Source organism: Paraburkholderia sp. GAS32 (assembly GCF_050434225.1).
GTDB classification, from domain to species: Bacteria; Pseudomonadota; Gammaproteobacteria; order Burkholderiales; family Burkholderiaceae; genus Paraburkholderia; species Paraburkholderia madseniana.
Map to the genome: position 1 here is coordinate 115,344 of NZ_JBNPVS010000007.1, position 57,671 is coordinate 173,014.

Below are 57,671 nucleotides of genomic sequence, written 5' to 3' on the forward strand. Positions count from 1 at the left end.
TATCCTGCATGGCGTCGATCTGACGGTGAACCGCGGCGAAGTCGTCACGCTGCTGGGCCGTAACGGCGCGGGGCGCACCACCACACTGCGCGCGATCATGGGGCTGACAGGCCGGCGCACCGGCTCGATCCGCATCGGCGGACGCGAAACCATCAACCTGCCCACACATCGCATCGCTCACTGCGGCATCGGTTACTGCCCGGAAGAGCGTGGGATTTTCTCGAGCCTCTCGTGTGAGGAAAACCTGCTGTTGCCGCCGCCCGTCGGCGACAAGGCGCACATGATGTCGCTCGAAGAAATCTATTCGATGTTTCCGAATCTGCAGGAGCGCCGCATGAGCCAGGGCACGCGGCTCTCGGGTGGCGAGCAGCAGATGCTGGCGGTCGCGCGTATTCTGCGCACCGGCGCGAGTTTGCTGCTGCTCGACGAAATCTCGGAAGGCTTGGCGCCAGTCATCGTGCAAGCGCTCGCTCGCATGATCATGACGCTCAAGGAACGCGGCTACACGGTCGTGATGGTCGAACAGAATTTCCGCTTTGCCGCGCCACTCGCCGATCGCTTCTACGTGATGGAGCATGGTGCGATCGTCGAGCGCTTCGAGGCCGCTGAGCTCGAAAGCAAGATGCCCGTACTGCACGACCTACTGGGCGTATAGACAGAAAGTAACGAGAAACGTCCGATTGCCTCTGATAACCACAAGCGAAGAAACCAGGAGACAGGAATGAAAAAGAACCCACTCGCGCGACTTGCCACACTATGTTTCGCGGTTGCCGCCGGCGCCGCGTTGACGATGGGCAGCGCGCAGGCCGCTGACGATGCCGTGAAGATCGGCTTCATCACCGACATGTCGGGTCTGTATGCGGATATTGATGGCCAGGGCGGTCTCGAAGCGATCCGCATGGCCGTGGCCGACTTCGGCGGCAAGGTCAACGGCAAGCCGATCTCGGTGGTCTATGCCGATCACCAGAACAAGGCCGACATCGCGGCGTCGCGGGCGCGCGAATGGTTCGATCGGGATGGCGTCGATCTGCTGATCGGCGGCACGAATTCGGCAACCGGGCTGTCGATGAATACGGTGGCCGGTGAGAAGCACAAGGTCTATATCAGCATCGGTGCGGGCGCCGATACCCTGACCAACGAGCAATGCACGCCGTACACGATCCACTATGCATACGACACGACGGCGCTCGCCAAGGGCACCGGTTCGGCGGTGACGAAGCAGGGTGGCAAGACGTGGTATTTCCTGACTGCTGACTACGCGTTCGGCAAGGCACTCGAAAAGAATACGTCGGACGTGGTGAAGGCCAACGGCGGCCAGGTGCTGGGTACCGTGCGTCATCCGCTTTCGGCATCGGATTTCTCGTCGTTCCTGTTGCAGGCGCAAGCTTCGAAGGCGCAGATCCTCGGCCTCGCCAACGCGGGCGGCGACACGATCAACTCGATCAAGGCCGCCAAGGAATTCGGCATCACGAAGACGATGAAGCTGGCCGCACTGCTGATGTTTATCGACGACGTCCACAGTCTGGGTCTGGAAACGACCCAGGGCCTGGTGCTGACGGATAGCTGGTACTGGAACAAGGACGCCACAACGCGCGCATGGGCGCGGCGCTATTTCGACAAGATGAGGAAGATGCCGTCCAGCCTGCAGGCCGCCGACTACTCGGCGACCATGACTTACCTGAAGGCAGTGCAGGCAGTCGGCTCGACCGACTCCGACAAGGTGATGGCACAACTGAAGAAGGCCAAGATCGACGACTTCTACGCGAAGGGCTACATCCGTCAGGACGGCAGCATGATCCACGATATGTACCTGATGCAGGTGAAGACGCCGGCCGAATCCAAAGAGCCGTGGGACTACTACAAGATCACTGCGACGATTCCTGGCGAGCAGGCGTTCACGACCAAGGCAGAGACGCGCTGCGCGATGTGGAAATGAGTGCAGATTGATAACCAGATGACCGTCTGTCTGCTTTGCCTGGCGGGAAGTACATAGCGCCGTTTTGGTACACAGACTGACGGCAAGCTGCTTCATATGCCGCGCGCGGTCGGGCGGATGGTTCGCCGGTCGCACGCCGGCGGGATCGTACGTAACCGATCTCACCCGGACGATGGCTTAAGGGATTAAGGCTTCAATGGAAATCTTTGGCGTTCCGCTACCGGCGATGCTGAGCCAGTTGCTGCTGGGGCTCGTGAACGGCTCGTTCTACGCGATTCTGAGCCTGGGTCTGGCGGTGATCTTCGGCTTGCTTAACGTGATCAATTTCGCGCACGGCGCATTGTTCATGCTCGGCGCGATGCTCGCGTGGATGGGCCTGTCGTATTTCGGCCTGCCGTACTGGGTGATGCTGGTGCTCGCGCCGCTGATCGTCGGCGTGTTCGGCATCGTGATCGAACGCTCGATGCTGCGCTGGCTGTACAAGCTCGATCATCTATATGGGCTGCTGCTCACTTTCGGGCTTACGCTGGTTGTCGAAGGCGTGTTCCGGTCGATCTATGGTTCATCCGGCCAGCCATACGACGTGCCGTCGGCGCTCTCCGGCGCAACCGATCTCGGCTTCATGTTCCTGCCGAACTATCGCGCGTGGGTGGTGGTGGCGTCGCTCGTGGTCTGCTTCGCCACGTGGTTCGTGATCGAGAAGACGCGCCTCGGCGCCTACCTGCGCGCGGGCACCGAGAATCCGAAGCTGGTCGAGGCGTTCGGTGTCAACGTGCCGTTGATGATCACGCTCACCTATGGCTTCGGCGTCGCGCTGGCCGCGTTCGCCGGCGTGCTTGCCGCGCCGGTGATTCAGGTCTCGCCGTTGATGGGCCAGCCGATGATCATCACCGTGTTCGCGGTGGTCGTGATCGGCGGCATGGGTTCGATCATGGGCTCGATCCTGACCGGCCTGCTGCTTGGCGTGATCGAAGGGCTGACGCGTGTGTTTTACCCGGAAGCGTCGGCGACCGTCGTCTTCGTGATCATGGCGCTCGTGTTGCTGGTGCGCCCGGCGGGTCTCTTCGGCAAGGAAAAATGATGCAGAGAAAAGTGCTTTACGGTCTGCTGCTGATCGTGCTTCTCGCGGTGCCCGTGCTCGGCATCTATCCGCTCTTCGTCATGAAGGTGCTGTGCTTCGCGCTGTTCGCCGCGGCCTTCAATCTGCTGATTGGCTACACCGGGCTGCTCTCGTTCGGTCACGCAATGTTTCTCGCGTCGGCCGGTTACGTTACCGGCTATGCGATGCAGACGCTTGGCTTCTCACCGGAGGTCGGTGTTGTGGCGGGCACCGCCACGGCAACGTTGCTTGGGCTGGTGGTCGGGCTGTTCGCGATCCGCCGGCAGGGCATCTACTTTGCGATGGTGACGCTGGCGCTCGCGCAGATGGTCTACTTCGTGTTCCTGCAGGCGCCGTTCACGCACGGCGAGGACGGCCTGCAAGGCGTGCCGCGCGGCAAGCTGTTCGGCTTGCTGGATCTCTCGTCGGACGTGACGCTGTACTTTGTCGTGCTGGCCGTGATGGTGCTGGCATTCCTGCTGATCGTGCGGATCGTGCACTCGCCGTTCGGGCAGGTGCTGGTAGCGATCAAGGAGAACGAGCCGCGTGCCGTGTCGCTCGGTTACGATACCGATCGCTTCAAACTGCTGGCGTTCATTCTGTCCGCTGGGATCGCCGGTTTGGCGGGCTCGCTCAAGGTACTGGTGCAGGGCTTCGAGACGCTGAGCGACGCGTACTGGACCATGTCGGGTCTCGTGATCCTGATGACGCTCGTCGGCGGCATGGGGACGCTGTTCGGGCCGCTGCTCGGCGCGGCGCTGATCGTTGCGCTCGAAGACCGGCTCGGCGATATCGGCACGGCCCTGGCATCGTCGACGGGCGTCGAATGGTTCCGCTCGCTGGGCGAATCCGTGACCATCGTGACAGGCGTAATTTTCATTGCCTGCGTGCTGGCGTTCCGGCGCGGTATTGTCGGTGAGATCATCGCGAGAGTGCGGCCATTGCGGGCCTGAAACGGCACTGGAGCGGCACTGAATTTTAAATTGCTTTGGCATCCGATATAATTCGGCGCTCGTGAAGTCGGCCAGACTGGATCTTGCGTTGCGCGCGGGTCGGGCTCGCGCTAAATCGGCACAAAACGTGCCCCACATTTGTGCCGCAGTGCACCACTAGGGTAATTGCTAGTTGTAAGGGGGAGGGTGCTCGTTTAATCTTCATGCAGTTCTGATGCACCACGAATTTTGCAGGTGGAGAACGAGGAGACAATGAGGCACTCAGTGCCCAGACGAAAGCGCTGTTGGATTGATATCCAACAGCGCTTTTTATTTGTGCTTTTCGTTATTCGCCATTCAATTCCTCCGCTAATTCGGTGCCCCTTTTTTGTTCGCCGAGCCACCCCGAATTTCATCTGCCGTTACCCTGCAAAATGCTTGCAGCACGGGGCTTTCGTCCGCTAAACTTGCCATTCACCGACCGAGCGGTCGGTGATTTGAATCTGCGGATTTAAATTCAAATGAATAACGCGGTAGATAGAGGAGCGGGATGAAGTCGGCATTGCGTTGGATGAGCGCGGCACTAGTCGCCACCGGGGTATCCGCGGCATGGAGTGGCCACGCATTCGCGGACGTGAAAATCGGCGTCACGGTGCCGGCAACGGGGCCGGCTGCGTCGCTCGGTATTCCGGAAAAGAACACGATCGCGCTGCTGCCTAAAGAAGTGGCAGGGCAGAAAATCGACTACATCGTACTCGATGACGCCACGGATTCGACCCAGGCCGTCAAGAACGCGCGCAAGCTCACCAGCGAAGATCATGTGGATGCGTTGATCGGCTCGACCGTCGTGCCGAACTCGCTGGCCATGATCGACGTCGCCGCTGAAAGCACGACACCGATGATCTCCATGGCCGCCGCGGCGAGCATCGTTGAACCGATGGATGCGAAGCGCGCGTGGGTCTTCAAGACGCCGCAAAACGACATTCTGATGGCCACCGCGATCGCGCAGCATATGTCGAATCACGGTGTGAAGACGGTCGGCTTTGTCGGCTTTGCAGATGCGTACGGCGAGAGCTGGTTCAAGGAATTCGGCAAGGCTGCCGATCTCGCGAAGATCAAGATCGTCGCGAACGAACGCTTCGCGCGCAACGATGCTTCGGTGACCGGCCAGGTGCTGAAGATCATGTCGCAGAACCCGGATGCGGTGCTGATCGCCGGCGCGGGCACACCGGCCGCGTTGCCGCAGAAAACCCTCAAGGAACGCGGCTACAAGGGCAAGTACTATCAGACGCACGGCGTCGCCAATAACGACTTCCTGCGCGTGTGCGGCAAGGATTGCGAAGGCACCTATCTGCCGGCTGGTCCGCTGCTGGTCGCTGATCAGTTGCCCGATTCGAACCCGGTGAAGAAGACTGCGCTCGCGTACAAGCATGCGTATGAAGCTGCGTACGGCGCCGGTTCGGTGTCGACATTCGGCGGTCACGCATGGGATGCAGGCTTGCTGTTGCAACGCGCGATCCCGCTTGCGCTGAAGAAAGGTCAGCCGGGCACGCCTGCGTTCCGCGAAGCGCTGCGTGCGGCACTCGAAAACACGAAAGACATGCCTGCTTCCCACGGCATCTTCAACATGAGCGTGAACGACCACGCTGGTCTCGACCAGCGGGCGCGTGTGATGGTGGAGATCGCTGGCGGCAAGTGGAAGCTGTCCGGCGACTGAGCGAAGGCGAAGCGATACGGAACCTACTCAAAAGGACGCGTGCAGTTGACGCGTCTTTTTTATTGCCCGCATTTGATGAGTGGCGGCGCTCGAAGTGTGTTGGACAAGCGAAGGATCGATGATGAAAACCCGGTCGAAGCGCGGCCTAAGCGGCCCGTTTCAGGACAAACCCGCATTCGGGCGACAGTCTATTGACCGTGAATGATGCAGAACGCAATACTACTAACATGTTAGTGTTCCGCGCATTAGAAATCGCAGTAGTGGTTCGCAGCAGGGGAGTTGCACCAGAACGGCGACGGCGTTGATGTTGAGCAGGGAAAACCATGCTTGGCATGCCTGAACCCTATAACTAGATTCAGACACCCGGCCCGTGCGCCGGATTACAGATACGCGCTTCAAAGCGTTTGGAGACTTGCATGAAAAAGACAAAGCAATGGGTACGCACCGGTATCGCGATGGCGTTGATGTGCGGCGCGGGCGCTGCCTTCGCGCAGGTGAAAATCGGCGTCACGCTGTCCACCACGGGACCGGCCGCATCGCTCGGGATTCCTGAGAAGAACACGATCGCGCTGCTGCCGAAAGAGATCGGCGGCAAGACGGTGCAATACATCATCCTCGACGATGGATCGGACACCGGCAAGGCCGTGCAGAACACGCGCAAGCTGATCGACGAAGACCACGTCGACGCCATCGTCGGTTCGACCGTCACGCCGAATTCGCTGGCAATGCTCGACGCAGCGTCCGAAGGCAAGACGCCGATGATCTCGCTGGCGGCATCGGCCGCGATCATTTCGCCGATGGACGCCAAGCGCACATGGGCCTTCAAACCGCCGCAAAACGACAGCCTGATGGCTGACGCGATCGCCGACTACATGGAGCGTCACGGCGTGAAGACGGTCGGCTTCATCGGCTTTGCTGATGCGTACGGCGACGGCTGGAACAACGTCTTCACTGCGGCGGCCGCGGCACATCATCTGAAGATCGTCTCCAATGAACGCTTTAACCGCACCGATGCCTCGGTGACCGGCCAGGTGCTGAAGACGATGGGCGCGAACCCGGATGCGGTGCTGATCGCGGGCGCGGGTACGCCGTCGGCGCTGCCGGCCAAGACGCTCAAGGAGCGCGGCTACAAGGGCAAGGTCTACCAGACGCATGGCGTCGCCAACAACGACTTCCTGCGCGTGTGCGGCAAGGATTGCGAAGGCGAACTCCTGCCGGCCGGTCCGATCCTCGTGGCGGATCAACTGCCGGAATCGAATCCGGTGAAGAAGTCGTCTGAAGCCTACAAGGATGCGTATGAGAAAGCGTATGGCGCGGGCTCGGTGGCGACCTTCGGCGGTCATGCATGGGACGCCGGCCAGATGCTGCAAGCTGCGATTCCGGTCGCGCTGAAGACCGCTCAGCCGGGCACCGAAGCATTCCGTATGGCACTGCGTGGTGCACTGGAAAACATCAAGGAACTGCCGGTCTCGCACGGCATCATGAACACCACGACGACCGACCACAACGGCCTCGACAAGCGCGCACGCGTGATCGTGCAGATCGTCGACGGCAAGTGGAAGCTGCTGAACGACTAACAACAAAAACGATACGCGCCTCTCGCGCAACATGCGGCGCAAGACGCCGCATTGCCATTCTGTTCGATGACAATGGCAACGACCGCTGCGCCGTATTCCGGCGCGGCGGTCGCTTTTTCAGGCATCGCTGGTGAGTGGCCGGCCGCGAGTTCTGCCGCCACGACTGTTCCCGGTTTTGACTTCGACGCTTCAGGACGAGGAAGTATGGATCTATCAATTGCGGCGATCCTCGCGCAGGACGGCATCACCACCGGCGCGATCTACGCGCTGCTCGCGCTTGCGCTAGTGCTGGTGTTCTCCGTGACGCGGGTGATCTTTATCCCGCAGGGCGAGTTTGTTTCGTACGGCGCGCTGACGCTCGCCGCACTGCAGACACAAAAATTTCCGGCCACGTGCTGGTTGTTGATGGCGATGGGCGCGGCATGCTTTGTCGTCGAGATAGCGGGGCTGGTGCGGCATCCCGAAAGACGCCGGCATGCGGCGCGCACGCTGGTGATGCTGGTCGGCAAATATGTGCTGTTTCCGATTGCGGTGTACGCGCTTACGCAAGGTGTTTTCCTGCATCCGCTGCCGATGATCGCGCAGATCGCGCTGACGCTGCTGATCGTGATTCCGATGGGGCCGTTCGTCTACCGGCTCGCGTACGAGCCGATCGCGGAGGCGACCACGCTGTTGCTGTTGATCGTCGCGGTGGCGGTGCACTTTGCGATGGTCGGCCTCGGGCTCGTGATGTTCGGTGCGGAAGGCTCGCGCACCACGGCGTTCTCCGATGCGACCTTCAACCTCGGCACGCTGTCGATTTCCGGGCAAAGCCTGTGGGTGGTCGGCACGGCGATGGTGCTGATCGGCGGGCTGTACCTGTACTTCGATCGCTCGATCTCCGGCAAGGCTTTGCGCGCGACGTCCGTGAACCGGCTCGGCGCGCGGCTCGTCGGCATCGGCACGACGCAAGCGGGGCGCCTCGCGTTCACGCTCGCGGCGGGCCTCGGTGCGCTGTGCGGGATCCTTGTCGCACCCTTGACCACCATCTACTACGACTCGGGCTTCCTGATCGGTTTGAAGGGCTTTGTGGGCGCGATTATCGGCGGCCTGGTCAGCTATCCGCTGGCAGCCGCGGGTTCGATCCTCGTCGGTCTTCTGGAGTCGTATTCGTCGTTCTGGGCGAGCGCCTATAAGGAAGTGATCGTGTTCACGCTGATCATTCCGGTGCTGTTGTGGCGGAGTCTGGCCAGTCCGCACTCGGAAGAGGAAGAGGAGTGACACGATGAAACGGATCATGCAAAACAAGTTCTTCTGGTTGTTCCTCGTTGTGCTGTTCGCGTTGCCGGTTCTGCCACATCCGATTCATGTGCCCGAGTACTGGGTGACGCTGCTCAACTACATCGGCCTGTATTCGATCGTCGCGATCGGTCTCGTGCTGCTGACGGGGATCGGTGGGATGACGAGCTTCGGGCAGGCGGCGTTCGTCGGCATCGGCGCGTATGCGACCGCGTATCTGACGACGGCGTACGGCGTGTCGCCATGGCTCGCGCTGATCGCGGGCGTGGTGGTGACGGCGCTGATTGCGCTGATGCTTGGGCTCGTGACGATGCGGCTATCGGGCCACTTTCTGCCGCTCGGCACGATCGCGTGGGGGCTCGCGCTGTTCTATCTGTTCGGCAACCTGGAGATGCTCGGCAAGTACGACGGCATCAATGGGATTCCGGTGCTGAATGTTTTTGGTATCAATCTGGAGTCCGGCCGCCATATCTATTACCTGATCTGGGTGGTGGTGCTCGGCGCGGTGATTTCTGTTCAAAATCTGCTTAATAGCCGGCCAGGGCGGGCGATCCGCGCCTTGCGCGGCGGCGGCATGATGGCCGAAGCGATGGGCGTCAACACGGGCTGGATGCGTGTGGTGATCTTTGTCTATGCCGCGGTGTTGGCGTCGATTTCAGGGTTCCTGTATGCGCACCTGCAACGTGCGGTGAATCCCACGCCGTTTGGTCTGAACCACGGCATCGAGTTTCTGTTCATGGCGGTGGTGGGGGGCGTGTCGCATGTCTGGGGCGCTGTGCTCGGTGCGGCGATCCTGACCGTGTTGCAGGATTATCTGCAAACGCTGTTGCCGAAGCTGCTCGGCGAGAACGGCAACTTCGAAGTGATCGTGTTCGGCATTCTGATGGTGCTGTTGCTGCAATACGCTCGGCAGGGTGTCTGGCCGTTTGTCGCGCGATTTTTCCCGAAGGGACCGCGCGCGCACCTGTCGGATCATGCGGAGCCGTTGCCGCAACGCAGCAAGCCGGACGCAGGTGAAGATCTGCTGACGGTGAATAAGGCGCGCAAGCAGTTCGGCGGGTTGGTCGCGGTGAACGATGTCAGCTTCGAGGTGAAAGCAGGACAGATCATCGGTTTGATCGGCCCGAACGGCGCCGGCAAATCGACCACCTTCAATCTGGTGACGGGCGTGCTGCAGGCGACGAGCGGCGAAATCACCTTTCGCGGCGAGCGTATCGACTCACTGAGTTCACGTGAAATCGTCAAGCGCGGCATTGGCCGAACGTTCCAGCACGTCAAGCTGCTGCCGGGGATGACGGTCTTGGAGAACGTTGCAATCGGCGCGCATCTGCGCGGCCAGGCTGGCGTCTGGCGCAGCGTCGCGCGCCTGAACGGTGCGGAAGAAGCGCGCTTGATGGCTGAAGCGGCTCGCCAGATTCGTCGCGTCGGACTCGAACAGCATATGTATGACGAGGCGGGTAGCCTGGCGCTAGGACAACAGCGGATTCTCGAAATTGCTCGCGCGCTGTGCTGTGACCCGACCCTGCTACTGCTCGACGAACCTGCCGCCGGCCTGCGGTACCAGGAAAAACTGCAATTGGCAGACTTGCTGCGCCGCCTCAAAGCCGAAGGCATGAGCGTGCTGCTGGTCGAACACGATATGGATTTCGTGATGAATCTCACCGATCGGCTGGTGGTCATGGAGTTCGGCACGCGCATAGCCGAAGGCTTGCCGCAGGATGTCCAGCAAGACCCGGCTGTGCTCGAAGCGTATCTGGGCGGGGTGGAGTGATGGAGAACACGATGAATGATGCAGCGCCGATTCTCGACGTGAACGGTTTGTCGGTCCGCTATGGCAAGGTCGAAGCGCTGCATGGCGCCGCAATCAAGGTGCGGCCTGGTCAGATCGTCTCGGTGATTGGTCCGAACGGCGCGGGCAAGTCCACGTTGCTGAACGCGATCATGGGCGCATTGCCGACGACGGGTCATGCGAAGGGCTCGGTCCTCTATCAGGGTGAAGACGTCAGCGCCGTGCCAGTTGAAAAGCGGGTCGCGCGCGGCATGTGCCTGGTGCCAGAGAAACGCGAGCTGTTTGCTTCGATGACTGTTGAAGACAATCTCGTCCTCGGCGCGTATCGGCGCAAGCGGGCAGGGGAGCGCGACTTTCTCGATCAGCTCGAGCCGGTCTTTGTGCTTTTTCCTCGCTTGAAAGAGCGACGGAAGCAGGCGGCTGGGACTTTGTCCGGTGGCGAACGACAGATGCTCGCGGTGGGCCGTGCGTTGATGGGCAAACCCGATCTGTTGATGCTCGACGAGCCGAGCCTGGGTCTCGCGCCGCTGATCGTGAAAGAAATTTTCCACATTATTAGTGCGCTGCGGCAGACGGGTGTGGCGACGCTGCTGATCGAGCAGAATGCGCGTGCCGCGCTCCAGATCTCCGACTACGGCTATGTGCTTGAAACGGGAGAGTTGGCGCTGGAAGGGCCGGCCGCGGATCTGGCGCAGAATCCGCGCGTGATCGAGACGTATCTGGGGTTGGCCAAGAAAGTGGCTTAGTTCTCCATTTTCGTTCTGATCGCTGCGCTTCAAAGCGGTGTGTTTCACGTGAAACACACCGCTTTTTCTTGTCTGAGCATTCGGTCGAAATTCGGGCCTAAACCGAACCCGTTATAATTCGCCCATACATTTTCCTTTGAAAGGCTCACGCGACGATCTGGCGTGAGATCCGCGATGCTTTTTCCCACAGAATTTGACGTAATCGTCGTCGGCGGCGGTCATGCGGGCACTGAGGCCGCCTTGGCCTCGGCACGCATGGGCAATACCACCCTCCTACTGACGCATAACATCGAAACCCTCGGTCAGATGAGCTGCAACCCGTCCATCGGCGGGATTGGTAAAGGCCATCTGGTGAAGGAAGTCGATGCGCTCGGCGGTGCGATGGCGGCCGCGACGGACGAGGGCGGGATCCAGTTCCGCATCCTCAATTCGTCGAAGGGGCCTGCCGTTCGCGCGACGCGTGCGCAGGCGGACCGTCTGCTGTACAAGCAGGCGATCCGGCATCGGCTGGAGAATCAGCCGAATCTGTGGCTGTTCCAGCAAGCGGTCGACGATCTGATGGTGGAAGGGGATCGTGTGGTCGGTGCGGTAACGCAGGTGGGAATTCGTTTTCGCTCACGCGCAGTCGTGCTGACGGCCGGGACGTTCCTCGACGGCAAGATTCACGTGGGTTTGAACAACTACACCGGTGGCCGTGCTGGCGATCCGGCAGCGGTGTCGCTGTCCGGTCGTCTAAAGGAGCTGAAGCTGCCGCAAGGCCGCCTGAAGACCGGGACGCCGCCGCGCATCGACGGTCGGACGATTGACTTTTCGAAGCTCGAAGAACAGCCGGGCGATCTGGATCCGGTGCCGGTTTTCTCGTTCCTGGGCCGCGTCGAGCAGCATCCGCGCCAGGTGCCGTGCTGGGTCACTCATACGAATGAGCGCACGCACGACATCATCCGCGGTGGTCTAGACCGTTCGCCGATGTACACGGGCGTAATCGAAGGGGTGGGGCCGCGCTACTGCCCGTCGATCGAGGACAAGATTCACCGTTTCGCATCGAAGGAGTCGCATCAGATCTTCCTCGAACCTGAGGGGCTGACGACGAATGAGTTCTATCCCAACGGGATTTCCACCAGTCTGCCGTTCGACGTGCAGTTGGAGCTCGTGCGTTCGATGCGTGGTCTGGAGCACGCGCATATCCTGCGGCCGGGCTATGCGATCGAATACGACTACTTCGATCCGCGTGGGTTGAAGGCATCGCTCGAAACCAAGGTGATCAATGGGCTGTTCTTTGCGGGCCAAATCAATGGCACGACTGGCTATGAAGAAGCGGCTGCGCAAGGCTTGCTGGCGGGGATCAACGCCGGCTTGCACGTGCAGGGCAAGGATGCATGGTGCCCGCGCCGCGATCAGGCCTACCTGGGTGTTCTGGTCGATGATCTGGTGACGCAAGGGGTGTCCGAGCCATATCGCATGTTCACGAGTCGAGCCGAATACCGTCTGAGTCTGCGCGAAGACAACGCCGATATGCGTCTAACGGAGATTGGCCGCGAACTCGGAGTAGTCGATGACGTTCGTTGGGACGCATTCAGCCGCAAACGTGATGCTGTTTCACGTGAAACAGAGCGCCTTCGCACGACGTGGGTCAATCCTAAGACGTTACCGGCTGAAGAAGCGACCGCATTGCTCGGCAAACCGATCGACCATGAATACAGTTTGGCCGATCTGCTGCGCCGCCCGGGCGTGACTTACGACGGTGTCTGCGGTTTGCGCGAGGGTGCATGTGCTGCGCGTGAGACGCTGGCTGAAGACGACGTTCTGCTCGCCCAGATCAAGGAGCAGATCGAGATCGGCATCAAGTATCAAGGCTACATCGACCGCCAGGCCGATGAGATCGAGCGGAATGAATCGCACGAAAGCACGCGTTTGCCTGAGGGGTTGGACTACGCCGAGGTAAGGGGACTGTCGTTTGAAGCGCGTCAGAAGCTGACGCAATTCCGCCCTGAAACCATTGGCCAGGCGTCGCGTATCTCCGGCATTACACCGGCGGCGATCTCCTTGCTGATGGTCCACCTCAAGCGTGGCTTGGGACGCCGTTCGACGAAACCCGCCGAGCCCGGCGCCGACAACACGCCGGTGGTGCAATGACGGTGGGTCAGAAGGGAAGCACTAGTGAGGCATTGGCGCCGCTGTTAGCGGACGGCGTCCGAGAGCTCGGCCTCGATCTCAGCGGCGCGCAGCTCGGCAAACTGCTCGACTACGTTGCGCTGCTGTCCAAATGGAATGCCGTCTACAACCTGACGGCGATTCGCGATCCGCGGCAGATGCTTATCCAGCACATCCTGGATTCGCTTTCGATCGTGCCGCATCTCGCTACGCGCGGTGCGTCTTCGGTGCTGGACGTGGGCTCCGGTGGCGGCTTGCCTGGCATCGTGCTGGCCATCGTCCTGCCTGAGTGGACCGTCACCGTGAACGACATCGTGCACAAGAAGACGGCTTTTCAGGCCCAAGCCAAAGCGGAGCTCGGCCTTGCGAATCTGTCGGTTGTCACGGGCCGGGTCGAGACTTTGCGGTCGGGCGCCGAAGTACCGGCAAAGTTCGACGTAATCGTGTCGCGCGCATTCGCAGAGCTCGCGGATTTCGTTACACTGGCCCGTCATCTCGTTGCGGAGCAGGGTGCGATCTGGGCGATGAAGGGTGTGCGTCCGGATGGTGAAATCGAGCGCCTGCCAGCGGGTGCCCAGGTGGAACAGATCATCCGGCTGAATGTGCCGTCGCTCGACGCTGAGCGGCATCTGATCAAGGTGCGGGTGGACGAGGGCCGCTGAGGGCCGCCTCCAGTAGGTGCCAGGTACGCACCGCATACCACGAGCGCTTTCTACTTTATTCAAGCAGCAAAAGGGACACACCAACGATGGCAAAAATCTTCTGCGTTGCGAACCAGAAGGGCGGCGTCGGCAAGACGACGACGGCAGTCAATCTGGCCGCGAGCTTGGCAGCGCAGGGACAGCGAGTCCTTCTCATCGATCTGGACCCGCAGGGCAACGCCACGATGGGCAGCGGTGTCGACAAGGCTGCGTGTGCGAATACCGTCTACGAAGTGCTTGTGGACGGCGTATCCGTGGCGGATGCGCGAGTGCGCCCGGAAGCCGTCGGCTACGACGTGGTGCCCGCGAACCGTGAACTGGCGGGTGCCGAAGTCGAACTGGTCAGCGTCCAGCATCGCGAGCGTCAACTGAAAGTCGCCTTGGCGGAGGTCGAAAGCGAATATGAATTCGTGCTGATCGACTGCCCGCCGGCTTTGTCGCTGCTGACGCTCAATGGTCTGTGCGCCGCCCATGGCGTAGTGATCCCGATGCAATGCGAGTACTTCGCGCTTGAGGGGCTGTCCGACCTTGTCAACACGATCAAGCAGGTGCACGCGAACCTGAATCGCGACCTGAAGGTGATCGGCCTGCTGCGCGTGATGTTCGATCCGCGCATCACCTTGCAACAGCAAGTTTCAGATCAACTGAAAGAGCACTTTGGCGACAAGGTGTTCGATGTGGTGATTCCGCGCAATGTGCGCCTTGCCGAGGCGCCTAGCTATGGGTTGCCGGGCGTCGTGTTCGATAAGGCCTCGCGCGGTGCGCAGGCGTATGTGCAGTTCGGTGCAGAGATGATTGAGCGGGTGCGCACATTGAATGACGCGCCCCAGGCGTCCTAAGCGGATCGAGGAAGCACGATGAACGCAGTAGCAAGAAAGAAAGGGTTGGGCCGGGGTCTGGAAGCACTGCTGGGTGGCAGTGCGGATATTACCGAGGCTGTCGTGATCGAGGGTGCGCCGAACGTGCTGCCGCTCAGCAAGCTGCAGGCCGGCAAGTACCAGCCACGCACGCGCATGGACGAAGGCGCGTTGCAGGAATTGGCCGCCAGCATCCGTGCTCAGGGGCTCATGCAGCCTATCCTGGTGCGGCCGGTATCGGCGGATAGGTACGAGATCATCGCCGGCGAGCGGCGCTTCCGCGCGGCACGCATCGCCGGTCTGAATGAGGTGCCGGTGCTGGTGAGGGACGTGCCGGACCAGGCCGCCGCTGCGATGGCGTTGATTGAGAATATTCAGCGCGAAGATCTGAATCCGCTGGAAGAAGCGCAGGGTATTCAGCGTCTGCTCGACGAGTTCAATTTCACGCACGAACAGGCCGCCGAATCGGTTGGTCGTTCGCGCAGTGCTGTATCGAACTTGCTGCGTTTGCTGAATCTGGCGTCGCCGGTGCAGACGATGCTGCTGGCCGGTGACCTCGACATGGGGCATGCGCGCGCGCTGCTGGCCGTCGATGCCGCGACGCAGATCACGTTGGCCAACCAGGTCGTCAACAAGCGCATGTCGGTACGCGAAACCGAAAAACTGGTGACGACGACGACCAAGGTTGCGCCTGCGGTCAAAGCGCGAGCGAATCAGGACGGCGGCCGCGACACGCGACGGCTTGAGGAGGAATTGTCCGATTTGCTCGCCGCAACGGTAAAGATCAAGCTCGGCCGACGCGGCCGTGGCCAGGTGCTGGTCGATTTTGGCGATCTGGACGCGTTAGAAGGGATTCTTGTCCGGTTGCGTGGTAACGCTACGGCCTGATCCGTGGCGGGTTGATTGTTGAGGGATGTTGAGCATGCTTGCGGGCTGGCTGGGGGTGGTTGTCGGTTCTCGCCTCTCGCTCGCAAGCCGTTTGGCGCGCCTGGTGTGTTTTTCGGCGGTAGCGGTGGGGCAGCGGTCGTATCCGCCGCAAACATGGCTCGTTTGATGGTCACCCTGTTCGATCGATAGCCCATGTGGATATCAGTTGGATACCTAACTATATGTCGGGTTTAATAATAAGGATTGCGATGTATCAGCTTCTGCGGATATTTCCGTGGTGACGCAGACGAGGCCGGGTTGTGGGGTGAGTTGAATTGGCCGTGCAGGCTTGGCCTCGTTGCCGCGCCGCTGCGACGGGTTTCGCATACTCCGTCCTTTCACGTGCAGGGATCCGGCAGCGGATGTTGGGTGCCAACGCGGGGATTGGTAAGGTGCGAGGGCAGGGCAGGGATCGACATGAAGTGGCGGGCGCCTGACCTCCCGCGGCGTTGAGCACCCGAGTCAGAGAGCAGTGTCCGGTGATGTTTGGTCACCATAGGAAGGACCACGGCCTGCAGTCGCCGTTGCGCTTCTACCCGGCGCCGTCCATCATGTCTACCAAACGTGGCAAAAAACATCGTCTGTTGCATTTTTGAGACGTCTGTAGCAGCGTCGAAACGACACATCCACGCGCTTCAAGCGACCTGATTCATCGCGCATGTTTTGCCATCCCCCGACCGCCTTACATTTGCCGTGTACACACCGCCCGAGATCGCGTTCCCGCATCGTGGCGGCCGTTTTCATGCTGGTTATTGAACGGCCTAAAGTCTTGAATTGCCTGCAACTATCGCTTACAATCGCCCGGATTTAATTGCACGGCAACCCCGTAAGCGCAGCGTAAGCTCGCGGGCTGGAACAAGACTTTCGGAACACTGCGATGGCGGTTAAAACGTCGAATCAAGCGCCGAAGAATGGGCGTGACGACCACCGCGCTGAACGCACCGTTTCCGATGCGTCCACCGGTCAGCACGTTACAACTGACGATGCGTGGGATGTCGAGCAACAAGATAACAATATCGTTCCGCTCACGCGGGTCGAGGCCGAAAAGCTGTTTGGCCCGAATGTGAGTCGTCCATCACGCGTCACGCCTTTCAAGGTCGTGGTGGCGCAAATGGTTTTGTCCCTGGGTGCTACGCTGGTGTGGTGGCTGTTCTACAAGCCGCCGGGCGCTGCTGCGCTGTCCGCGTTCCTGGGGGGAGCGATTTGCTGGGTGCCGAGCGCGTTGTTCGCGGCACGTCTTAGAACGCTGAGCGGCGCCGAAACAGCGATGAGCTGGATGATCGGCGAAGCGCTCAAGATGGGGACAACGATCGCGATGTTTGTAGCCATCGCCTTCTGGTATCACGACGTACGCTGGGTGCCGCTGCTCGTGACTTACCTCATCGCGCTCAAGACCTACTGGATCGCCCTCGCGTGGCGCTAAGGTAGGAGCAGAGAGTAGCAACACAAAATTCAGGCTGGCGCGCAGCGCTGGCGTAAGGAGTGCGGATATGACACGATCCGCACCCGGCGTGTTCCCGCAATACAGAATTGCGGCGGGAACGGCCTAAGACGATTTTCGACAATTTGGGTGGCATTAACGATATGGCAGCTAGCGAAGGCACGCGCGCTCTGGATCCGTCCGAGTACATCGCGCACCACTTGCAGAACTTTTCCACCGCGCACCAGACGTCGATTTTCGACATTCACGTGTGGAATCTGGACACCCTTTTCTGGTCGATCGTTTGCGGTCTGGCCACGATCGCCATCCTGCATCTGGCGGCTCGCAAGGCGACGTCCGGCGTGCCGGGTCGTTTCCAGTGCGCGATCGAAATGCTGGTCGAGATGGTCGAAGATCAATCGAAGTCGATGATCCACGGCACGCGTACCTTCATTGCACCGCTGGCACTGACCGTGTTCGTCTGGGTCGCGTTGATGAACTCGCTCGACTTCATCCCCGTCGATCTGCCGGGCCGCGTAATCGGCTGGCTGGGTTTGTCGGAAGCCATCCCCCACCATCGCATCGTGCCGACGGCCGACCTGAACGGTACGCTCGGTATCGCACTCGGCGTGTTCGCGCTGATGATTTACTACAACTTCAAGATCAAGGGCGCAGGCGGCTTCGTGCATGAACTGCTGTCGGCTCCGTTCGGCGCGCATCCGCTGCTGTGGATCCCGAACCTTGCATTGAACATCATCGAGTTCGTCGCAAAGACGGTTTCGCTCGGCATGCGGCTGTTCGGCAACATGTACGCGGGCGAGCTGTTGTTCCTGCTGATTGCTCTCCTCGGCAGCATGTGGGGTTTCGGCGCGGACGCGTCAGTGCTCGGCTTTATCGGCCACGTCATTGCAGGCACGGTCTGGGCGATCTTCCACATCCTGATCGTTCTGCTGCAAGCGTTCATTTTCATGATGCTGACGCTGGTGTACATCGGACAGGCACACGACAGCCACTAATCACGGCGTGTCGAACGACGAATTGTTTTAGTTTTGTTTTTATTAAATCCCAGTTCCAACCAGTTCTAAAAGACTTTTCACAAAGGAGTGATCATGCAAGCTTTCATCGCCAACATCCAGGGTCTGACCGCCATCGGTATCGGCATCATCATCGGCCTGGGTGCAATCGGCGCCTGTATCGGTATCGGCCTGATGGGTGGCAAGTACATCGAAGCATGTGCTCGTCAACCGGAACTGATGAACCCGCTGCAAACCAAGATGTTCCTGCTGGCTGGTCTGATCGATGCTGCGTTCCTGATTGGCGTTGGTGTGGCAATGCTGTTCGCGTTCGCGAACCCGCTGCTGTCGAAGCTGGCAGGCTGAGGTTCCTCGGAAGTTTGCGCCTGAGCTATAACTGGTAAAGGCGCAGGGCGGAACGGGCACTTGGGCGCTGATCGAATACAGAATCGATGAGCGCCTTGCCGTTTCACTTTCCGAACTAGCAACGTTTAAGGAAACACCGTGAATCTCAACGCAACCCTGTTTGCGCAAATGGTCGTGTTCCTGATCCTCGCGTGGTTCACGATGAAGTTCGTGTGGCCGCCGTTGATCAACGCCCTCGACGAGCGCTCAAAGAAGATTGCTGACGGTTTGTCTGCCGCTGAAAAGGGCAAGGCTGAACTCGAAGCCGCCCACAAGCGCGTCGACCAGGAACTGGCTCAGGCACGCAACGACGGTCAGCAACGTATTGCTGACGCAGAAAAGCGCGCAGTGACAGTCGCCGACGAAATCAAGGCTCAAGCACAAGCTGAAGCCGCTCGCATCATCGCGCAAGCGAAGGCCGACGCGGAACAGCAAGTCGTGAAGGCCCGCGAAACGCTGCGCGGCGAAGTTGCCGCGCTCGCAGTGAAGGGCGCTGAACAGATCCTGAAGCGCGAAGTCGACCAGGCAGCTCACGCTGACCTGCTGAATCAACTGAAAGCCGAGCTCTGATCATGGCCGAACTTGCAACCATCGCCCGTCCGTACGCAGAAGCGCTGTTTGGCGTGGCCGAAGCTGGTGACATCGCCGCCTGGTCCACGCTCGTGCAGGAGCTGGCACAGGTTGCGCGTCTGCCCGAAGTGCTGTCGATCGCCTCGAGCCCGAAAGTGAGCCGCGCACAGGTCAGCGATCTGCTGCTGTCCGCGGTCAAGTCGCCGCTCAAGGACAATGCGCAAGCGAAGAATCTGGTGCAAATGCTGGTCGATAACCATCGCCTGCAATTGCTACCGGAAATCGCCACGCAGTTCGAAGAGTTGAAGAACGCCCGCGAAGGGGCGGCAGATGTGCTGATCGTCAGCGCATTCCCGCTCGAAGGCGCGCAGTTGAACGAACTCGTCGCAGGTCTCGAACGCAAATTCAAGCGCAAGCTGAAGCCGACGGTCGAAGTCGACTCGTCGCTCATCGGCGGCGTGCGCGTGACGGTCGGCGACGAAGTGCTCGATACCTCGGTCCGCGCGCGGCTTGCCAGCATGCAGACGGCTCTGACGGCCTGAAGCGCCCAAGGCGCTGAAGCGGCTGGCACGCAACAGAATTGACTATCAGGAGCGAATAATGCAACTCAATCCCTCTGAGATCAGCGAGCTGATCAAGAGCAGGATCCAGGGCCTTGAAGCGAGCGCAGACGTTCGCAACCAGGGCACTGTGATCTCCGTGACCGACGGTATCGTGCGTATCCACGGCCTGTCGGAAGTGATGCAGGGCGAAATGCTCGAATTCCCGGGCAACACCTTCGGTCTCGCACTGAACCTCGAGCGCGACTCGGTCGGCGCCGTGATTCTGGGTGAGTACGAACACATTTCGGAAGGCGACATCGTCAAGACGACGGGCCGCATTCTCGAAGTGCCGGTGGGTCCGGAACTGCTCGGCCGCGTGGTCGATGCACTTGGCAACCCGATCGACGGCAAGGGCCCGATCAACGCGAAAAAGACCGACGCAATCGAAAAGATTGCTCCGGGCGTGATCTGGCGTAAGTCGGTTTCGGAACCGGTTCAAACCGGTCTGAAGTCGATCGACGCGATGGTGCCGGTTGGCCGTGGCCAGCGTGAGCTGATCATCGGCGACCGCCAGTGCGGCAAGACCGCAGTCGCAGTCGACGCGATCATCAACCAGAAGGGCAAGAACCTCTTCTGTATCTACGTCGCGATCGGCCAGAAAGCTTCGTCGATCATGAACGTGGTCCGCAAGCTGGAAGAAACCGGCGCGCTGGAATACACGATCGTCGTGGCCGCTTCGGCTTCGGAATCGGCTGCGATGCAATACCTCGCACCGTACGCCGGCTGCACGATGGGCGAATACTTCCGCGACCGCGGTCAAGATGCCCTGATCGTTTATGACGACTTGACCAAGCAAGCTTGGGCATACCGTCAGATCTCGCTGCTGCTGCGCCGCCCGCCGGGCCGCGAAGCTTACCCGGGCGACGTGTTCTATCTGCACTCGCGTCTCCTGGAGCGTGCTGCTCGCGTCTCGGAAGAGTACGTCGAGAAGTTCACGAACGGCGAAGTGAAGGGCAAGAGCGGTTCGCTGACGGCACTGCCGGTCATTGAAACGCAAGCAGGCGACGTGACCGCATTCGTTCCGACGAACGTGATCTCGATTACCGACGGCCAGATCTTCCTGGAAACCGACCTCTTCAACGCAGGTATCCGCCCGGCAATTAACGCCGGTGTGTCGGTGTCGCGCGTGGGTGGTGCGGCTCAAACCAAGGTCGTGAAGAAGCTGTCGGGCGGTATCCGTACCGACCTGGCGCAGTACCGTGAACTCGCAGCGTTTGCGCAGTTCGCATCTGACCTCGACGAAGCAACCCGCAAGCAACTGGAGCGCGGCCGCCGCGTGACGGAACTGCTGAAGCAGCCGCAGTATCAGCCGCTGCAAGTGTGGGAACTGGCTGTCGCGCTGTTCGCTGCGAACAACGGTTACCTCGACGACCTCGAAGTCGCGCAAGTGCTGCCGTTCGAAAAGGGCCTGCGCGATTACCTGAAGTCGAAGCACGCAGACCTGATCAAGCGCATCGAAGACACCAAGGAACTCTCGAAGGACGACGAAGCCCTGCTGCACACGGCTCTCAAAGACTTCAAGAAGTCCGGCGCTTATTGATCCGCGAGTGACCCGCAAGGCATAAACGGACCTTGAAGCGGCGCGGGCCGCAGGCAACTGAACCCGCGCTGCTTCGATCGCTTTGCATGGGACCCGAGTAACCGCTAAAGCGCTAACTCGGGCCGACAAGGAGTAAGCAATGGCTGGAATGAAGGAAATTCGCGGCAAGATCAAGAGCGTGCAAAACACGCGCAAGATCACGAAAGCGATGGAGATGGTGGCCGCATCGAAGATGCGCCGCGCTCAGGAGCGCATGCGCGCTGCTCGCCCGTATGCCGACAAGGTCCGCGATATCGCTGCGCACATGAGCCGTGCGAACCCGGAGTATCGTCACCCGTTCATGGTGTCGAACGAAGGCGCGAAAACGGCCGGCATCATCCTGGTCACGACCGATAAAGGTCTGTGCGGCGGGATGAACACCAACGTGCTGCGTGCGTCGCTGCAGAAGTTCAAGGAACTGGAAGGCCAGGGCAAGACGATCGAAGCAACTGCGATCGGTACCAAGGGTCTGGGTTTCCTGAATCGTCTGCGCGCCAAGGTGGTGTCGAATGTCGTGCATCTGGGCGACACGCCGCATCTGGAAAAGTTGATCGGCGCGGTGAAGGTGCAGCTCGACCTGTACTCGGAAGGCAAGGTTTCGGCGGTGTACCTCGCGTACACGCGCTTCGTCAACACGATGAAGCAGGAGCCGGTGATCGAGCAACTGCTGCCGCTGTCGGCAGACCAGTTCGAGCGCAAGGACGAAGACGGCACGACGCCGAGCACGCAGTGGGACTACATCTACGAGCCGGATGCACAGGCAGTGGTGGACGAACTGCTGGTGCGTTATGTCGAAGCGCTGGTCTATCAGGCCGTCGCGGAAAACATGGCATCGGAGCAGTCGGCACGGATGGTCGCAATGAAGGCCGCTTCGGACAATGCGAAGACGGTCATCAACGAACTGCAGCTCGTGTACAACAAGAGCCGTCAGGCCGCGATCACGAAAGAACTGTCGGAAATCGTCGGTGGCGCGGCGGCAGTCTGACCATAAAGGTCAGGTACGCCGCTTCGTGTGCGCCCGGTGAGGCGCACCCGGCTGGGCGCCCCCACCAAAACTGCGCCTTTGCGCGAGTGAAGAATTGAGTATCTAAAGGAAAAGCGATGAGTACTACTGCTTTGGTAGAAGGCAAGATCGTACAGTGCATCGGCGCGGTGATCGACGTGGAATTCCCGCGTGACCACATGCCGAAGATTTACGACGCGCTCATTCTCGAAGGTTCGGAACTGACCCTCGAAGTCCAGCAGCAGCTGGGCGACGGCGTCGTCCGCACCATCTGTCTGGGTGCATCGGACGGTCTGCGCCGTGGTACGACGGTGAAGAACACCGGCAAGCCGATCAGCGTGCCGGTTGGCAAGCCGACCCTCGGCCGGATCATGGACGTGCTGGGTCGCCCGATCGACGAAGCCGGCCCGATCAACTCGGACGTGGTTCGCGGTATTCACCAGAAGGCCCCGGCGTTCGACGAACTGTCGCCGTCGACGGAACTGCTCGAAACCGGCATCAAGGTTATCGACCTGATCTGCCCGTTCGCCAAGGGCGGTAAGGTTGGCCTGTTCGGTGGCGCCGGTGTGGGCAAGACCGTGAACATGATGGAACTGATCAACAACATCGCCAAGGAGCACGGTGGTTACTCCGTGTTCGCCGGTGTTGGCGAGCGTACCCGCGAAGGGAACGACTTCTATCACGAAATGAAGGACTCGAACGTTCTCGACAAGGTCGCGCTGGTGTACGGCCAGATGAACGAGCCGCCGGGCAACCGTCTGCGCGTCGCGCTGACCGGTCTGACGATGGCTGAGCACTTCCGTGACGAAGGCCTCGACGTGTTGTTCTTCGTCGACAACATCTACCGTTTCACGCTGGCAGGCACGGAAGTGTCGGCACTGCTCGGCCGTATGCCGTCGGCAGTGGGCTATCAGCCGACGCTGGCTGAAGAAATGGGTAAGCTGCAAGAGCGTATTACGTCGACCAAGACCGGCTCGATCACGTCGGTTCAGGCCGTGTACGTCCCTGCGGATGACTTGACCGACCCGTCGCCGGCTACGACTTTCGGCCACCTGGACGCAACCGTCGTGTTGTCGCGTGACATCGCTTCGCTGGGTATCTACCCGGCAGTGGACCCGCTCGATTCGACCTCGCGTCAGATCGACCCGAACGTGATCGGCGAAGAGCACTACGCAATCACGCGCGGCGTGCAGCAAACGCTGCAGCGCTACAAGGAATTGCGCGACATTATCGCGATTCTGGGTATGGACGAACTGGCGCCGGAAGACAAGCTCGCCGTGGCGCGCGCTCGTAAGATCCAGCGTTTCCTGTCGCAGCCGTTCCACGTCGCTGAAGTGTTCACGGGTTCGCCGGGCAAGTACGTGCCGCTGAAGGAAACCATTCGTGGCTTCAAGATGATCGTTGAAGGCGAGTGCGACCACCTGCCGGAACAAGCGTTCTACATGGTCGGCACGATCGACGAAGCCTTCGAAAAGGCCAAGAAGATCCAGTAAAGGTCGGGTGTAACGAAGCGGGCGCTGCTCGCGCTGAAATACTACCTGCGGGGTGGTATTTCGCGAAAACGGCGCCTCTTACTACACTCAATCCAGCCTTGCATGGGACCTGAGTAAGCGCCAAAGCGCTAACTCGGGTCGCCACAGGAGTCGATATGGCAACCATTAAAGTAGACGTCGTCAGCGCGGAAGAGCAGATCTTCTCGGGCCAGGCGAAGTTCGTCGCGCTGCCGGGCGAAGCAGGTGAACTCGGCATTCTGCCGGGCCACACGCCGCTCATCACGCGGATTCGTCCGGGTGCGGTGCGCATCGAAGCTGAAAACGGCGAAGAAGAGTTTGTGTTCGTCGCCGGCGGCATCCTCGAAATCCAGCCTGGCGCCGTGACGGTTCTCGCCGACACGGCGATCCGCGGCAAGGATCTCGACGAAGCCAAGGCCGAAGATGCACGCAAGCGCGCAGAAGAAGCGCTGCAGAACACGGGTTCGAACCTTGAATACGCCACCGCGCAAGCGGAACTGGCGTACGCGACGGCTCAGCTCGCTGCGATCCAGCGTCTGCGCAAGCTGCGCGGTCAGAACTAAGTATCACGTATCAGAGAAGCATCACGTATCAGAGAGAAAGCAGCCTTCGTGGCTGCTTTTTTTTGACCTTCACTTGACGTTTACGGAAAGGTCAGCAAAATCGTGCATTCCGAGCGAACAATGAGCGGTTGCGGCGCCCCCAGCAGCAGTCGATGCGGTGCGGGTAAGACTTGATGCCGTACAGACACGCGCCGGTGGCACAATCGATTTCAATTTCATTTCAATAGACTGGGCGAGCTTCCGCTCACGGAGACAACACCATGGCAACTCACATGTCAGGCGAAGGCGCACTCATCGAACCCAAAGACAATTTGTCGTATGTTCGCGGGTCGACCGAGATCCCGTTGAGCGAAGCACCGGTAGGCCAGTTTCTGCGCGACACCGCGGCGCGTTTCCCTGAGCGCCCGGCCGTGGTGTTTCGTGAGCAAGGAATCAGCTGGACATGGAAGGAGTTCGCCGAAGAAATCGACGTGCTGGCGGCCGGTCTTCTCACACTCGGCATCGTGAAGGGCGACCGCGTCGGCATCTGGTCGCCGAACCGGGTGGAATGGCTGCTTACGCAGTTCGCGACGGCACGCATCGGCGCCGTGCTCGTCAACATCAACCCGGCTTACCGGCTCGCCGAACTCGAGTACGCCTTGAACAAGGTGGGCTGCAAGGCGATCATTGCCGCAGAGCGTTTCAAGACGTCGATGTACCTCGAGATGCTGCAGGAGCTCGCGCCGGAGCTGGCGACCCAGGCGCCGGGCGAACTGCACGCCGCGCGCCTGCCCGATCTGCGCTACGTGATCCGCATGTGCGACACGGAAACACCCGGCATGCTGACCTTCTCCGACGTGATCGAGCAGGGCCGCGCAACACTCGACGTCGCCAGGCTCGACGCCATCGGCGCGACGCTTTCCTCCCACGACCCGATCAACATTCAGTTCACCAGCGGTACGACCGGCAATCCGAAGGGCGCGACGCTGACCCACAGGAACGTCGTCAACAACGCGCGCTATATCGCGATGGCGATGCGCCTAACGGAGCAGGACGGCCTGTGCATTCCCGTCCCGCTCTATCACTGCTTCGGCATGGTGCTGGCGGTGCTGGCCTGCGTATCGGTCGGCGCGAATATGGTGTTTCCAGGTGAGGGCTTCGATCCAGCTGCCACCCTGGCGGCCGTCGCCGAAGAGCAGTGCACCGCGCTGCACGGGGTGCCGACCATGTTCATCGCCGAACTCGATCATCCGAATTTCGCCACTTATGACTTTTCGCGGCTGCGCACCGGAATCATGGCCGGTTCGCCGTGCCCGATCGAGACGATGAAGAAGGTCGTCTCGAAGATGCATCTGAACGAGATCACGATCGCATACGGCATGACGGAGACCAGCCCGGTGTCCTTCCAGAGTTCGACTACCGATCCGCTCGACAAACGCACCACGACGGTCGGGCGTATCCAGCCGCATCTGGAGGTGAAGATCGTCGACCCGCTCGGCGCGATCGTGCCGATCGGCGAGACGGGCGAACTGTGCACCAAGGGTTATTCAGTGATGCAGGGCTATTGGGGGGACGAAGCGAAGACGCGGGAAAGCATCGTCGACGGCTGGATGCATACCGGCGATCTGGCGACGCTCGATGCCGAAGGCTACTGCAACATCGTCGGCCGCCTGAAGGACATGCTGATTCGCGGCGGCGAAAACATCTACCCGCGCGAGATTGAGGAGTTTTTGTTCCGCCACCCGAAAATCCAAAGCGTGCAGGTCTTCGGCGTGCCCGACGCGAAGTACGGCGAGGAAGTGTGTGCGTGGATCGTATTGCGCTCAGGAGAGCAGGCCACAGCGGAGGAAATCCAGCAGTTCTGTCAGGGCCAGATCGCGCACTACAAGGTGCCGAAGTACATCCGCTTCGTCGACGAACTGCCAATGACGGTGACCGGCAAGGTGCAGAAATTCGTCATGCGCGAACGGATGATCAGTGAATTGAAGGTGCAGGAAGACAAGACGGCCTGATGGCCAAGCGGGTTCGGCGCCGCGCGAAGATTCGCGCGGCGCCGGCCGACATATTGGGGAAAACCGTTTGCCATCGAATGAATCCGTGGGCCGCAAATTGACCCGCCGGGAAGCTCGCAAACGTTTGACCAGACGAAAAAAAAGCGGGCCTGGAGCCCGCTAAAAACCACACGCTACGGGGTTAGCGCGAGGAGACCAAAGATGGAACCAACTGAGACGACGACCCTGCGTCGACTACGGCCCCAGCAGGGATGCCCCTTCACAGGGCTTCGGCAAGCGCCGACCGGCAAGTGCATCGTATCCGCTCACACCACGCACCCAGCCACATCCGTGTTGAAACCGTTGAGGGCATTGTGGGCGAATTAACCTACGAGCGCGGTAACAAAGTGTTTCAGGTTGTAACGCCCGCCAGATAAGGCGCTGCGGGACTTATTTCCAATCCGAAACGTTTTAAACGTAATTTTTACCGATGACTGTAACGCAATTTCATACGCTTGATTGATGCTATTCGCGACGCATATTGCGGCGTAATCCATTCAGTCGATTCCGCATGAAATGGTTGCATGCTCATCTTTTTCTGCATGAATCGGCTGTACTACAGGCGCTTTTCCAGCGTTACGAAGTCCGTCTGTGTGCGGACAAGTATGTGCGCTGCGCTGCAACACCCCGCACTTGAGGGTAGTCGTGCAAGCGGCCGGTTCGTTGGACCCTTGTTCAAGGGCATTGTTCGGGTTTTGCGTAGCGCCTTGGGGTCTGGTTACACGATTGTGTCAGCCATGCGGACCTATTAATCGTTCAAGCCGCTTGGCTTTTCCAATTAAGCGCGACGCAGGCCGCACCTCACAACCTTCACTTCAGCCACTTATCCGAGATCGCCTGATATTCCCCGGTCGCTCGCGCAAGGTGCAACCACTGATCGACGTATTGCTGGAAGGCCACATCGCCGCGCGGCAGCAGCCAAGCCTTCTCGCCATACTGGAAGGGCTTGTCCGGATGCACCGAGCAAAGGCCCGGATTCAGCTTTTGTTGCAGCAGGGTCTCCGATGCATCGGTCACCATCACGTCGGCCTTACCGGCGAGGATTTGTTTGAAGATCGTCACGTTGTCCGGATAGACGGTCAGGTTCGCATGCGGGAAATACTGCTTGGCGAAACGCTCGTTGGTACCGCCCGGATTGACGATCACGCGGGTCGCCGGTTGATCGATCTGCGCCACCGTTTGATACTTGTTGACGTCGTCACACCGAACGATCGGCGTCTTGCCGTCGATCATGTACGCCTGCGTGAAAAACGCGCGCTTCTGGCGCTCGAGCGTCGGCGAAACACCGCCCACGCCGACGTCGCATTTCGCCACGAAGTCGTTCATCAGGTTCGGCCACGATGTCTTGACGAATTCCGCCTTCACGCCGAGCGATTTGGCGAGCGACTCGGCCATGTCGATATCGATGCCTTCGAATTGGCCGTCTGCCTTGTAAAACGAGTACGGCTTGTAATCGCCGGTCGTACAGGCGCGCAGCGTGCCGCGCGCGAGAATGTCGTCTAGCCGCGAGGGCGCCGCGGCGGTGGCGGCGCTCTGCGCCTGGGCCACGCCTGCGTGCATCAAAACACCGGCCAGAACGCCGAGCAGTGCGAGTGCTGCCTTGTTCATCGAGTCTCCTTGATTGCGCGTAATTGTTTGGTAAGGCCGTCGGATGATAGCCCGGCAATTCACGCTTGAACATTGGCCGTTCAGCCGAGTCATGGCGCCGCACCGGGCTGCAAAAAAGCCGGCCGCAAGCAAGGTGCGCCACAGTTATTGCCCGCATCAAGCGCGATGCGGCCTGCCGGGTCCGGTAAAATGCTTCTTTGCCTTCAGTCGTACGCAACGTGGCCCATAAACTCCTGAACGATACTTTCCTGCGCGCGCTGCTGCGCCAGCCGACCGACTACACGCCGATCTGGCTGATGCGGCAGGCTGGCCGCTACCTGCCGGAATACAACGCGACGCGGGGTCGCGCGGGGAGTTTCCTCGGTCTGGCGAAGAACCCGGCGTACGCAACGGAAGTCACGCTGCAGCCGCTCGAGCGCTATCCGCTCGACGCCGCGATCCTGTTCTCCGATATCCTCACCGTGCCTGACGCCATGGGCCTGGGTCTCGAGTTCGTCGCCGGCGAGGGCCCGAAATTCGCTCGTCCGGTGCGCACGGAAGACGATGTGGCGCGCCTGGCCGTCCCCGATATCGACGCCACGCTGCGCTACGTGACCGACGCGGTGCGCGAAATCCGCACCGCGCTGACCGACGCGCAAGGCCGCCAGCGCGTGCCGCTGATCGGCTTTTCGGGCAGCCCGTGGACACTGGCGTGTTACATGGTGGAAGGCGGCGGTTCAGCGGACTTCCGCACGGTCAAATCGATGCTGTACGCGCGTCCGGACCTGATGCACCGAATTCTCGACGTCAATGCGAAATCGGTTGCGGCGTACCTGAATGCGCAGATCGAAGCCGGCGCGCAAGCCGTGATGATCTTCGACACGTGGGGCGGGGCGCTCGCGGACGGCGTCTACCAACGCTTCTCGTTGCAGTACATCCAGCAGGTCGTGAGCCTACTGAAACGCGATCACGACGGAGAAAAAGTGCCGGTGATCACCTTCACGAAGGGCGGCGGGTTGTGGCTCGACGAGATCGCCGATATCGGCGTGGATGCGGTGGGTCTCGACTGGACCGTGAACCTGAGCAAGGCGCGCGAGCGCGTGGGTAGCAAGGTGGCGCTGCAAGGCAATATCGATCCTTCGGTGCTGTTTGCGCCGCCGGCCGCAATCCGCATGGAAGCGCGTGCCGTGCTCGACAGCTTCGGTAATCATCCTGGTCACGTTTTCAATCTCGGCCACGGCATTTCGCAGTTCACGCCGCCGGAGAATGTTGCTGAGCTCGTGGATGAAGTCCATCGTCATAGCCGCGCGATTCGCAGTGGCGCGCATGCACCAAGCTGACGCCGAAAACGTTGCCATTTTTGCTGCAGCGCAGCGAACTGGGCTCTCGGCCTAAGGGAATATTTGTAGTCGGCAGGCCGTCAGATGGCGGTCTTGCGAAAGTCAAGACTTGACTTATGCACATTGTTCACGCTGCGGCGCGGTAGAAGCTTTCGTCGTGCCCTAGCCCTTGCACATTGCAGGCGCATTTGATCTAAGCCTTGTCTGGCAAGGGTTTCAAGGGGGCACGGCAAAATGTGCGGAAACCCACAGAAGGCCGCTGCAGCGCGGTTCCCGGCCTATCTGAACGAAGTTCTCAACAAAGTTATCCACAGGCAAGCGGACCGATTGCAATTGTTCAGCCGAATCCAAAACTTAGCGCCGAAATTGAAGTTTTACTTTAACTTCGACGGACTCGTCGTTTGCTCAATGTGCACCGTGACGCGGCGTCATGCCGCATCCATTCATCCGATCCACACCGGCGCGTGAGCGAAGTGTTCGTCCGCGTCGCGCTGGATCATCCGCTGCCGACTTTGTTCGACTACCGCTGCGACACGCCCGAGCGTGTCGCGCCGGGCATGATGGTGAGCGTGCCATTCGGTAAGCGTCACGTGGTGGGTCTCGTGTGCGAAGTGACCACTCACAGTGACGTACCCGCTGACCGTCTGCGAGCGGTCACCCATGTCTGTACCGCCTGCCCGCCCGTGTCGACAGAATGGCTGCGACTCGCAGCCTTCGCCGCCGACTACTATCAACGCGGCCTCGGGGAAGTGGCCCTGCCTGCCTTGCCGCAAGCCCTGCGTGACGCGTCGCGCTGGTCGCGCCTGTTCGCGCCGGAGGAGCGCTACAGCCTGACCGCCGAGGGTCGCGCCGCGTTGCCGGAAACATTGCCGGCGCGTGCAAGCGCATTGCGCAAGCTTGCCCAGGCCCTGGCGGAGGCCGAGTTTCTGAGCGCCGCCGAGGCTCGCGCGCTTCATCCCAAAGCCATCGCAACCCTGGACGCATGGCAGTCCGAAGGCTGGGTCGCGCTGGAGGTGATCGAAGCCGCCGAGGTGCTCGCTGGCCCCGCATCACCGGATACGCCCGCACCCGTCCTACCCACGCTCACCGACGAACAGGCGACTGCGGTCGAAGCGATCCGCGACGCGAACGGCTTCGCGCCCTTCCTGCTGCACGGCGTGACGGGCAGCGGCAAAACCGAGGTGTATCTGCGCGCGCTCGCCGAGATTCTGGCGGCGAAGCCCGACGCGCAGGCCCTCGTCCTCGTTCCTGAAATCAATCTGACGCCGCAGTTCGAGTCGGCCTTCCGTGCGCGTTTTGCCGCGCTCGAAGGCACCTCGATCGTCACGCTGCACAGCGGTCTCGCGGAAGGCGAACGCGCCCGCAACTGGTTCGCGGCGCACACCGGGCGCGCTCGCATCGTGCTCGGTACGCGGCTGGCGGTGCTTGCCTCGCTGCCGAAACTCGCGATCATCGTCGTCGACGAAGAACACGATCCGGCCTACAAGCAACAGGAAGGCTTGCGCTATTCGGCACGCGATCTGGCGATCTATCGCGGCAAGCAACTCGGTTTGCCGGTTGTGCTCGGCTCGGCTACGCCGTCGCTGGAAAGCTGGTGGCAGGCGGATCAGGGCCGCTATAAGCGTCTCACGCTGTCGCGCCGTGCAGTTGCCGAGGCCGTTCTGCCGACCGTCAAGCTGATCGATCTCGAAGAAGAGCGGCGGCGCGGGCGGGCCTCGGTGGAGGGTTTGTCCGGGCCGTTGATTGCGGCGTTGAAGGCGCGGCTCGAGCGCGGCGAGCAAAGTCTCGTGTTCCTGAACCGGCGCGGTTACGCACCACAGCTCTCCTGCGACGCCTGCGGCTGGGTGGCCGGTTGCCCACGCTGCAGCGCCTACGTCGTCTTGCACAAACCGGAGCGCGCGCTGCGCTGCCACCACTGCGGCTGGGAATCGCGCATTCCGCGCTCGTGCCCGGACTGCGGCAATGTCGACATCGCGCCGATGGGACGCGGCACGCAACGCGTCGAAGAAACGCTGGCGAGCGCGGTGCCCGGCGCCCGCGTGCTGCGCATCGACGCCGACAGCACACGCCGCAAAGGCAGCGCGCAGGCGCTGTTTTCCGATGTCCACGCCGGCGAGGTCGACATCCTCGTCGGCACGCAGATGATCGCAAAGGGCCACGACTTCCAGCGGGTGTCGCTGGTCGGCGTGCTGAACGCCGACACCGCCTTGTTTTCACACGACTTCCGCGCGAGCGAACGCCTCTTCGCGCAATTGATGCAAGTGAGCGGCCGCGCAGGCCGCGCCGGTTTGCCGGGTGAAGTGCTGGTGCAGACGCGCTATCCGCGCCATGCGCTGTATCACGCGCTGGGGCGACATGACTACGTCGGCTTTGCCAATTCGACGCTGGCCGAGCGGCGCGACGCTCATCTGCCGCCGTTCGCCTATCAGGCTTTGCTGCGCGCCGAAGGCCGCACACTCGAAGCCGCGCTCGCGTTCCTGCAGCAGGCGGCCGCCGCGCTGACGGAGATCCCGGCCGCCGGGCGCGTGACAGTCTATGACGCCGTGCCGCTCACCATCGTCAAGGTGATGCACGTACATCGGGCGCAATTGCTGATCGAAAGCGCGTCGCGGGCCGCGTTGCAGGCCACTTTGCGCGCATGGCAACCGATGCTGCGCGGCCTGAAAGGCGTGCTGCGCTGGAATCTCGAAGTCGATCCCCTCGACATCTGACGCCCGCTGCCGGCCGCTTTGCGACAACTTCGCAGCATTACTCCTTTAAGTCATATTCATAGAGCGAATGGTCGTTTCGTTTTGGGACGTCGCTCGCCTATATTTCGCCGAATCGGCGCACCTTCAGGCAAAACTCAAAAATACCGCGCCGATGCACCTCAACTTCCTCGGGGCATTTGCGATGAGCGATACCAACCAGACGTTGCCGACCGGCGCCGCGCCCGGCAAACCGCGCAGTGACCATAGCGCACACGGCGGCGGGCTCTTTTCAACTGAAGACTGGTGGGCCGTCTGGATCGGCCTGCTGGTGATCGTGATTGCCTGGGCGCTGTTCGCCTCGGGCAGCAGCATCAAGTGGCTGGCGGTGGCGCCCGCCAAATGGGCGAGCGTGGGACAGGCCGCGCAGGACATCGGCAAGCATCTGCCGAACTATGTCGCGCTGTTCGTCGTGTTCGCTGTGCTGTTCGGCGTGAGCCTTGCCGCGCTGAAGCAGCGGGTCGGCATTTTCCTTGGCTCGTTCCTGATCCTGTTCATCGCATCGGCGCTGATCTTCACGCTGGGCGCGTGGGTCAATGCGTCGAAGTACAACCTCGAGCCGCCGTTGGTGGCACTGGCGCTCGGCCTCCTGATTTCCAATGTGTTCACGTTGCCCGAGTGGTTTTCAGCGGGCTTGCGCGTGGAGTTTTATATCAAGGTCGGCATCGTGTTGCTCGGCGCGACGCTGCCGTTCACCTTGCTGGTGTGGGCGGGGCCGGTCGCGGTCGGGCAGGCGACCATCGTCTCGCTCGTGACGTTCTTCGTGATCTTCTTTGCCGCCAAGGCGTTCGGTCTCGACCGGCGGTTTGCGGCCGTGCTGGGCGTGGGTGGCGCGGTGTGCGGCGTGTCGGCGGCGATCGCGATTGCCGGTGCGGTGCGCGCCAAACGCGAGCAGGTGTCGGTAGCGATTACGCTGGTGGTCTTGTGGGCGATCGTGATGATTTTCGTCCTGCCCTTTGCGTCGCGCTCGCTGGGACTCTCGACAGCAGTGGCGGGCGCATGGATCGGCACGTCCGAGTTCGCCGACGCCGCGGGTATTGCCGCCGCGCAAGCTTACGGCGACTTCGCGAAACACGCGGGCGGTGCGATTGCGGGCGCCCCCGAGGCATCGCTGCAGGCGTTCACGCTGATGAAGGTGGTCGGCCGCGATATCTGGATCGGTATCTGGGCGTTCGTGCTCGCCATCGTCGCGACGACGCGCTGGGAGTCGCAGGACAGCGGCGTCAAAGCGAAGGCGAACGCCGGTGAAATCTGGGCGCGTTTTCCGAAGTTCGTGATCGGCTTCGTAATCGCTTCAGCGCTGGTGACGTGGATCGCCAGCCACTACTCGCTGGCCGACTACCGCAAGGTCGTCACGCCCGAATTCGTCGCGCCGATCACTGCCTTGCGCACGTGGGCGTTCACGTTCTGTTTCCTGAGCATCGGGTTGACCACACGCCTGCGCGCGCTCTCGGCCACCGGCCTGAAACCGTTCCTGGCCTTTACGGCGGGCGTGGTAGTCAATATCGCCATCGGCTACGCGCTGTCCGCGCACGTGTTCGCACCGTACTGGAATAGCTTGGGGCAGGGCACGTGATGAGCGAGGCGGTCCGCATCGCCGGCACGGCCCACGCACGCTTCGATGCGTGCGCGCCGCGCTGCGCAAGCTGCCGGTATCGCGCCGAGGATCGGCATTCACTGGAGCAGAGCATTCCGGGTCTCGCCGTGTTCAGTTCCGGGTTTGGCGCGAGCGTGGCGGATAGCCGGCTATGCCGTCTGCACGACCAGCTCGTTTCGCCTGACGACACCTGCGCGCAGTACGACCCCATTCCACGGCATTGACGCGTGCGTTTGCATCGCCGCCCGGTGTGAGCCGTGCGGCGCGTACCTGCTTTGCGGTGTCAGTCGAGGAGCGGCGTCTTGATGTCCATCATTAACCGTCCGGCTTAGCCCCTCAATCGTTCAAAGCTGCCCGCGCATCGCCAGCCGATGCGCGCGATGCCGGACGCGCCCGTCTTTCTTCCGTCTCACGTCTGCCCGGGCCGCGCGTCGCGCCGCGGATGAAAAGCACGCCACACGTGGCGCACATCGCCCAGATGCCCAATATCACTAACCACTTTTCCATTTCGCCAGTCCTCTAAAACCCCGTACCGTTTTTATGTGCGTGCCTTGCGGCCGCGACCATCCATATTCTGTATAACGGCGCGCCGAGCAATCTGATAAGGGTAAAAGCGAAAAGAATCACGCCAGGGAAAGTACTGATCGCAACCGCCGTCGCCACGCGCAGCGCCATTCGGCGCAAACCCCCGCCGTACAGGGCTTTTAAAAAGGTGCAACCATGCTCAGCGCATGGTTGCACCTTTTTATTTGGAGGCGTACGATTCGCCCAACTTTTAGTCTTTCCCAGCGAATTCGTTTGGTATCCGAAGAAGGAAACATGGCTAGCACCACCCTTGGCGTCAAGGTCGACGACCTCCTGCGTTCCCGGCTGAAAGACGCCGCCACCCGGCTCGAACGCACTCCGCACTGGCTGATCAAGCAGGCGATCTTCGCGTACCTCGAAAAGATCGAGCACGGCCAATTGCCGCCGGAATTGTCGGGCCACACCGGCTCGGCCGATCTGGCTGACGGCGCCGCGGTGGAGCACGAGGAAGACGGTGCGTCGCATCCGTTCCTCGAATTCGCGCAGAACGTGCAACCGCAATCGGTGCTGCGCGCGGCGATCACCGCTGCGTACCGCCGTCCCGAGCCGGAATGCGTGCCGTTCCTGCTCGGCCAGGCGCGTTTGCCGGCCAACCTCGCGGGCGACGTACAGACGATGGCCGGCAAGCTGGTCGAAACGCTGCGCACCAAGAGCCGTGGCGGCGGCGTCGAAGGGCTGATCCACGAGTTCTCGTTGTCGAGCCAGGAAGGCGTCGCGCTGATGTGCCTCGCCGAAGCGCTGCTGCGGATTCCCGATCGCGCCACGCGTGACGCGCTGATCCGCGACAAGATCAGCAAGGGCGACTGGAAGTCGCACGTCGGCCAGGCGCCGTCGCTGTTCGTCAACGCCGCAACGTGGGGCTTGATGATCACCGGCAAACTGGTGGGGACCAACAGTGAGGCGAGCCTCTCGTCGGCGCTCACGCGTCTGATCGGCAAGGGCGGCGAGCCGCTGATCCGCAAGGGCGTCGACATGGCGATGCGCCTGATGGGCGAACAGTTTGTCACGGGCGAGAACATCTCCGAAGCGCTGGCGAATAGCCGCAAGTACGAAGCACGCGGCTTCCGCTACTCGTACGACATGCTCGGCGAAGCGGCGACCACCGAAGCCGACGCGCAACGCTACTACGCCTCGTACGAACAGGCGATCCACGCGATCGGCAAAGCGGCCGGCGGCCGCGGCATTTACGAAGGCCCGGGCATCTCGATCAAGCTGTCGGCGCTCCACGCACGCTACTCGCGTTCGCAGCAGGAACGCACGATGAGCGAACTGCTACCGCGCGTGCGCTCGCTGGCGATCCTCGCGCGCCGCTACGACATCGGCCTGAACATCGACGCTGAGGAAGCCGACCGCCTCGAAATCTCGCTCGATCTGCTTGAAGCGCTGTGCTTCGATCCGGAACTGGCTGGCTGGAACGGCATCGGTTTCGTGGTGCAGGCGTATCAGAAGCGCTGCCCATTCGTAATCGAATACCTGATCGATCTGGCGCGCCGCAGCCGCCACCGCATCATGGTCCGTCTCGTGAAGGGCGCGTACTGGGATACCGAAATCAAGCGCGCACAAGTGGACGGCCTCGAAGGCTATCCGGTCTACACGCGCAAGATCTACACGGACGTCTCCTACCTTGCCTGCGCGAAGAAGCTGCTCAGCGCGCCGGATGCCGTCTATCCGCAGTTCGCCACGCACAACGCGCACACGCTGTCGGCGATCTATCACCTCGCGGGCAATAACTACTACCCCGGCCAGTACGAGTTCCAGTGCCTTCACGGCATGGGTGAACCGCTGTATGAGGAAGTCACCGGCCGCGACAAGCTGAACCGTCCGTGCCGCGTGTATGCGCCGGTTGGCACGCATGAAACGCTGCTCGCGTACCTCGTGCGCCGCCTGCTGGAAAACGGCGCGAACACGTCGTTCGTGAACCGCATCGCCGACGAAAACGTCGCGATCAAGGACCTGATCGCTGACCCGGTCGACGAAGCCTCGAAGATCGTCCCGCTCGGCGCACCGCACGCGAAGATTCCGCTGCCGCGCAATCTGTTCGGCGCCGAGCGTCTCAATTCGATGGGCCTCGATCTGTCGAACGAACATCGTCTGGCCTCGCTGTCGTCGGCGTTGCTGGCGAGCGCGCATCATCCGTGGCGCGCCGCGCCGATGCTCGAAGACAACGAGATCGCCGTGGGCGTCGCACGTGATGTGCGCAACCCGGCCGATCATCGCGACCTCGTCGGTACTGTGGTGGAAGCGACCTCGGAACATGTGAGCGCCGCAATGGCCCACGCAGTCGCCGCCGCGCCGATCTGGCAAGCGACGCCGGTCGATGCCCGCGCCGATTGCCTCGCGCGTGCGGCCGATCTGCTCGAAGCCCAGATGCACACGCTGATGGGTCTTGTGGTGCGTGAAGCCGGTAAGTCGCTGGCGAACGCGGTCGCGGAAATCCGCGAAGCAATCGATTTCCTGCGCTACTACTCGACGCAGATCCGCAACGAGTTCTCCAACGACACGCACCGCCCGCTTGGTCCGGTGGTCTGTATCAGCCCGTGGAACTTCCCGCTGGCGATTTTCATGGGCCAGGTGGCTGCAGCGTTGGCGGCTGGTAACACCGTGCTCGCAAAGCCGGCCGAACAAACGCCGCTGATCGCCGCGCAAGCCGTGCGTATCCTGCGCGAAGCCGGCGTGCCGGCGGGCGCGGTGCAACTGCTGCCGGGCAATGGTGAAACGGTCGGCGCAGCGCTGGTGGCCGATCCGCGCACCCGTGCGGTGATGTTCACCGGTTCGACCGAAGTCGCGCGTCTGATCAACAAGACGCTCTCGAATCGTCTCGATCCGGAAGGCAAGCCGATCCCGCTGATCGCCGAAACCGGCGGCCAGAACGCGATGATTGTCGATTCGTCGGCGCTCGCTGAGCAGGTGGTCGCGGACGTGCTGCAGTCCTCGTTCGACTCCGCCGGTCAACGGTGTTCCGCGTTGCGCGTTCTTTGTCTACAAGAGGACGTTGCGGATCGCACGCTCGAAATGCTGACGGGCGCGATGCGCGAACTGTCGGTGGGCAATCCGGACCGCCTGTCGATCGACGTCGGCCCGGTGATCGACCTCGATGCGAAGCGCGGTATCGACGCGCACGTCGCGGCAATGCGCGAGAAAGGTCGCAAGATCGAGCAACTGCCGATGCCGGAAGGCGGGGGACAAGGCACGTTTGTTCCGCCGACGCTGATCGAACTCGACAGCATCGACGAATTGAAGCGTGAAGTGTTCGGCCCGGTGCTGCATGTGGTGCGTTACCGCCGCAGTCAGCTCGACAAGCTGCTCGAACAGATCCGTACGACTGGCTATGGCCTGACGCTTGGCATTCACACGCGGATCGACGAAACGATCGCTCACGTGATCAGCCGCGCGCATGTCGGCAACATCTACGTGAACCGCAATGTGATCGGCGCGGTGGTGGGTGTTCAGCCGTTCGGCGGTGAGGGTTTGTCGGGCACGGGTCCGAAAGCAGGTGGCGCGCTGTATCTGCAGCGTCTGCTGGCGACGCGTCCGGCAGGGTTGCCGAAGTCGCTGGCCGATGCACTGATCGTTGATGTGCCGCAAGCGGGCGTGAACGGGGATAATCCGTCCGCTGCCTTGACGGCGCTGCGCGACTGGCTGATCAGCGAACAGCAGCCGGTGCTGGCCGCACGCTGCGACGGTTATCTGTCGCATGTGCCGGCGGGCGCAACTGCGGTATTGTCTGGACCGACCGGCGAGCGCAACACGTACACGCTGGGCGCACGCGGCACGGTGCTGTGCATTGCCTCGACGGCGAGCGGCGCACGCGTGCAGTTCGCTGCGGCGCTGGCTACGGGAAATCACGCCTTGTTCGAGGGCGCGGCTGGTGAACAATTGGTGGCGCAGCTTCCTGCCGCGTTGAAGTCCCACGCAAGCGTGAAGAAGAGCGCCGATACGCCGTTCGACGCCGTCCTGTTCGAAGGCGATAGCGACGAACTGCTGGCGCTGGTGAAGGAAGTTGCGAAACGTGCGGGGCCGATCGTCTCGGTGCAGGGCGTCGCGGCTCGCGCGCTGGAAAGCGGCGATGAGGACTACGCGCTCGAGCGTCTGTTGACCGAACGCTCGGTCAGCGTGAATACGGCAGCAGCAGGCGGTAATGCAAATTTGATGACGATCGGTTGAGCGAACCTCATCGATTACTTCAAAAAAACGGAAGCGGTACGGCGACCCCGAAAAACCGCTCCATCCACACCTGGTACCAAGGAGAAGCTATGCAACACAAAATGAAACAGCTGGCAGGCGCAGCGCTGGTTGCAGCAATGTCGCTGGCGGGGACGGCCAACGCTCAATCGACCGAAGACGTGAAGATCGGCTTTGCCGGTCCGATGACGGGCGCACAGGCGCACTACGGTAAGGACTTCCAGAACGGCATCACGCTGGCTGTGGAAGACATGAACGCAACCAAGCCGGTGATCGGCGGCAAGCAGATTCGCTTCGTGCTCGATTCGGCCGACGACCAGGCTGACCCGCGCACCGGCACGACCGTTGCACAAAAGCTGGTGGATGACGGTATCAAGGGCATGCTCGGCCACTTCAACTCGGGCACCACGATTCCGGCTTCGCGCATTTACGCGAACGCGGGCATCCCCGAAATCGCAATGGCGACGGCGCCTGAGTACACGCAACAAGGTTTCAAGACCACGTTCCGCATGATGACGTCCGACACGCAGCAAGGTTCGGTCGCCGGCACGTTCGCTGTGAAGACCCTGGGCGTGAAGAAGATCGCGATCGTCGACGACCGCACGGCCTACGGCCAAGGTCTGGCTGATCAGTTCGAAAAGGCAGCGAAGGCAGCGGGCGGCTCGATCGTCGATCGTGAATACACGAACGACAAGGCTGTCGACTTCAAGTCGATCCTGACCAAGCTGAAGTCGGTCAACCCTGACCTGATCTATTACGGCGGCGCGGATTCGCAAGCGGCACCGATGGTCAAGCAGATGAAGGCACTGGGCATCAAGGCACCGCTGATGGGCGGCGAAATGGTCCACACGCCGACCTTCCTCCAGATCGCGGGTGACGCAGCGAACGGTACGGTGGCATCGCTCGCCGGCCTGCCGCTGGAAGAAATGCCGGGCGGCAAGGACTATGTCGCGAAGTATAAGAAGCGTTTCAACGAAGACGTGCAAACGTACTCGCCGTACGCTTACGACGGCGCAATGGCCATGTTCGACGCCATGAAGAAGGCTAACTCGACCGATCCGGCCAAGTATCTGCCGCTGCTCGCGAAGACCTCGATGCCGGCAGTGACGGCAGCGAACCTCGCGTACGACGGCAAGGGCGACCTGAAGAACGGCGGCATCACGCTGTACAAGGTTGTCGACGGCAAGTGGACGACGCTGCAAAGCGTGGGCGGGAAGTAAGCGGTTTTTCGCTGCTCGCTTTGACGTCAGGAACCCCGCTTCGGCGGGGTTTTTTATGGCGCTTTGAGTTTGTGCTGCTTGCGTGAGCCAATGGCGTCAGTCCATCTTCTGCCTGATGACTGCAAGCGTCTTGGTGTCGTAGTTCAATTCCACCTTTCTGCCGTCCTTGTTGTAGGCTTCGACCTCATAGCAGTTGTCGTCGATCTCGAACTTCGCGATCTTGTAGCCTTGCGCTTCGATCTGCGCACGGGCGTCACTCTCCTTTAGCCATTCTGCCGTGGGATGAACTGGACAGGACACGTCCATTGCGAACACCGCGCTCGACAGTCCCAGCGCACCTGCAAATACCGCAGCCTTAAGCATATCGACTCCCTGAATCGTTCAGACGAACAGCAACCCCTAGCCGATTCGTCAATCGGTGCACAAGGTGGTCGCATGGGAAGTCTGCTATGCGTCAAAAATTCGACTTAAGACTTGTCGGTGCAGAGGGACGTTGTTCACAAGCCTTTTACGCTAAGCCGTCTCGCCTCGCAGTTTCCTTCCCTGTTCGCGAATCTGCTCCAACGTTGCGCCCGGCGTGCTCGCCTCCTGCGGCATGCGAATCTCGATCACTGCCGCGCGCTTCGCCTCAAGAGAACGCTGCAACGCCGGCAGGAAATCTTCAGTCCGCTCTACCGTCTCTCCATGTGCGCCGAACGACTTTGCGAATGCCGCAAAATCCGGATTCGTGAGACCGGTGCCATGCACGCGATTCGGATAGTGCCGCTCCTGATGCATCCGGATCGTCCCGAAGTGGCTGTTGTTCACGACGATGAAAATCACATGCAGGTCGTATTGCATTGCCGTCGCGAGTTCTTGCGCGGACATCATGAAGCAGCCGTCGCCGGCTAGCGCGACTACTGCGCGTTGCGGATACATCGACTTCGCCGCAATCGCCGCGGGTACGCCGTAGCCCATCGCGCCACTGGTCGGCGCGAGTTGCGAGCGGAAATGCCGATATGAAAAATGCCGATGCAGCCAGGTTGCGTAGTTGCCCGCGCCGTTTGTGAGTATCGCGTCCTCCGGTAGATGCGCGCGCAACTGCTGGATCACTTCGCCCATTTGCACGTCGCCAGGAATCTGCCGTGGTTTGCGCCAGTCGAGATATGCGCGATGCGCTTCGACCGCGGCGCCGGTCCATGCGAGCTTGTCGGAAGACGGCCTCAACGCTGCAAGCAATACTGCAAGTTCTGGCATGCCCGAGACAATCGGCAGATCTGCCGCATACACGCGCCCCAGTTCTTCCGCACCTTGATGCACGTGCACAAGCGTCTGCTTGGTCTTCGGAATGTCGAGCAGCGTGTAGCCGTTCGTCGTTGCTTCGCCTAGCCGTGGGCCTAGCGTGAGTAGCAGGTCCGCATCGCGGATACGTTGAGCAAGCGCCGGGTTGATACCGAGGCCGACATCACCCGCATAGTTCGGATGCTCGTTGTCGAGCGTGTCCTGAAAGCGGAACGCGAGGCCGATCGGCAATTGCCAATTCTCGACGAAGCGTTGCAGGTCGGCACATGCCGCAGGTGTCCAACCGCTGCCACCGGCAATCACCATCGGCCGTTGCGCGCCTTCCAGCAATCGGCGCAACTCTTCCATCTGCACTGCGGACGGCGACGCCGCCACACGCTTATATCTCGGCGCACCTGCTACGGCTTCGCACGCATCGCTCAACACATCTTCCGGCAACGACAACACGACCGGCCCCGGACGCCCTGACGTCGCCGTGTGAAACGCGTGGCTCAGATACTCGGGAATACGCTTCGGATCGTCGATTTGCGCGACCCATTTCGCCATCTGGCCGAACATGCGCCGGTAGTCGATTTCCTGGAAGGCCTCGCGATCGAGATGCTCGCGCGCGCATTGGCCGATCAGCAGGATCATCGGCGTCGAGTCCTGAAACGCGGTGTGCACGCCGATCGATGCATGCGTCGCGCCCGGTCCGCGCGTGACGATGGCGACGCCCGGGCGTCCGGTCAATTTGCCGACGGCCTCCGCCATGTTCGCGGCCGCCGCCTCGTGCCGGCAGACGATAGTCTGGATGCGGTCTGTTTCGTCGTGCAGCGAATCGAGCACGGCGAGAAAGCTCTCGCCGGGAACACAAAAAACACGTTCGACGCCGTGCGTCAGCAAGGCGTCGACGACGAGACGCGCGCCTGTGGTTTGAGCGGTGGAAGAAGATTCAGAAGCGAGCGGCATTGCGATGAAGCCTCCAGGCGTTGCGATGGGTGCGATCGGTGCGGTCGAGTCGTGGTGTTCTCAACACTCCACAATATTCACCGCCAACCCACCGCGCGACGTTTCCTTGTACTTCGTCTTCATATCCGCGCCGGTCTGCATCATCGTCTTGATCACAGAGTCCAGCGACACGTAGTGAGTACCGTCACCGCGCAGCGCCATTCGCGCCGCATTCACGGCTTTCACCGAGCCCATCGCATTGCGTTCGATACACGGAATCTGCACCATCCCGCCGACCGGATCGCACGTCAGCCCGAGGTTATGCTCCATGCCGATCTCGGCTGCATTCTCGACTTGCTCAGGCGTGCCGCCCATCACCGCCGCGAGCGCACCCGCGGCCATCGAGCAGGCCACGCCGACTTCACCCTGGCATCCCACTTCCGCGCCTGAAATCGACGCGTTCAGCTTGTACAGAATGCCGATTGCCGCCGCCGTCATCAGGAAGTCGATCACACCCTGCTCGTTCGAGCCCGGCATGAAGCGCGTGTAGTAATGCAGCACCGCGGGAATGATGCCGGCCGCGCCGTTGGTCGGTGCCGTGACCACGCGCCCGCCCGCAGCGTTTTCTTCGTTCACGGCGATGGCATAGAGATTGATCCAGTCGACCATCGACAGCGGATCGCGCAGCGCCAGCTCAGGATTGCTCGACAGCGCACGATACAACTGCGGCGCGCGGCGCTTTACATGGAACGGACCGGGCAAGTTACCGTCCGCATCCGGATTGTTGATACCGCAGCCGCGCGACACGCACGACTGCATCACATTCCAGATCTTCAGCAGACCCGCACGCGTTTCTTCTTCCGTGTGCCAGACGCGTTCGTTTTCCCACATCAATTGCGCGATGCTCTTGCCGGTCGATTTGCACAGCGCGAGCAATTCGTTGCCGCTGCGGAACGAATGCGGCAATTGTTCGACCGCGCTCAGCACCTTCGTGTTCGGCGCGCCCGCCGTCACCACAAAACCGCCACCGACCGACAGATACGTCGACTCACGCAGCGTCTCGCCTTGCGCATCGAACGCGCGCAGCTTCAGCCCGTTCGGATGCTCGGACAGCGCCTGGCGATAAAACGAAATGTGATCTTTCTGCACGAACGGCACGTCGTGCGTGCCGAGCAAGGCGAGCTTGCGCGACGCCTTCACCGCTTCGAGCCGCTGTGCGATCGTATCCGGATCCACCGTGTCGGGTGCATCGCCCATCAGGCCGAGCATCACGCCGCGATCGGTGCCGTGACCCTTGCCGGTCGCGCCGAGTGACCCATACAGATCCACTTTCACCGATGCCGTCGCGCCAAGCAGCCCGTCGCGTTCGAGCCCTTGCGCGAACATCAGCGCCGCACGCATCGGCCCGACCGTATGCGAACTGGACGGACCAATGCCGATTTTGAAGAGGTCGAACACGCTGACTGCCATTTACTGCTCCCTGCTGATAAAAGTTAGTTTAGCGCGCCGGCAGCGGTAAGCACACGGCGAGCCATGCGGGCGGCGTCGGTGCGAGCTGCAGCGCGATCGGCGTATAGCGTCCGTCGAGACGCGCCGCCAGGTGAAACAGTTCCGTCGCGTTTTTTGGATCCCATTGACCCGAATAGCCCGGCAAACCGGCCTCGCGACGTTTGGCATCGAACGGAACGTTCGAATGCACGAATTCTTCATGCGTCTTGCTGCCGTCCGCGTACGGCGTGAGCCAGTTCAGCGCGCCTTGCAGCGACGCGCCGTTCGCCCCCTTTTCCGGCAACCAGTTGCGGTTGTGGCGGCGCGCAGCGAGTGCGGCGGTCACGAGCGGCTGCAGGTCGTAGGTGACGTAATGCAGCGCGTCGCGCTCGCCGAAGTCGAACGTCGAGCCGTCCGGCGCAATGTTGTCGCCGATATGCTCGTCGAACAGGCGCTGCGCCGCGTTGATCATCTTGCGGTTATCCAGCGTGAACGCGGCCATCGAGATCAGCTTGATCCGGTGGCTTTGCCAGTTGTTCTTGAACGTGCCCGTGAGCGGCCGCGGCTGCGCGTCGATCTGCGCGATATAGCCGCTCGCGAGCTTCGTCAGGAACGCCATCGAAGCATTGCGCGTCTTCACCGGCAACGCGCTCGCGGTCATGTCGTAGGCGAGGATCAGGCCCTCAAAATGGGTTTCGTCGATCGGATTGAAACTGGGTTGATAAGTCGTGACCCACGCATACAGCAGGCGGTCGACCAGTTTCAGATAACGGTCGTCACTGGTTGCGCGCCAGGCGAGCGCGGCGTCGCGCAGCAGGTCCAGATCTTTTTCCGCCTCGACGCTTTGATCGTAGATGCCCTCGTGCGGCAACGTGCCTTCGGTATGCAGTTTCGCCAGCGCATGCGGCGGGTCGTTCAGATGTGCCAGTACATTGCTCACCAGTGCCTTGACGCCTGGGTCGGCATTCGTGCGCTCGCTGGTTTGCAACGCGGGCGCCGCGCAAAAATTCATTGCGGCCTGCGCCTGGCGCAGCGGCAGCAGCACCGCCGCGCCAGCCAGCAATAGCGTGCAAGCCTGTTGCCATGTTTGGGTTCGCCTGATTTCGGTCCGGCTTTGCATCAATCGCACCTGTCGCGCCATGCGAAACTCCTCGTTAGGCTGATTCGGTGTGTGATGTTAGCCGTTTGCGGACACAAGCGACAGAACCGCGCAACGCCTGCTTACAACCTTCAGGCGCTGCGCGGTTTGCGGGCCGGCTTACTCGTAGTCGGCGATCGGCACGCAGGAGCAGAACAGGTTGCGGTCGCCGTACACGTTGTCCGCACGGCCGACCGGCGGCCAGTACTTCTTGGCGATCAGCGTGGGCAGCGGATACGCGGCGGTTTCGCGCGCATACGCATGTTTCCAGTCGTTCGCGATGACTACCGCCGCCGTGTGCGGCGCGTGCTTGAGCGGATTGTCTTCGCGGTCCGAGCGGCCGTCTTCCACAGCGCGGATTTCCTCGCGGATCGCGATCATCGCTTCGATGAAGCGGTCGAGTTCTTCCTTCGATTCCGATTCGGTCGGTTCGACCATCAACGTGCCCGGCACCGGGAAGCTCATGGTCGGTGCGTGGAAGCCGTAGTCGGCGAGGCGCTTGGCGACGTCGTCGACGGAGATGCCGCTGGTTTCCTTGATCGGACGCAGATCGAGAATGCATTCGTGCGCGACCAGTCCGCCCGGGCCCGAGTACAGCACCGGGTAATGCGGCGCGAGTTTGTTCGCGACATAGTTTGCGTTGAGGATCGCGGTTTCGGTGGCGGCCGTGAGGTTCTTCGCGCCCATCATCGCGATGTACATCCACGAAATCGGCAGGATCGACGCGGAACCGTACGGCGCGCCCGACACAGCGCCGATACCGTTCGGCGCGCGCTCGTAGCCCGACGAAATCTGATTCGGCAGGAATTGCTCGAGATGCGCGCCGACCGCAACCGGACCGACGCCCGGTCCGCCGCCGCCGTGCGGAATACAGAAGGTCTTGTGCAGATTCAGGTGCGAGACGTCGCCGCCGAACTGACCCGGCGCACAGAGGCCGACCATGGCGTTCATGTTCGCGCCGTCCACATAGACCTGGCCGCCGTGCGCATGCACGATCTCGCAGATTTCGCGGACGTTCGATTCGAACACGCCGTGTGTGGACGGATACGTGATCATGATCGCCGCGAGCTTGTCGGCGTGCTGCTCGGCTTTCTTTTTCAGGTCTTCGATATCGACGTTGCCTTGCGCGTCGCAAGCCACTACGACCACCTGCATGCCGGCCATCTGCGCCGATGCCGGGTTCGTGCCGTGCGCCGAAGCGGGAATCAGGCAGACGTTGCGGTGGCCTTCGCCGCGCGATGCGTGGTACGCGTGAATGATCAACAGACCCGCGTACTCGCCTTGCGAGCCGGCGTTCGGCTGCAGCGACACCGCTGCGTAGCCGGTGGCCGCGACCAGCATCTGTTCGAGCTGATCGATCATTTCGCGGTAGCCGACCGTTTGCTCAGCCGGTGCGAACGGGTGAATCTGACCGAATTCGGGCCACGTGACAGGCAGCATTTCCGAGGTCGCGTTCAGCTTCATCGTGCAGGAGCCGAGCGGGATCATCGAGCGGTCGAGCGCCAGATCCTTGTCGGAGAGGCTGCGCAGGTAGCGCAGCATTTCCGTTTCAGAATGATGACGGTTGAACACGTGGTGCGTGAGGTACGCGCTGGTGCGTTCGAGCGCGGCGGGCACGGTGTTCTCTGTGGGGAGTTCTGCGTCGAGTGCGTCGATTTGCGGGACTTCGTCGACGAATGCCGCTTGCGCAAAGGCCGCGAGCAGATCGGCCAGATCGCTGCGCGTGGTGGTTTCGTCGATCGAGATGCCGACGCGCGTGTCGCTCACGCGACGCAGATTGATGCGCCGCGCCGTCGCCGCGTCATGCAGCGCCTGGGTGCGCGCGCCGGTTTCGAACGTGAGCGTGTCAAAGAACGTGTCGTTGACGAGCGTGTAACCGAGCTTCTTCGCGCCGGCTGCGAGCAACGCCGCGATACGGTTCACGCGCAGCGCGATCGTCTTCAGACCGTGCGGGCCGTGATAGACGGCGTACATGCTGGCCATGATCGCGAGCAGCGCTTGCGCGGTACACACGTTCGAGGTCGCCTTCTCGCGGCGGATATGTTGTTCGCGCGTTTGCAGCGCGAGACGCAGTGCCGGATTGCCTTGTGCATCGACGGTCACGCCGACCAGACGGCCCGGCATCTGACGCTTGAATTCGTCGCGCACGGCGAGGTAAGCCGCGTGCGGGCCGCCGAAACCAACCGGCACGCCGAAACGCTGCGTGTTGCCGACGGCCACGTCCGCGCCCCATTCGCCCGGCGGCGTCAAAACGGTCAGCGCGAGCAGATCGGCAGCGACTACCACGTGGCCGCCTGCGGCATGGATCGCTTCAGCGAGTGCGCGGTAGTCGCGCACGTCGCCGTTTACGCCCGGGTATTGCAGCAGCACGCCGAACGCATTCGCGTTCGCCGCCTCCGCAGCCGGGCCGACTTTCACTTCGATGCCGACCGGCGTGGCGCGCGTCTTCACCACTTCGATGGTTTGCGGCAGCACGTCGTCGGCGACGTAAAACACGTTCGACTTCGGCTTGCCGACGCGTTGCAGCAGTGTCATCGCTTCAGCGGCCGCGGTGGCTTCATCGAGCAGCGAGGCGTTCGAGATCGCGAGACCCGTCAGGTCGACGATCATCTGCTGGAAGTTCAGCAGCGCTTCCAGACGGCCCTGCGAGATTTCCGGCTGATACGGCGTGTACGCGGTGTACCACGCCGGATTTTCCAGCACGTTACGCAGGATCACCGTCGGGGTGTGCGCGTTGTAATAACCCTGCCCGATGTACGAGCGGAACACCTGGTTCTTGTCCGCCAGCTCACGCAGCGCGGCGAGCGCTTCGGCTTCGCTCTTAGGTTGGGCGAAGGGGCCGAGCGGCAGCGTTTCGGTGCGGCGGATCGTCTTCGGAATGACCGCGTCGATCAGCGCGGCGCGCGACGCGAAGCCGAGGGCTTCGAGCATCGCTTGCTGGTCGGCCGAATCCGGGCCGATGTGCCGTTCAGCGAAGGCGTCATGCACTTCGAGCGCGGCGAGCGAGAGAGGAGTGCGGTTCATCAGACGATCCGGGTGTTCGAGCTTCATGAGGTGTTCCTGGCGGTGCGGGCGTCCGTTCGACTGTCGAATCGGACGCGCCGCGCCTGTCGGGTTTAAACGTAATGGTGCAACTTGCGGTGAATCAGGCGCCGACGGCCTTGGCGTACGCGTCCGCGTCGATCAGGCGATCCTGCGATGCGTCCGCGGCCGGCTTGATCTTGAAGAGCCAGTTCTCGTACGGCGCGCTGTTGACGCCATCCGGCGTGTCGGCGACGGCCGGGTTCGCTTCGATGATTTCGCCCGAGACTGGCGCGTAGATATCGGAAGCGGCTTTCACCGACTCGATCACGGCGACGGTGTCGCCAGCGTTGACGGTCTTGCCCAGTTCCTGAACTTCGAAGAAGACGATGTCGCCGAGCGCTTCCTGCGCGTGGTCGGTGATGCCGACCGTCAGCGTGCCGTCCGCTTCGGTGCGGACCCACTCGTGCGATTCGGTGTATTTCAGATCGGCCGGGATGCTCATCGGATGCTCCTATGCGGTGTTATTCGGTATGAACTTAAGAAGGAAAACGCACGCGCCGGCTGCTTAAACTGCGAGCACTTTGCCGTTGCGTACGAACGGCAGTTTTACCACGCTTGCGGGTACGTTTTTGTCACGAATCTGGACGTGAACGGTGTCGCCCGGCTGCACGCCTTTCGGCACGCGCGCGAAGGCGATCGATTCCTGCATCGTGGGTGAAAAAGTGCCGCTGGTGATTTCGCCAACGCCTTGCGGCGTGACGACTTTCTGATGAGCACGCAGCACGCCTGCCGCCTTGCCGTTTTCCTTCAGCAGGATCAGACCGACGAACGCGGCCTGCGAGCCGTCGGCTTCGAGCTTGGCTTTGCCGACGAAGTCGCGCGGCGAGGTCAGATCGACAGTCCAGGCGAGGCCGGCGTCGAGCGGCGAGACGTTGTCGTCCATATCCTGGCCGTACAGGTTCATGCCGGCTTCGAGACGCAGCGTGTCGCGCGCGCCGAGACCCGCGGGGCGCACGCCTTGACGCACCAACGCGTCCCAGAACTCGCAGACGGAAGTTGCGGGCAGGACGATTTCGAAACCGTCTTCGCCGGTGTAGCCGGTGCGGGCAATCATCAACTCGCCAAACGGCGTGTTGCCGACGATCGCGGCGTTAAACGGCTTAAGGAGTTCGGTCGAGGTGCGGCTGGACGGCGCGACTTGCCAGACCTTATCGCGGGCGTTCGGGCCCTGCACGGCGACGATCGCCAGATCGCGGCGCGGCGTGATGGTCAGGCCGTAGCTCCCTTCGGCGTTGAGCTTGCTGAACCAGGCGACGTCTTTCTCCGCGGTGCCCGCGTTGACGACCAGGCGGAAGTGCGTCTCGCTGAAGTAGTAGACGATCAGATCGTCGATCACGCCGCCATTCGGGTTCAGCAGACAGGAGTAGAGCGCACGGCCCGGCGTTTGCAGCTTGGCGACGTTATTGGCCAGCGCGTGTTCGAAGAAGGCGCGCACGCGTTCGCCGGTGAAATCGACGACGCACATGTGCGAGACGTCGAACATGCCGGCGTCGGTGCGCACGGCGCGGTGTTCGTCGATCTGCGAGCCGTAGTTGACGGGCATGTCCCAGCCGCCGAAATCGACCATGCGGGCGTTGAGCGCACGATGGGTGGCGTTGAGCGGGGTGTGTTTGAGTTCGGTCATGGGGCCTCAGGCGTCTCGCGAAACAAAAAAGGCCATGCGGCGCTACGCCTCGCGGCTGATGCCTGCGAGCGATTGCGTTGCATGACCCCTCTGTCCTCGATACCTGAGAGATTGCGCTACCGTGCGATGGTGAAGCCATGATCGCTACGGTGAAACGCGCGCCCCTTCGGTGGGCAGCTTGCCAGAATCTGCTCGATATAAACGATGCAGACGGCTACTGCCGCTCTCCAGAGTGCGAAAAACCGGTGCCTTGATGTTGCCTGGGTGCGGGTTCTTCGACGCAGTCGGTCCTTTTGCCTGAGAGTTTGCGGGTGTGCCCCTTCGGCGGTGCGACCTGCGATTTTCTGCGTCAGCACGCTCTCCCGACGCGTGCGGCGAATGTACGCGAGGGCCGGGGGCTTGTCAAATAAAGGCCCGCGAGGGGCATGGGGGTTGGCGCTGCGGGTTCGCTAAAGTCAAAAAAAGGCGCGGGACGTGATGCCCGCGCTTCTTTGCTTCAGTGCCTGAACCGGCGCGATTATTCGCCGATTTATTCGCCGATGGCGTGTGCCGCGTTGTCCAGTTCCTGGTTCAGCACGTGCTGTTCGTCGCCGGACAGGCCGCCGCCGTGTTGCGCCGCCATGTCGTGAGCTTCCTGACGGATCACGTCGAGGCGATGGTGCAACGCACCGCCTTGCGGGGGCGGGTAGTAGCCTTGGTTGACGCGAGCGTCGATGCGGCGGCTCAGGTTGTCGATCCGGCCGTTGACCTGGTTGAAGCGCTGATCCGCGATTTGCTGCGGGTTAGGGCGCGGCGCCGGCGCGGGTTGCTGGGGAGCCACCACGCAGGCGGCGAGGGAGCTGAGCAAAGCGCATGCTGCTAGTGCGCGGACGATACGAGGCATGGACTCTCCGGAAGTCGTTGTCGTTTTGTGGTGCTACTGGGGTAGCAACGGATTGTCGGGGATCCACGCTGACCGCCAAGACGGGGTTATTTGTAACGTTATGTTCCTTTCGGGGTTGTCAGGCTTTTTGCTATTGGCGGCGGCATGGTTCGCGTGCTGCCGCCAAATGGCCAGAAAGCACCCCGTGGCGCTGGGAAAGTCAGCGAATGCGTTCAAACGGCAACCGGACGCCTTCTTCTGAGCTCCGGGCTGCAAGCTCGATGATCGTCATCACGTCGACCGCGTCCTGAGCGCTGACGGGAAATTTCGTGCCGTTCTGAATGGCATCCGCCAAGGCAATATAAAAGCCGACGTATTCCCCATTGCGCGTAGGCACCTCCCGCTCGACTTCCTGGCCGTCTTCGAGCACACGCAACACACCAGGCGCATTGCCGGCGCCGAACCCGTCATCGCCCGGCCGCAGGCCGGCTTTCAACTGATCTTCCTGCGTATCGAGCCCGTATTTGACGTAGCTCCCCTGCGTGCCGTGGATCGTAAACCTCGGCGCGACGTACGCAGTCAACGCGCTGGCATGCAACACCACTTCGAACTCGCCGTATCCCAGCTGAATATGGACGTAGTCCGGTGCACTGGCTTGATCGCGGTGAGTGCGAACCGTCGCGGACACGGTCTGCGGTGCGCCGAACAGCGCCAGCGCCTGATCGATCAGGTGCGGTCCAAGATCGAATAGCAGGCCGCCGCCGCGCGAAGCCTCCTCGCGCCAACGCTGCCGAACCTCCGGCCGGAAACGGTCGAAATGCGATTCGTATTGCGTGATGCGTCCCAACTCTCTGCTGGCAAGCAGATCCCGCACGGTCAGAAAATCACCGTCCCAGCGGCGGTTATGAAAGGGGACGAACCGCTTGCTGCGAGCCAGTGCAATGTTGGCGAGCGTGTGGGCGTCGGCGGCGGTGAGCGTGACGGGCTTGTCGACTACGACGTGCTTGCCCGCTTCCAGCGCGCGGCGCGCCAGGTCGAAGTGCGTGTCATTGGGCGTCGCGATGACGACGCAGTCGATTTCTTCGAGCGCCAGCAGGGCGTCGAGATCGGCCACCACCTTTGCGTGCGGGTAATCGGCCAGCGCGTGCTCGGGCTGGCTCGTCGCGATGGCTGCGATGCTCGCTCGCCCGCAGTGCTCGATCACCGGCGCATGAAAGGTCGCGCCAGCAAAACCGTAACCCATCAATCCAATCTTCAGCGATGCGGACATGCGTGTCTTCCTGCAAAAACGGCGCGCCGCTTTGCCACCGCGGCGACGGCGCGCAACAGCGTAATTGTGGCATGTCCCGAAGGCGGACTGTCGGCATCGTCGCAGGCGTTTGCCGGTGGCGCTTGTTTGGCGGCGCTCGGACGGCAGTTGCCGCCGCGTTCGGGGCAGCCAGGTCGGGCATCCTTTTTTGTCGTCGGGCGAGCTGCCATCGCGGGCCCCGTTCCCGGCCATCCGACAGCGCGCCTGTCACGGCATCCGTTTCGGGCATCCGTGTTAACATCGCTCCTCTCGCGCAGATCGCGGCGAGCCGGAACGCCCCTCACACCGAGGCATGCGCGCCAGCCGCCCGCCCCGCGCAGCATGCCCCCGGGCCTTCGGTCTCGCGATTTCGCACCCAAGCGCCCTCAACCGCATTACCCATCCACAGACGATGTCCGCAGGCCTGAACCCCGCTCAAAATGAAGCGGTCCGTTATCTTGACGGTCCGTGTCTAGTGCTCGCCGGCGCAGGCAGCGGCAAGACGCGTGTGATCACGCAGAAGATCGCCCATCTGATCGAGGCCAAAGGCTTCGAACCGCGCCACATTGCCGCCGTCACGTTCACGAACAAGGCCGCGTTGGAAATGCGCGAGCGCGTGGGCAAGCTGCTTGAAGGCAAGACGCTCACCACGCCCGGCAAGGAAGGCCGCAAAGTACCCGTCAACCAGTTGACGGTCTGCACCTTCCACTCGCTCGGCGTGCAGATTCTGCGGCAGGAAGCGGAACACGTCGGTTTGAAGCCGCAGTTCTCGATCATGGATTCGGACGACTGCTTCGGCATGATCCAGGAGCAGGTCGGCTCGACGGACAAGGGCTTCATCCGCAAGATCCAGTCGATCATCTCACTGTGGAAGAACGGCATGATCATGCCCGAGCAGGCGATCGCGATCGCCGCGAACGAGGACGAACATCAGGCCGCGATCGTCTACCGCAACTACGTGGCGACGCTGCATGCGTATCAGGCGGTCGATTTCGACGACCTGATCCGCCTGCCCGCCGAACTCTTCGAGAAGAACGAGCAGGTGCGCGACCGCTGGCAGAACAAGCTGCGCTATCTGCTGATCGACGAGTATCAGGACACCAACGCGTGCCAGTACGAACTGGTGAAACTGCTGGCCGGCAAGCGCGCGGCGTTCACGGCGGTCGGCGACGACGATCAGGCGATTTACGGCTGGCGCGGCGCGACGCTCGAAAATCTCGGGCAGCTCAGCAAGGATTTTCCGAAGCTGCATCTGATCAAGCTCGAGCAGAACTACCGTTCGACGGTGCGCATTCTGACCGCCGCGAACAACGTGATCGCGAACAACCCCAAGCTGTTCGAAAAGAAGCTCTGGTCCGAACACGGCATGGGCGACGCGATTACTGTCACGCCTTGCAACGACGAAGAGCACGAGGCCGAGTCCGTGGTGTTCCGCCTGTCCGCGCACAAGTTCGAGCGGCGCGCGAATTTCCGCGACTACGCGATCCTGTACCGCGGCAACTTCCAGGCGCGCATCTTCGAACAGGTGCTGCGGCGCGAACGGATTCCGTATGTGCTGTCGGGCGGGCAGTCGTTCTTCGACAAAGCCGAGATCAAGGATATCTGCGCGTATCTGCGCCTGATCGCCAACGCGAACGACGACCCGGCGTTCATCCGCGCGATCACCACGCCACGCCGCGGCGTCGGCAACACGACGCTCGAAGCGCTCGGCTCGTTCGCCGGCCAGGCGAAGGTGTCGCTGTTCGAAGCGGTGTACATGGGCGGCATCGAGGCGCGCCTGTCGCCGCGTCAGATCGAACCGATGCGCGTGTTCTGCGACTTCATGCAGCGCCTCACCGATCGCGCCGAGAAGGATGCCGCCGGGACCTTGCTCGACGAACTGATGGACGCAATTCACTACGAAGCCTATCTGTACGACGCATTCGACGAACGTCAGGCGCAGTCCAAGTGGCAGAACGTGCTCGAGTTCATGGAATGGTTGAAGCGCAAGGGCACCAAGGCCGAACCCGAAGGTTCGGAGAAGAACGAGGCAACCGGCTACGACACCGCCGACGGCTTCGGCGACACCGGTAAGAGTCTGCTCGGCCTGATTCAGACCGTCGCGCTGATGTCGATGCTCGAGGGCCGCGAGGAAGATCCGGACGCCGTGCGGCTCTCGACGGTGCACGCGTCGAAGGGGCTGGAGTACCCGCACGTGTTTCTGGTGGGCGTCGAAGAAGGCATCATGCCGCACCGTGGCGGTCCGGACGACGAGCCGATCGACGACGCGCGCATCGAGGAAGAGCGTCGTCTGATGTACGTCGCGATCACGCGGGCGCAGCGCAGCCTGCATCTGAACTGGTGCAAGAAGCGCAAGCGCGCGCGCGAAACCGTGGTGTGCGAGCCGTCGCGCTTCATCCCCGAGATGCTGCTCGACGACGCCCCGCCGCCGACACCCGAAGAAGCGCCGATGTCGCCGAAAGACCGGCTTGCGAGTTTGAAGGCGCTGTTGCAGAAGCCTTGAGCGTGGGAGTGAACGCAAGACCCCGTGCGCGGCAGGTGCATCGGCGGTTTTTCGACGTGCGCACGCTACAGTGGCACGGCCCGTCAATCGGAGACCGCTCGCATGCCCACGCCGCCGCTCGCGCACTATTGCCGCGCGCTCGAAACCTACGTCGACGCGAAAGACAACACGCGTGCTCACCGCATCGCCGAGGCCTTCGCGCCGGATGCGGTTCTCACTATTTCGCTTGCCACGTCGAATATCGCGTTTCCGGCACGCACAGTCGGTACCGATGCGATCGCGAAAACGCTCGTCACCGATTTCGGCGCCCAGTACGCGCAGTGCCGCACGTACTACGTGTGCGATTCGCTCGCGGTGGATAACGGCACGATCGAGGCCTTGCCCTGGCTGGTGGTGATGCGCGAACGGGCAACCGGCGCATTGCGTGTCGGCCACGGGGTGTATCGGTGGACTTTCGACGCGGCGCCGGCCGTCACGGGGTTCCATATCCACATCGCACGCATGGACGTCGTGCCGGACGTCGACGGCAAATTGCTCGAAGCGTTGCAAGATGGGCTGAGCTATCCGTGGCTCGTGCCTGCCGACCTGCACACGCATTTGACGTCGCTGGCTCGTAGCACACCGGCGTTGGCATTTGTCGAGGCGTTCAGCCGCCCCGCGGTTGCATCGGCAGGCGCCTGAGCCGACGGCGCATAGAGCGCATTCGCATAAAAAATCCCTGCCCGTGTCGCCACGGTGCAGGGATTTTTTGTCCTGCGACAACCGCCAGAAGCGCCTTATTTCGCCGCGCTGACCATGTAGTCGACGGCGGCTTTCACGTCCGAGTCGGAGGCAGTCGAGCCACCTTTGGGCGGCATCGCACCCTTGCCGTGCAGTGCGTAGTTGTAGACCGTGTCCATCGGTTCTTTCAGGCGCGGCGCCCATGCGTCCTTGTCGCCGAACTTCGGTGCGTTCAGCACGCCGGCCGCGTGACACGCCTGACAAACCTGCTGATACAGCGCCTTGCCGGCTTGCGAGGCGTCCGCGCTTTGGGTTCCGCCTGCTGCTGGCGCAGCCGCTTGCGGCACGCTTGCCATGGCCGCCATTGCAGCAGCGGCCTGTGCAGCGCCAGCGTCCGAAGCACCCGCCGGCGCCGCCGCAGCAGCGCCAGACGCGGCTGCCGCCGCACCCGCTGCCGGCTGGGCCGGTTCAGGAAAGCTCGCACCGGAATTGTTCGCCATGTATGCCACCGCGCGGGCGATTTCGAAGTCGCTGTAGTCGTCCGGGCTGGTGCCGCCACGCGCGGGCATCGCGCCCTTGCCGGCGAGCGCCGTGTGCCACAGCGTGTCGAAGCCCTGCGTGATACGCGGCGCCCAGTCGGCGGTATTGGTGAATTTCGGCGCGCCTGCCGCACCCGACGCGTGACACGCGGAGCAAACGGCCTTGTAAACTTCTTCACCGGTCTTGTAGATGCGTGGCGCATTGGCGTCGCGAATGTCGACTTGTGCGAGCGGCTTGATGCGCGCGCTGACCTCGGCGTCGGAAAGACTGTCTGTGCCGGCGCCGGTGCGCGTCGAATTATCGACGTAGATCACTAGCAGAACGATGATGACGATCGGTACCGCAAAACTGGCAATGATCGCGGCAATGAGCTGCCCGGGGGTTTTGATTGGGGCTCCGTGTGGTGCTTCGCTCATGCTTGTCTCGTCTCCGTGGATATGTGAGCGGTACAGCGTGACGGCAACTTCTTGTTCTCTATTCAGCCACGGACGATTATAGACGGAACATTTCGGCGGCGGCGAGGGGCGCGGCCAGGTGTTCAGCAGGCGTTTACCCGCATCGCGGGGTGAGGCTGGCACCGCCCGAATGGAAGGCTTCAGGCGCGCAATCCCGCCATCTAGGCCGTCCGGTGGACGGTTTGGCCGAAACCGGGTATCCTTTCGGTCTCGCTTTGGCGTCGCTCCTGTTCAGGTTGCCGCGCTTTCGTGTTGAAGCGCCCGTAGCTCAATGGATAGAGTACTGCCCTCCGAAGGCAGGGGTTGCTGGTTCGATCCCAGCCGGGCGCACCAATAGCCGTAAGGCTTTCAGCGGTTTCTCTGCTTCACCGTTTCCCCCAGCACAGTGAAAATGTAGTCGGCCGGCAGTCATCTGTAGGTCGACGACGGTGTGTGCAGCTGAACCCAACGTGCCAGGCGATCGGCTGACAGGTGCGCGTAGCGTTGCACCATTTCCAGCGTTTCCCACCCTCCCGACTCCTTTAGCACCTCATGCGTGGTGTGTCTTGAGCCAGTCGCGCAGTGCGTCGTTCATGCGCGTTTGCCAGCCTTCGCCGCTTGCTCTGAAACGCTCCACTATCTCAGCGTCGTATCGAATCGTCACCGCGACTTTCGGGTGCGCAAGCTTAGGTCGGCCGCCGCGCGGCTTCATCTGTGCGAACTGTTCATCGGTCGGTTCGAACGTGTCAGGGTCGGCCGCGATGCCGCGAGCAATCGCGGCTTCTTCTTCGGGCGTGTTACGGATCAATTTGGGTTGCTTTTTCATAGCGGTCTATCTCCCGGTTGTTCGCCTTGCGCAGACTAATAACCCGAAAGGTTTCGCCGCGCTGCGTGAACACGACGCAATAGAGGCGGGCGTCGATCACGGCATAGCCAATTTCGCGCAACTCGCCGTAATCCTTGCGGTCGTCGGGTGCGCACCATACGGACGACCAATCAATCGCTTCGGCGATTGACAGAGATACGCCGTGCTTCTGCTCGTTGGCGTTGCTCTTGGTTTGGTCGTGAGTCGTTTTCATATGGTTATTGTAGTTACAAAAACAAAGGGCCGTAACAGGTTTTTGTAACTACGTTTACTTGCCTGGCTTGCGAAAGTGGTCTCGGTGTCGGTCGCTCGTCGGGTCGTCGCGCGTTTCCAGTTCTTCCTGATGGATGCGCGGCATGAATCCGTCCTCCGTCTAAAAACCAATCAAGAGGGTTTTGATTAACAACAACTCGATTGTGGAGTACTCCATTATGATGTAAATCAATCTATTAACTCGCAATCCAGAGCTACAATCATGGCTGGACTTTCACCGCTGAGCTTAGCCATGAACCCAAAGGACGAACAGTTTTTCAAGGCGCTGGGCGCGCGTATCGCCAGCGCTCGCAAGGCCCACGAGTTCACCCAACAGCAACTCGCCGAGCAGCTCGGCATTGCCCAGCAGACCCTCGCTCACTACGAAGGTGGGCGGCTGCGGCTGCCCGCCTCACTGCTACCGGAGTTGACCAGAACGCTTGGGCTTTCATCCGATGAACTGCTGGGGCAGAACGTCACCCCAGACGGCAAACGCGGTCCGTCCTCTAAGCTGCAACAGCAGATCGAGGCGATCAGCCGGCTACCGAAGGCGCGGCAACGCTTCGTGTCCGAGATGCTTGATACGGTGCTGGCACAGAGCCAGCGGTAAGGAAGGAGATTTGATGCAGTAGAAGAAGCGCGGGCCGCATGGGCGGCAACCCATACGGCCCGCTGACCACCACCAACTCACCGAAGGAGTTGACCATGGCTGATGCCAATCTTAAACCACGTCGCGCACGCGACGAACACGTCACGCGCATTTCCGTTGCGCTTGAAGCAGACCGCACGCACGAACGCGGCAAGCATACTGCCTTTCCCTGGATGCAGGTTACCGATGCCATGCTCGAACACGCCGGCTTCCTGCCCGGACACCAGGTCCGGTTCATCATTGACTACCGGCTCGGACAGATCACCATCACCCCGGACTATGACTACAGAGTTGCCGGCAGGTACATGACCGCGCCAGAGACCGAGGCCATGCTGCAAAGACGCAGCAAACG

General features: G+C 61.6%; 46 protein-coding genes, 1 tRNA gene, 1 pseudogene and 2 riboswitches (2 of these 50 cut by a window edge). Of the genes and pseudogenes, 34 read left to right on the forward strand and 14 right to left on the reverse strand.

The window, feature by feature from the left end; genetic code table 11:
* The 23 genes from P3T25_RS11185 to P3T25_RS11295 all read left to right on the forward strand — a co-directional run.
* Positions 1-655, forward strand: the 3' portion of a protein-coding gene (locus tag P3T25_RS11185; RefSeq protein WP_429358104.1) for an ABC transporter ATP-binding protein. Its footprint begins 104 nt before the window's first position; 655 of the gene's 759 nt are visible here — the last part of the coding sequence; the start codon falls outside the window, past its left edge; the stop codon is at positions 653-655.
* 66 nt (positions 656-721) lie between these two features.
* Complete coding sequence (locus tag P3T25_RS11190; RefSeq protein WP_154558735.1) at positions 722-1,936, forward strand: ABC transporter substrate-binding protein; 1,215 nt, start codon at positions 722-724, stop codon at positions 1,934-1,936.
* A gap of 196 nt (positions 1,937-2,132) precedes the next feature.
* Positions 2,133-3,017 (forward strand): branched-chain amino acid ABC transporter permease, encoded by an 885-nt coding sequence (locus tag P3T25_RS11195; protein WP_054038594.1) that lies wholly within the window; start codon positions 2,133-2,135, stop codon positions 3,015-3,017.
* The gene (locus tag P3T25_RS11200) at positions 3,017-3,988 is read left to right on the forward strand and encodes a branched-chain amino acid ABC transporter permease (RefSeq protein ID WP_429358168.1); all 972 of its coding nucleotides are present in this window, start codon (positions 3,017-3,019) and stop codon (positions 3,986-3,988) included. The genes P3T25_RS11195 and P3T25_RS11200 overlap by 1 nt, the downstream gene beginning before the upstream one ends.
* Before the next feature lie 529 nt (positions 3,989-4,517).
* Positions 4,518-5,684: an ABC transporter substrate-binding protein gene (locus P3T25_RS11205; protein ID WP_429358105.1), complete on the forward strand. Its 1,167-nt coding sequence runs from the start codon at positions 4,518-4,520 to the stop codon at positions 5,682-5,684.
* 416 nt (positions 5,685-6,100) lie between these two features.
* Positions 6,101-7,261, forward strand: a complete 1,161-nt coding sequence (locus P3T25_RS11210) for an ABC transporter substrate-binding protein (RefSeq protein ID WP_154558732.1) — start codon at positions 6,101-6,103, stop codon at positions 7,259-7,261.
* A gap of 204 nt (positions 7,262-7,465) precedes the next feature.
* Positions 7,466-8,521 carry a branched-chain amino acid ABC transporter permease gene (locus tag P3T25_RS11215; protein ID WP_429358106.1) on the forward strand — a complete coding sequence of 352 codons (1,056 nt, stop codon included), beginning with the start codon at positions 7,466-7,468 and terminating at the stop codon, positions 8,519-8,521.
* A gap of 4 nt (positions 8,522-8,525) precedes the next feature.
* The gene (locus P3T25_RS11220) at positions 8,526-10,310 is read left to right on the forward strand and encodes an ATP-binding cassette domain-containing protein (protein WP_154558731.1); all 1,785 of its coding nucleotides are present in this window, start codon (positions 8,526-8,528) and stop codon (positions 10,308-10,310) included.
* A gap of 11 nt (positions 10,311-10,321) precedes the next feature.
* Complete coding sequence (locus P3T25_RS11225; RefSeq protein WP_429358107.1) at positions 10,322-11,074, forward strand: ABC transporter ATP-binding protein; 753 nt, start codon at positions 10,322-10,324, stop codon at positions 11,072-11,074.
* Between the two features lie 174 nt (positions 11,075-11,248).
* Positions 11,249-13,207, forward strand: a complete 1,959-nt coding sequence (gene mnmG, locus P3T25_RS11230; RefSeq protein ID WP_408518545.1) for a tRNA uridine-5-carboxymethylaminomethyl(34) synthesis enzyme MnmG — start codon at positions 11,249-11,251, stop codon at positions 13,205-13,207.
* Complete coding sequence (rsmG, locus tag P3T25_RS11235) at positions 13,204-13,887, forward strand: 16S rRNA (guanine(527)-N(7))-methyltransferase RsmG (RefSeq protein WP_429358108.1); 684 nt, start codon at positions 13,204-13,206, stop codon at positions 13,885-13,887. Before mnmG ends, rsmG begins: the two co-directional genes overlap by 4 nt.
* 86 nt (positions 13,888-13,973) lie before the next feature.
* Entirely contained in the window at positions 13,974-14,765 is a 792-nt protein-coding gene (locus P3T25_RS11240) for a ParA family protein (protein ID WP_154558727.1), read from the forward strand.
* 18 nt (positions 14,766-14,783) lie between these two features.
* Positions 14,784-15,671: a ParB/RepB/Spo0J family partition protein gene (locus P3T25_RS11245; protein ID WP_154558726.1), complete on the forward strand. Its 888-nt coding sequence runs from the start codon at positions 14,784-14,786 to the stop codon at positions 15,669-15,671.
* A gap of 916 nt (positions 15,672-16,587) precedes the next feature.
* Complete coding sequence (locus P3T25_RS11250; RefSeq protein ID WP_154558725.1) at positions 16,588-17,133, forward strand: ATP synthase subunit I; 546 nt, start codon at positions 16,588-16,590, stop codon at positions 17,131-17,133.
* Between the two features lie 161 nt (positions 17,134-17,294).
* On the forward strand, positions 17,295-18,146 hold the full coding sequence (gene atpB / locus P3T25_RS11255) for a F0F1 ATP synthase subunit A (RefSeq protein WP_093634487.1): 852 nt from the start codon (positions 17,295-17,297) through the stop codon (positions 18,144-18,146).
* 93 nt (positions 18,147-18,239) lie between these two features.
* Complete coding sequence (gene atpE, locus P3T25_RS11260; protein WP_007180033.1) at positions 18,240-18,509, forward strand: F0F1 ATP synthase subunit C; 270 nt, start codon at positions 18,240-18,242, stop codon at positions 18,507-18,509.
* 138 nt (positions 18,510-18,647) lie between these two features.
* Positions 18,648-19,118, forward strand: a complete 471-nt coding sequence (locus tag P3T25_RS11265) for a F0F1 ATP synthase subunit B (RefSeq protein ID WP_054038575.1) — start codon at positions 18,648-18,650, stop codon at positions 19,116-19,118.
* Between the two features lie 2 nt (positions 19,119-19,120).
* Positions 19,121-19,660 carry a F0F1 ATP synthase subunit delta gene (locus P3T25_RS11270; RefSeq protein WP_054038574.1) on the forward strand — a complete coding sequence of 180 codons (540 nt, stop codon included), beginning with the start codon at positions 19,121-19,123 and terminating at the stop codon, positions 19,658-19,660.
* A gap of 58 nt (positions 19,661-19,718) precedes the next feature.
* Entirely contained in the window at positions 19,719-21,260 is a 1,542-nt protein-coding gene (gene atpA, locus P3T25_RS11275; RefSeq protein WP_054038572.1) for a F0F1 ATP synthase subunit alpha, read from the forward strand.
* Positions 21,261-21,399: 139 nt separating this feature from the next.
* The gene (gene atpG / locus P3T25_RS11280; protein ID WP_115781412.1) at positions 21,400-22,284 is read left to right on the forward strand and encodes a F0F1 ATP synthase subunit gamma; all 885 of its coding nucleotides are present in this window, start codon (positions 21,400-21,402) and stop codon (positions 22,282-22,284) included.
* A gap of 116 nt (positions 22,285-22,400) precedes the next feature.
* The gene (gene atpD / locus P3T25_RS11285; protein WP_007180028.1) at positions 22,401-23,795 is read left to right on the forward strand and encodes a F0F1 ATP synthase subunit beta; all 1,395 of its coding nucleotides are present in this window, start codon (positions 22,401-22,403) and stop codon (positions 23,793-23,795) included.
* A 155-nt stretch (positions 23,796-23,950) separates the two neighbouring features.
* On the forward strand, positions 23,951-24,376 hold the full coding sequence (locus P3T25_RS11290) for a F0F1 ATP synthase subunit epsilon (RefSeq protein ID WP_012434800.1): 426 nt from the start codon (positions 23,951-23,953) through the stop codon (positions 24,374-24,376).
* A 260-nt stretch (positions 24,377-24,636) separates the two neighbouring features.
* On the forward strand, positions 24,637-26,367 hold the full coding sequence (locus P3T25_RS11295; protein ID WP_429358109.1) for an AMP-binding protein: 1,731 nt from the start codon (positions 24,637-24,639) through the stop codon (positions 26,365-26,367).
* Between the two features lie 849 nt (positions 26,368-27,216).
* Here the strand turns inward: P3T25_RS11295 and P3T25_RS11300 are convergent.
* Positions 27,217-28,014 carry a transporter substrate-binding domain-containing protein gene (locus P3T25_RS11300; RefSeq protein ID WP_154558723.1) on the reverse strand — a complete coding sequence of 266 codons (798 nt, stop codon included), beginning with the start codon at positions 28,012-28,014 and terminating at the stop codon, positions 27,217-27,219.
* Between the two features lie 218 nt (positions 28,015-28,232).
* Here P3T25_RS11300 and hemE point away from each other — a divergent pair, with 218 nt between their 5' ends.
* The 6 genes from hemE to P3T25_RS11330 all read left to right on the forward strand — a co-directional run bounded on the left by hemE (position 28,233) and on the right by P3T25_RS11330 (position 39,664).
* Complete coding sequence (hemE, locus tag P3T25_RS11305) at positions 28,233-29,333, forward strand: uroporphyrinogen decarboxylase (RefSeq protein WP_429358110.1); 1,101 nt, start codon at positions 28,233-28,235, stop codon at positions 29,331-29,333.
* A gap of 464 nt (positions 29,334-29,797) precedes the next feature.
* Positions 29,798-32,044 carry a primosomal protein N' gene (locus P3T25_RS11310; protein ID WP_429358111.1) on the forward strand — a complete coding sequence of 749 codons (2,247 nt, stop codon included), beginning with the start codon at positions 29,798-29,800 and terminating at the stop codon, positions 32,042-32,044.
* A 181-nt stretch (positions 32,045-32,225) separates the two neighbouring features.
* Positions 32,226-33,656 carry a YeiH family protein gene (locus P3T25_RS11315; protein WP_171925298.1) on the forward strand — a complete coding sequence of 477 codons (1,431 nt, stop codon included), beginning with the start codon at positions 32,226-32,228 and terminating at the stop codon, positions 33,654-33,656.
* Entirely contained in the window at positions 33,656-33,901 is a 246-nt protein-coding gene (locus P3T25_RS11320) for a hypothetical protein (RefSeq protein WP_171925299.1), read from the forward strand. Before P3T25_RS11315 ends, P3T25_RS11320 begins: the two co-directional genes overlap by 1 nt.
* A gap of 595 nt (positions 33,902-34,496) precedes the next feature.
* Positions 34,497-38,426 carry a trifunctional transcriptional regulator/proline dehydrogenase/L-glutamate gamma-semialdehyde dehydrogenase gene (putA, locus tag P3T25_RS11325; protein ID WP_429358112.1) on the forward strand — a complete coding sequence of 1,310 codons (3,930 nt, stop codon included), beginning with the start codon at positions 34,497-34,499 and terminating at the stop codon, positions 38,424-38,426.
* A gap of 89 nt (positions 38,427-38,515) precedes the next feature.
* Entirely contained in the window at positions 38,516-39,664 is a 1,149-nt protein-coding gene (locus P3T25_RS11330; protein WP_266258904.1) for a branched-chain amino acid ABC transporter substrate-binding protein, read from the forward strand.
* A 96-nt stretch (positions 39,665-39,760) separates the two neighbouring features.
* Here the strand turns inward: P3T25_RS11330 and P3T25_RS11335 are convergent, their stop codons facing one another.
* The 9 genes from P3T25_RS11335 to P3T25_RS11375 all read right to left on the reverse strand — a co-directional run bounded on the left by P3T25_RS11335 (position 39,761) and on the right by P3T25_RS11375 (position 51,338).
* Entirely contained in the window at positions 39,761-40,027 is a 267-nt protein-coding gene (locus P3T25_RS11335; RefSeq protein ID WP_429358113.1) for a PepSY domain-containing protein, read from the reverse strand.
* A gap of 150 nt (positions 40,028-40,177) precedes the next feature.
* The gene (locus P3T25_RS11340; RefSeq protein ID WP_429358114.1) at positions 40,178-41,893 is read right to left on the reverse strand and encodes a thiamine pyrophosphate-binding protein; all 1,716 of its coding nucleotides are present in this window, start codon (positions 41,891-41,893) and stop codon (positions 40,178-40,180) included.
* 60 nt (positions 41,894-41,953) lie between these two features.
* Complete coding sequence (locus P3T25_RS11345) at positions 41,954-43,342, reverse strand: L-serine ammonia-lyase (protein WP_154566475.1); 1,389 nt, start codon at positions 43,340-43,342, stop codon at positions 41,954-41,956.
* Between the two features lie 28 nt (positions 43,343-43,370).
* Positions 43,371-44,501, reverse strand: a complete 1,131-nt coding sequence (locus tag P3T25_RS11350; RefSeq protein ID WP_154566474.1) for an alginate lyase family protein — start codon at positions 44,499-44,501, stop codon at positions 43,371-43,373.
* Positions 44,502-44,618: 117 nt separating this feature from the next.
* The gene (gene gcvP / locus P3T25_RS11355) at positions 44,619-47,549 is read right to left on the reverse strand and encodes an aminomethyl-transferring glycine dehydrogenase (protein ID WP_429358115.1); all 2,931 of its coding nucleotides are present in this window, start codon (positions 47,547-47,549) and stop codon (positions 44,619-44,621) included.
* Between the two features lie 94 nt (positions 47,550-47,643).
* On the reverse strand, positions 47,644-48,024 hold the full coding sequence (gene gcvH / locus P3T25_RS11360; protein WP_154566472.1) for a glycine cleavage system protein GcvH: 381 nt from the start codon (positions 48,022-48,024) through the stop codon (positions 47,644-47,646).
* A 63-nt stretch (positions 48,025-48,087) separates the two neighbouring features.
* Positions 48,088-49,206 carry a glycine cleavage system aminomethyltransferase GcvT gene (gene gcvT, locus P3T25_RS11365; protein WP_429358116.1) on the reverse strand — a complete coding sequence of 373 codons (1,119 nt, stop codon included), beginning with the start codon at positions 49,204-49,206 and terminating at the stop codon, positions 48,088-48,090.
* 80 nt (positions 49,207-49,286) lie between these two features.
* Positions 49,287-49,447: riboswitch (glycine riboswitch) on the reverse strand.
* Positions 49,448-49,481: 34 nt separating this feature from the next.
* Positions 49,482-49,581, reverse strand: a riboswitch (glycine riboswitch).
* 154 nt (positions 49,582-49,735) lie between these two features.
* Positions 49,736-50,089 (reverse strand): hypothetical protein, encoded by a 354-nt coding sequence (locus P3T25_RS11370; RefSeq protein ID WP_154566470.1) that lies wholly within the window; start codon positions 50,087-50,089, stop codon positions 49,736-49,738.
* A 199-nt stretch (positions 50,090-50,288) separates the two neighbouring features.
* Positions 50,289-51,338 (reverse strand): oxidoreductase, encoded by a 1,050-nt coding sequence (locus P3T25_RS11375; protein ID WP_408517847.1) that lies wholly within the window; start codon positions 51,336-51,338, stop codon positions 50,289-50,291.
* Between the two features lie 430 nt (positions 51,339-51,768).
* Here P3T25_RS11375 and P3T25_RS11380 point away from each other — a divergent pair, with 430 nt between their 5' ends.
* Together P3T25_RS11380 and P3T25_RS11385 are read left to right on the forward strand one after the other, a co-directional pair.
* Positions 51,769-53,859 carry a UvrD-helicase domain-containing protein gene (locus P3T25_RS11380; RefSeq protein WP_154566469.1) on the forward strand — a complete coding sequence of 697 codons (2,091 nt, stop codon included), beginning with the start codon at positions 51,769-51,771 and terminating at the stop codon, positions 53,857-53,859.
* 102 nt (positions 53,860-53,961) lie between these two features.
* Positions 53,962-54,540, forward strand: a complete 579-nt coding sequence (locus P3T25_RS11385; protein WP_154566468.1) for a hypothetical protein — start codon at positions 53,962-53,964, stop codon at positions 54,538-54,540.
* Positions 54,541-54,635: 95 nt separating this feature from the next.
* Here the strand turns inward: P3T25_RS11385 and P3T25_RS11390 are convergent, their stop codons facing one another.
* Positions 54,636-55,535, reverse strand: a complete 900-nt coding sequence (locus P3T25_RS11390) for a c-type cytochrome (protein ID WP_429358117.1) — start codon at positions 55,533-55,535, stop codon at positions 54,636-54,638.
* Between the two features lie 296 nt (positions 55,536-55,831).
* Here P3T25_RS11390 and P3T25_RS11395 point away from each other — a divergent pair.
* Positions 55,832-55,907, forward strand: a tRNA-Arg gene (locus P3T25_RS11395).
* 75 nt (positions 55,908-55,982) lie between these two features.
* Here the strand turns inward: P3T25_RS11395 and P3T25_RS11400 are convergent.
* From P3T25_RS11400 to P3T25_RS11410, 3 genes and pseudogenes are all read right to left on the reverse strand, one after another.
* Positions 55,983-56,120 (reverse strand): annotated as a pseudogene (locus tag P3T25_RS11400) (tyrosine-type recombinase/integrase); the annotation flags it as partial.
* A complete protein-coding gene (locus tag P3T25_RS11405; RefSeq protein ID WP_154566466.1) occupies positions 56,104-56,379 on the reverse strand; it encodes a BrnA antitoxin family protein in 276 nt (91 codons plus the stop codon). The pseudogene P3T25_RS11400 and the gene P3T25_RS11405, both read right to left, overlap by 17 nt.
* A complete protein-coding gene (locus tag P3T25_RS11410; protein WP_154566465.1) occupies positions 56,351-56,632 on the reverse strand; it encodes a BrnT family toxin in 282 nt (93 codons plus the stop codon). The genes P3T25_RS11405 and P3T25_RS11410 overlap by 29 nt, the downstream gene beginning before the upstream one ends.
* 291 nt (positions 56,633-56,923) lie before the next feature.
* Between P3T25_RS11410 and P3T25_RS11415 the strand changes: the two genes are divergently transcribed.
* Positions 56,924-57,280 (forward strand): helix-turn-helix domain-containing protein, encoded by a 357-nt coding sequence (locus tag P3T25_RS11415; RefSeq protein WP_233465125.1) that lies wholly within the window; start codon positions 56,924-56,926, stop codon positions 57,278-57,280.
* Positions 57,281-57,375: 95 nt separating this feature from the next.
* A protein-coding gene (locus tag P3T25_RS11420) for a hypothetical protein (protein ID WP_429358118.1) crosses the window boundary here: on the forward strand, positions 57,376-57,671 show its 5' portion. It continues 7 nt past the right edge of the window; the window shows 296 of its 303 coding nt (coding positions 1-296); the start codon lies at positions 57,376-57,378; the stop codon falls past the right edge of the window.

What these genes read in the sequence shown, in the direction of transcription:
- P3T25_RS11190 (WP_154558735.1), top strand. Translation starts at nt 722, where the DNA reads ATGAAAAAGAACCCACTCGCGCGACTTGCCACACTATGTTTCGCGGTT.
- P3T25_RS11195 (WP_054038594.1), top strand. Translation starts at nt 2,133, where the DNA reads ATGGAAATCTTTGGCGTTCCGCTACCGGCGATGCTGAGCCAGTTGCTG.
- P3T25_RS11200 (WP_429358168.1), top strand. Translation starts at nt 3,017, where the DNA reads ATGCAGAGAAAAGTGCTTTACGGTCTGCTGCTGATCGTGCTTCTCGCG.
- P3T25_RS11205 (WP_429358105.1), top strand. Translation starts at nt 4,518, where the DNA reads ATGAAGTCGGCATTGCGTTGGATGAGCGCGGCACTAGTCGCCACCGGG.
- P3T25_RS11210 (WP_154558732.1), top strand. Translation starts at nt 6,101, where the DNA reads ATGAAAAAGACAAAGCAATGGGTACGCACCGGTATCGCGATGGCGTTG.
- P3T25_RS11215 (WP_429358106.1), top strand. Translation starts at nt 7,466, where the DNA reads ATGGATCTATCAATTGCGGCGATCCTCGCGCAGGACGGCATCACCACC.
- P3T25_RS11220 (WP_154558731.1), top strand. Translation starts at nt 8,526, where the DNA reads ATGAAACGGATCATGCAAAACAAGTTCTTCTGGTTGTTCCTCGTTGTG.
- P3T25_RS11225 (WP_429358107.1), top strand. Translation starts at nt 10,322, where the DNA reads ATGAATGATGCAGCGCCGATTCTCGACGTGAACGGTTTGTCGGTCCGC.
- mnmG (WP_408518545.1), top strand. Translation starts at nt 11,249, where the DNA reads ATGCTTTTTCCCACAGAATTTGACGTAATCGTCGTCGGCGGCGGTCAT.
- rsmG (WP_429358108.1), top strand. Translation starts at nt 13,204, where the DNA reads ATGACGGTGGGTCAGAAGGGAAGCACTAGTGAGGCATTGGCGCCGCTG.
- P3T25_RS11240 (WP_154558727.1), top strand. Translation starts at nt 13,974, where the DNA reads ATGGCAAAAATCTTCTGCGTTGCGAACCAGAAGGGCGGCGTCGGCAAG.
- P3T25_RS11245 (WP_154558726.1), top strand. Translation starts at nt 14,784, where the DNA reads ATGAACGCAGTAGCAAGAAAGAAAGGGTTGGGCCGGGGTCTGGAAGCA.
- P3T25_RS11250 (WP_154558725.1), top strand. Translation starts at nt 16,588, where the DNA reads ATGGCGGTTAAAACGTCGAATCAAGCGCCGAAGAATGGGCGTGACGAC.
- atpB (WP_093634487.1), top strand. Translation starts at nt 17,295, where the DNA reads ATGGCAGCTAGCGAAGGCACGCGCGCTCTGGATCCGTCCGAGTACATC.
- atpE (WP_007180033.1), top strand. Translation starts at nt 18,240, where the DNA reads ATGCAAGCTTTCATCGCCAACATCCAGGGTCTGACCGCCATCGGTATC.
- P3T25_RS11270 (WP_054038574.1), top strand. Translation starts at nt 19,121, where the DNA reads ATGGCCGAACTTGCAACCATCGCCCGTCCGTACGCAGAAGCGCTGTTT.
- atpA (WP_054038572.1), top strand. Translation starts at nt 19,719, where the DNA reads ATGCAACTCAATCCCTCTGAGATCAGCGAGCTGATCAAGAGCAGGATC.
- atpG (WP_115781412.1), top strand. Translation starts at nt 21,400, where the DNA reads ATGGCTGGAATGAAGGAAATTCGCGGCAAGATCAAGAGCGTGCAAAAC.
- atpD (WP_007180028.1), top strand. Translation starts at nt 22,401, where the DNA reads ATGAGTACTACTGCTTTGGTAGAAGGCAAGATCGTACAGTGCATCGGC.
- P3T25_RS11290 (WP_012434800.1), top strand. Translation starts at nt 23,951, where the DNA reads ATGGCAACCATTAAAGTAGACGTCGTCAGCGCGGAAGAGCAGATCTTC.
- P3T25_RS11295 (WP_429358109.1), top strand. Translation starts at nt 24,637, where the DNA reads ATGGCAACTCACATGTCAGGCGAAGGCGCACTCATCGAACCCAAAGAC.
- P3T25_RS11300 (WP_154558723.1), bottom strand. Translation starts at nt 28,014, where the DNA reads ATGAACAAGGCAGCACTCGCACTGCTCGGCGTTCTGGCCGGTGTTTTG.
- P3T25_RS11315 (WP_171925298.1), top strand. Translation starts at nt 32,226, where the DNA reads ATGAGCGATACCAACCAGACGTTGCCGACCGGCGCCGCGCCCGGCAAA.
- P3T25_RS11320 (WP_171925299.1), top strand. Translation starts at nt 33,656, where the DNA reads ATGAGCGAGGCGGTCCGCATCGCCGGCACGGCCCACGCACGCTTCGAT.
- putA (WP_429358112.1), top strand. Translation starts at nt 34,497, where the DNA reads ATGGCTAGCACCACCCTTGGCGTCAAGGTCGACGACCTCCTGCGTTCC.
- P3T25_RS11330 (WP_266258904.1), top strand. Translation starts at nt 38,516, where the DNA reads ATGCAACACAAAATGAAACAGCTGGCAGGCGCAGCGCTGGTTGCAGCA.
- P3T25_RS11335 (WP_429358113.1), bottom strand. Translation starts at nt 40,027, where the DNA reads ATGCTTAAGGCTGCGGTATTTGCAGGTGCGCTGGGACTGTCGAGCGCG.
- P3T25_RS11340 (WP_429358114.1), bottom strand. Translation starts at nt 41,893, where the DNA reads ATGCCGCTCGCTTCTGAATCTTCTTCCACCGCTCAAACCACAGGCGCG.
- P3T25_RS11345 (WP_154566475.1), bottom strand. Translation starts at nt 43,342, where the DNA reads ATGGCAGTCAGCGTGTTCGACCTCTTCAAAATCGGCATTGGTCCGTCC.
- P3T25_RS11350 (WP_154566474.1), bottom strand. Translation starts at nt 44,501, where the DNA reads ATGGCGCGACAGGTGCGATTGATGCAAAGCCGGACCGAAATCAGGCGA.
- gcvP (WP_429358115.1), bottom strand. Translation starts at nt 47,549, where the DNA reads ATGAAGCTCGAACACCCGGATCGTCTGATGAACCGCACTCCTCTCTCG.
- gcvH (WP_154566472.1), bottom strand. Translation starts at nt 48,024, where the DNA reads ATGAGCATCCCGGCCGATCTGAAATACACCGAATCGCACGAGTGGGTC.
- gcvT (WP_429358116.1), bottom strand. Translation starts at nt 49,206, where the DNA reads ATGACCGAACTCAAACACACCCCGCTCAACGCCACCCATCGTGCGCTC.
- P3T25_RS11370 (WP_154566470.1), bottom strand. Translation starts at nt 50,089, where the DNA reads ATGCCTCGTATCGTCCGCGCACTAGCAGCATGCGCTTTGCTCAGCTCC.
- P3T25_RS11375 (WP_408517847.1), bottom strand. Translation starts at nt 51,338, where the DNA reads ATGTCCGCATCGCTGAAGATTGGATTGATGGGTTACGGTTTTGCTGGC.
- P3T25_RS11380 (WP_154566469.1), top strand. Translation starts at nt 51,769, where the DNA reads ATGTCCGCAGGCCTGAACCCCGCTCAAAATGAAGCGGTCCGTTATCTT.
- P3T25_RS11385 (WP_154566468.1), top strand. Translation starts at nt 53,962, where the DNA reads ATGCCCACGCCGCCGCTCGCGCACTATTGCCGCGCGCTCGAAACCTAC.
- P3T25_RS11390 (WP_429358117.1), bottom strand. Translation starts at nt 55,535, where the DNA reads ATGAGCGAAGCACCACACGGAGCCCCAATCAAAACCCCCGGGCAGCTC.
- P3T25_RS11405 (WP_154566466.1), bottom strand. Translation starts at nt 56,379, where the DNA reads ATGAAAAAGCAACCCAAATTGATCCGTAACACGCCCGAAGAAGAAGCC.
- P3T25_RS11410 (WP_154566465.1), bottom strand. Translation starts at nt 56,632, where the DNA reads ATGAAAACGACTCACGACCAAACCAAGAGCAACGCCAACGAGCAGAAG.
- P3T25_RS11415 (WP_233465125.1), top strand. Translation starts at nt 56,924, where the DNA reads ATGAACCCAAAGGACGAACAGTTTTTCAAGGCGCTGGGCGCGCGTATC.